This window comes from Nonomuraea sp. NPDC001699 (assembly GCF_053596455.1).
This window is the reverse complement of record NZ_JBSFGF010000027.1, coordinates 57,672-113,940: the sequence shown is the minus strand read 5'-3', so window position 1 is coordinate 113,940 and position 56,269 is coordinate 57,672. Positions and strand designations below refer to the sequence as shown.

At 71.3% G+C, this 56,269-nt stretch carries 54 protein-coding genes and 1 pseudogene (2 of these 55 only partly in view); 36 read left to right on the top strand and 19 right to left on the bottom strand.

Annotated elements, in window-relative coordinates:
* From steA to ACWCSU_RS44955, 9 genes are all read left to right on the top strand, one after another.
* Window positions 1–56, top strand: partial view of a putative cytokinetic ring protein SteA gene (gene steA / locus ACWCSU_RS44995; protein ID WP_449942551.1) — the final stretch only. It extends 1,141 nt beyond the left edge of the window; the window shows 56 of its 1,197 coding nt (coding positions 1,142–1,197); its start codon lies beyond the left edge, outside the window; the stop codon is at window positions 54–56.
* On the top strand, window positions 53–1,027 hold the full coding sequence (locus ACWCSU_RS44990) for a copper transporter (protein WP_364098511.1): 975 nt from the start codon (window positions 53–55) through the stop codon (window positions 1,025–1,027). Before steA ends, ACWCSU_RS44990 begins: the two co-directional genes overlap by 4 nt.
* Window position 1,028: 1 nt before the next feature.
* The gene (locus tag ACWCSU_RS44985; protein ID WP_397044550.1) at window positions 1,029–1,880 is read left to right on the top strand and encodes a hypothetical protein; all 852 of its coding nucleotides are present in this window, start codon (window positions 1,029–1,031) and stop codon (window positions 1,878–1,880) included.
* A gap of 72 nt (window positions 1,881–1,952) precedes the next feature.
* Window positions 1,953–3,545, top strand: coding sequence for a murein biosynthesis integral membrane protein MurJ (murJ, locus tag ACWCSU_RS44980; RefSeq protein ID WP_357705725.1), 1,593 nt, complete (start codon window positions 1,953–1,955; stop codon window positions 3,543–3,545).
* Window positions 3,546–3,776: 231 nt separating this feature from the next.
* Window positions 3,777–4,955, top strand: a complete 1,179-nt coding sequence (locus tag ACWCSU_RS44975; RefSeq protein ID WP_449942550.1) for a glycosyltransferase family 4 protein — start codon at window positions 3,777–3,779, stop codon at window positions 4,953–4,955.
* A 176-nt stretch (window positions 4,956–5,131) separates the two neighbouring features.
* Window positions 5,132–6,115 carry a TerC family protein gene (locus ACWCSU_RS44970; protein ID WP_449942541.1) on the top strand — a complete coding sequence of 328 codons (984 nt, stop codon included), beginning with the start codon at window positions 5,132–5,134 and terminating at the stop codon, window positions 6,113–6,115.
* A 108-nt stretch (window positions 6,116–6,223) separates the two neighbouring features.
* The gene (locus ACWCSU_RS44965; protein ID WP_357705812.1) at window positions 6,224–6,865 is read left to right on the top strand and encodes a phosphatidylserine decarboxylase; all 642 of its coding nucleotides are present in this window, start codon (window positions 6,224–6,226) and stop codon (window positions 6,863–6,865) included.
* Window positions 6,852–7,679, top strand: coding sequence for a CDP-diacylglycerol--serine O-phosphatidyltransferase (gene pssA / locus ACWCSU_RS44960; protein ID WP_352364447.1), 828 nt, complete (start codon window positions 6,852–6,854; stop codon window positions 7,677–7,679). Before ACWCSU_RS44965 ends, pssA begins: the two co-directional genes overlap by 14 nt.
* A 35-nt stretch (window positions 7,680–7,714) precedes the next feature.
* Complete coding sequence (locus ACWCSU_RS44955; protein ID WP_357705727.1) at window positions 7,715–7,990, top strand: hypothetical protein; 276 nt, start codon at window positions 7,715–7,717, stop codon at window positions 7,988–7,990.
* Between the two features lies 1 nt (window position 7,991).
* Here ACWCSU_RS44955 and ACWCSU_RS44950 read toward each other — a convergent pair whose 3' ends face one another.
* A complete protein-coding gene (locus ACWCSU_RS44950; protein WP_357705728.1) occupies window positions 7,992–8,648 on the bottom strand; it encodes an MBL fold metallo-hydrolase in 657 nt (218 codons plus the stop codon).
* The gene (locus tag ACWCSU_RS44945; protein WP_449942540.1) at window positions 8,645–9,436 is read right to left on the bottom strand and encodes a maleylpyruvate isomerase family mycothiol-dependent enzyme; all 792 of its coding nucleotides are present in this window, start codon (window positions 9,434–9,436) and stop codon (window positions 8,645–8,647) included. The genes ACWCSU_RS44950 and ACWCSU_RS44945 overlap by 4 nt, the downstream gene beginning before the upstream one ends.
* A gap of 217 nt (window positions 9,437–9,653) precedes the next feature.
* Here ACWCSU_RS44945 and uvrA point away from each other — a divergent pair, with 217 nt between their 5' ends.
* A complete protein-coding gene (uvrA, locus tag ACWCSU_RS44940) occupies window positions 9,654–12,494 on the top strand; it encodes an excinuclease ABC subunit UvrA (protein ID WP_357705730.1) in 2,841 nt (946 codons plus the stop codon).
* 156 nt (window positions 12,495–12,650) lie between these two features.
* Here uvrA and ACWCSU_RS44935 read toward each other — a convergent pair whose 3' ends face one another.
* Window positions 12,651–13,367, bottom strand: a complete 717-nt coding sequence (locus ACWCSU_RS44935; protein ID WP_449942539.1) for a DUF2306 domain-containing protein — start codon at window positions 13,365–13,367, stop codon at window positions 12,651–12,653.
* 220 nt (window positions 13,368–13,587) lie between these two features.
* Here ACWCSU_RS44935 and ACWCSU_RS44930 point away from each other — a divergent pair, with 220 nt between their 5' ends.
* The 7 genes from ACWCSU_RS44930 (at window position 13,588) to whiA (ending at window position 20,062) form a co-directional block, all read left to right on the top strand.
* Window positions 13,588–14,004 (top strand): Rieske (2Fe-2S) protein, encoded by a 417-nt coding sequence (locus ACWCSU_RS44930; RefSeq protein ID WP_364098487.1) that lies wholly within the window; start codon window positions 13,588–13,590, stop codon window positions 14,002–14,004.
* A gap of 117 nt (window positions 14,005–14,121) precedes the next feature.
* Window positions 14,122–14,577, top strand: coding sequence for a Rieske (2Fe-2S) protein (locus tag ACWCSU_RS44925; RefSeq protein ID WP_364098484.1), 456 nt, complete (start codon window positions 14,122–14,124; stop codon window positions 14,575–14,577).
* A gap of 46 nt (window positions 14,578–14,623) precedes the next feature.
* On the top strand, window positions 14,624–15,106 hold the full coding sequence (locus ACWCSU_RS44920; protein ID WP_449942538.1) for a Rieske 2Fe-2S domain-containing protein: 483 nt from the start codon (window positions 14,624–14,626) through the stop codon (window positions 15,104–15,106).
* A gap of 95 nt (window positions 15,107–15,201) precedes the next feature.
* Window positions 15,202–17,130 (top strand): excinuclease ABC subunit UvrC, encoded by a 1,929-nt coding sequence (gene uvrC / locus ACWCSU_RS44915; protein WP_449942537.1) that lies wholly within the window; start codon window positions 15,202–15,204, stop codon window positions 17,128–17,130.
* Between the two features lie 44 nt (window positions 17,131–17,174).
* Window positions 17,175–18,041 carry an RNase adapter RapZ gene (gene rapZ / locus ACWCSU_RS44910; protein ID WP_357705735.1) on the top strand — a complete coding sequence of 289 codons (867 nt, stop codon included), beginning with the start codon at window positions 17,175–17,177 and terminating at the stop codon, window positions 18,039–18,041.
* A gap of 11 nt (window positions 18,042–18,052) precedes the next feature.
* Complete coding sequence (locus ACWCSU_RS44905; RefSeq protein ID WP_449942549.1) at window positions 18,053–19,009, top strand: gluconeogenesis factor YvcK family protein; 957 nt, start codon at window positions 18,053–18,055, stop codon at window positions 19,007–19,009.
* A 72-nt stretch (window positions 19,010–19,081) separates the two neighbouring features.
* Window positions 19,082–20,062: a DNA-binding protein WhiA gene (gene whiA, locus ACWCSU_RS44900; RefSeq protein WP_138714326.1), complete on the top strand. Its 981-nt coding sequence runs from the start codon at window positions 19,082–19,084 to the stop codon at window positions 20,060–20,062.
* A gap of 219 nt (window positions 20,063–20,281) precedes the next feature.
* On the opposite strand, the gene ACWCSU_RS44895 is transcribed toward whiA, so the two are convergent.
* Window positions 20,282–20,938, bottom strand: coding sequence for a hypothetical protein (locus ACWCSU_RS44895; protein WP_364098478.1), 657 nt, complete (start codon window positions 20,936–20,938; stop codon window positions 20,282–20,284).
* Between the two features lie 182 nt (window positions 20,939–21,120).
* On the opposite strand from ACWCSU_RS44895, the gene gap reads away from it, so the two are divergent.
* From gap to ACWCSU_RS44870, 5 genes are all read left to right on the top strand, one after another.
* Entirely contained in the window at window positions 21,121–22,125 is a 1,005-nt protein-coding gene (gene gap, locus ACWCSU_RS44890) for a type I glyceraldehyde-3-phosphate dehydrogenase (RefSeq protein ID WP_357705737.1), read from the top strand.
* Between the two features lie 37 nt (window positions 22,126–22,162).
* Window positions 22,163–23,350, top strand: a complete 1,188-nt coding sequence (locus tag ACWCSU_RS44885) for a phosphoglycerate kinase (RefSeq protein ID WP_449942536.1) — start codon at window positions 22,163–22,165, stop codon at window positions 23,348–23,350.
* A gap of 1 nt (window position 23,351) precedes the next feature.
* Window positions 23,352–24,137, top strand: coding sequence for a triose-phosphate isomerase (gene tpiA / locus ACWCSU_RS44880; RefSeq protein ID WP_357705739.1), 786 nt, complete (start codon window positions 23,352–23,354; stop codon window positions 24,135–24,137).
* Window positions 24,138–24,236: 99 nt separating this feature from the next.
* Window positions 24,237–24,467, top strand: a complete 231-nt coding sequence (gene secG / locus ACWCSU_RS44875) for a preprotein translocase subunit SecG (protein ID WP_090942947.1) — start codon at window positions 24,237–24,239, stop codon at window positions 24,465–24,467.
* A 77-nt stretch (window positions 24,468–24,544) separates the two neighbouring features.
* A complete protein-coding gene (locus tag ACWCSU_RS44870; RefSeq protein WP_082310244.1) occupies window positions 24,545–24,889 on the top strand; it encodes an RNA polymerase-binding protein RbpA in 345 nt (114 codons plus the stop codon).
* Between the two features lie 49 nt (window positions 24,890–24,938).
* On the opposite strand, the gene ACWCSU_RS44865 is transcribed toward ACWCSU_RS44870, so the two are convergent.
* Together ACWCSU_RS44865 and ACWCSU_RS44860 are read right to left on the bottom strand one after the other, a co-directional pair.
* Entirely contained in the window at window positions 24,939–26,543 is a 1,605-nt protein-coding gene (locus ACWCSU_RS44865; protein ID WP_449942535.1) for an amidohydrolase, read from the bottom strand.
* 27 nt (window positions 26,544–26,570) lie between these two features.
* Window positions 26,571–27,947, bottom strand: coding sequence for an NAD(P)/FAD-dependent oxidoreductase (locus ACWCSU_RS44860; protein ID WP_364098467.1), 1,377 nt, complete (start codon window positions 27,945–27,947; stop codon window positions 26,571–26,573).
* 108 nt (window positions 27,948–28,055) lie between these two features.
* Between ACWCSU_RS44860 and ACWCSU_RS44855 the strand changes: the two genes are divergently transcribed.
* Window positions 28,056–29,078: a GNAT family N-acetyltransferase gene (locus ACWCSU_RS44855; RefSeq protein WP_357705743.1), complete on the top strand. Its 1,023-nt coding sequence runs from the start codon at window positions 28,056–28,058 to the stop codon at window positions 29,076–29,078.
* Window positions 29,079–29,252: 174 nt separating this feature from the next.
* Here the strand turns inward: ACWCSU_RS44855 and ACWCSU_RS44850 are convergent.
* Window positions 29,253–29,669, bottom strand: a pseudogene (locus ACWCSU_RS44850) (Clp protease N-terminal domain-containing protein); the annotation flags it as partial.
* A gap of 73 nt (window positions 29,670–29,742) precedes the next feature.
* Here ACWCSU_RS44850 and ACWCSU_RS44845 point away from each other — a divergent pair.
* Window positions 29,743–30,528, top strand: a complete 786-nt coding sequence (locus ACWCSU_RS44845; protein ID WP_449942534.1) for a hypothetical protein — start codon at window positions 29,743–29,745, stop codon at window positions 30,526–30,528.
* Window positions 30,529–30,562: 34 nt separating this feature from the next.
* On the top strand, window positions 30,563–30,685 hold the full coding sequence (locus ACWCSU_RS44840) for a hypothetical protein (RefSeq protein ID WP_449942533.1): 123 nt from the start codon (window positions 30,563–30,565) through the stop codon (window positions 30,683–30,685).
* A 232-nt stretch (window positions 30,686–30,917) separates the two neighbouring features.
* Here ACWCSU_RS44840 and ACWCSU_RS44835 read toward each other — a convergent pair whose 3' ends face one another.
* The gene (locus ACWCSU_RS44835) at window positions 30,918–31,721 is read right to left on the bottom strand and encodes a class I SAM-dependent methyltransferase (RefSeq protein WP_449942532.1); all 804 of its coding nucleotides are present in this window, start codon (window positions 31,719–31,721) and stop codon (window positions 30,918–30,920) included.
* Window positions 31,722–31,821: 100 nt separating this feature from the next.
* On the opposite strand from ACWCSU_RS44835, the gene add reads away from it, so the two are divergent.
* The gene (gene add / locus ACWCSU_RS44830) at window positions 31,822–32,841 is read left to right on the top strand and encodes an adenosine deaminase (protein ID WP_449942531.1); all 1,020 of its coding nucleotides are present in this window, start codon (window positions 31,822–31,824) and stop codon (window positions 32,839–32,841) included.
* A gap of 80 nt (window positions 32,842–32,921) precedes the next feature.
* Here the strand turns inward: add and pgl are convergent, their stop codons facing one another.
* Genes pgl through tkt form a run of 6 tightly spaced genes read right to left on the bottom strand, consistent with a single transcriptional unit; the run spans window position 32,922 to window position 41,060 of the window.
* Window positions 32,922–33,695 (bottom strand): 6-phosphogluconolactonase, encoded by a 774-nt coding sequence (gene pgl / locus ACWCSU_RS44825; protein WP_357705747.1) that lies wholly within the window; start codon window positions 33,693–33,695, stop codon window positions 32,922–32,924.
* 27 nt (window positions 33,696–33,722) lie between these two features.
* Window positions 33,723–34,637 carry a glucose-6-phosphate dehydrogenase assembly protein OpcA gene (locus ACWCSU_RS44820; protein WP_357705748.1) on the bottom strand — a complete coding sequence of 305 codons (915 nt, stop codon included), beginning with the start codon at window positions 34,635–34,637 and terminating at the stop codon, window positions 33,723–33,725.
* Window positions 34,637–36,238, bottom strand: coding sequence for a glucose-6-phosphate dehydrogenase (gene zwf, locus ACWCSU_RS44815; protein WP_449942530.1), 1,602 nt, complete (start codon window positions 36,236–36,238; stop codon window positions 34,637–34,639). Before zwf ends, ACWCSU_RS44820 begins: the two co-directional genes overlap by 1 nt.
* A 1-nt stretch (window position 36,239) precedes the next feature.
* The gene (locus tag ACWCSU_RS44810) at window positions 36,240–37,856 is read right to left on the bottom strand and encodes a glucose-6-phosphate isomerase (protein ID WP_449942529.1); all 1,617 of its coding nucleotides are present in this window, start codon (window positions 37,854–37,856) and stop codon (window positions 36,240–36,242) included.
* Window positions 37,853–38,944, bottom strand: a complete 1,092-nt coding sequence (gene tal / locus ACWCSU_RS44805; protein WP_449942528.1) for a transaldolase — start codon at window positions 38,942–38,944, stop codon at window positions 37,853–37,855. The genes ACWCSU_RS44810 and tal overlap by 4 nt, the downstream gene beginning before the upstream one ends.
* Window positions 38,945–38,951: 7 nt before the next feature.
* Window positions 38,952–41,060, bottom strand: a complete 2,109-nt coding sequence (gene tkt, locus ACWCSU_RS44800; protein ID WP_357705752.1) for a transketolase — start codon at window positions 41,058–41,060, stop codon at window positions 38,952–38,954.
* A 257-nt stretch (window positions 41,061–41,317) separates the two neighbouring features.
* On the opposite strand from tkt, the gene ACWCSU_RS44795 reads away from it, so the two are divergent.
* Together ACWCSU_RS44795 and ACWCSU_RS44790 are read left to right on the top strand one after the other, a co-directional pair.
* Window positions 41,318–42,262, top strand: coding sequence for a heme o synthase (locus tag ACWCSU_RS44795; RefSeq protein WP_357705753.1), 945 nt, complete (start codon window positions 41,318–41,320; stop codon window positions 42,260–42,262).
* A 115-nt stretch (window positions 42,263–42,377) separates the two neighbouring features.
* Window positions 42,378–43,574 (top strand): PrsW family intramembrane metalloprotease, encoded by a 1,197-nt coding sequence (locus ACWCSU_RS44790; protein WP_357705754.1) that lies wholly within the window; start codon window positions 42,378–42,380, stop codon window positions 43,572–43,574.
* On the opposite strand, the gene ACWCSU_RS44785 is transcribed toward ACWCSU_RS44790, so the two are convergent.
* A complete protein-coding gene (locus ACWCSU_RS44785) occupies window positions 43,544–44,257 on the bottom strand; it encodes a SanA/YdcF family protein (protein WP_449942527.1) in 714 nt (237 codons plus the stop codon). The genes ACWCSU_RS44790 and ACWCSU_RS44785 overlap by 31 nt on opposite strands.
* A 23-nt stretch (window positions 44,258–44,280) precedes the next feature.
* Window positions 44,281–45,267, bottom strand: a complete 987-nt coding sequence (locus ACWCSU_RS44780) for a COX15/CtaA family protein (RefSeq protein ID WP_449942526.1) — start codon at window positions 45,265–45,267, stop codon at window positions 44,281–44,283.
* Between the two features lie 115 nt (window positions 45,268–45,382).
* Between ACWCSU_RS44780 and ACWCSU_RS44775 the strand changes: the two genes are divergently transcribed.
* Genes ACWCSU_RS44775 through ACWCSU_RS44765 form a run of 3 tightly spaced genes read left to right on the top strand, consistent with a single transcriptional unit; the run spans window position 45,383 to window position 47,982 of the window.
* Window positions 45,383–46,363, top strand: coding sequence for a proline racemase family protein (locus ACWCSU_RS44775; RefSeq protein WP_449942525.1), 981 nt, complete (start codon window positions 45,383–45,385; stop codon window positions 46,361–46,363).
* A complete protein-coding gene (locus ACWCSU_RS44770) occupies window positions 46,360–47,301 on the top strand; it encodes an ornithine cyclodeaminase family protein (RefSeq protein WP_449942524.1) in 942 nt (313 codons plus the stop codon). Before ACWCSU_RS44775 ends, ACWCSU_RS44770 begins: the two co-directional genes overlap by 4 nt.
* A gap of 12 nt (window positions 47,302–47,313) precedes the next feature.
* Complete coding sequence (locus tag ACWCSU_RS44765; protein WP_449942523.1) at window positions 47,314–47,982, top strand: GntR family transcriptional regulator; 669 nt, start codon at window positions 47,314–47,316, stop codon at window positions 47,980–47,982.
* Window positions 47,983–48,206: 224 nt separating this feature from the next.
* Here the strand turns inward: ACWCSU_RS44765 and ACWCSU_RS44760 are convergent, their stop codons facing one another.
* The 3 genes from ACWCSU_RS44760 to ACWCSU_RS44750 all read right to left on the bottom strand — a co-directional run bounded on the left by ACWCSU_RS44760 (window position 48,207) and on the right by ACWCSU_RS44750 (window position 50,883).
* On the bottom strand, window positions 48,207–49,124 hold the full coding sequence (locus ACWCSU_RS44760; RefSeq protein WP_364098425.1) for an EamA family transporter: 918 nt from the start codon (window positions 49,122–49,124) through the stop codon (window positions 48,207–48,209).
* Between the two features lie 83 nt (window positions 49,125–49,207).
* Window positions 49,208–49,978 carry an ABC transporter permease gene (locus ACWCSU_RS44755; protein ID WP_357705761.1) on the bottom strand — a complete coding sequence of 257 codons (771 nt, stop codon included), beginning with the start codon at window positions 49,976–49,978 and terminating at the stop codon, window positions 49,208–49,210.
* Window positions 49,975–50,883, bottom strand: coding sequence for an ABC transporter ATP-binding protein (locus ACWCSU_RS44750; RefSeq protein WP_357705762.1), 909 nt, complete (start codon window positions 50,881–50,883; stop codon window positions 49,975–49,977). The genes ACWCSU_RS44755 and ACWCSU_RS44750 overlap by 4 nt, the downstream gene beginning before the upstream one ends.
* 169 nt (window positions 50,884–51,052) lie before the next feature.
* Here ACWCSU_RS44750 and ACWCSU_RS44745 point away from each other — a divergent pair, with 169 nt between their 5' ends.
* From ACWCSU_RS44745 to sufD, 5 genes are all read left to right on the top strand, one after another.
* Window positions 51,053–51,829 carry a VOC family protein gene (locus ACWCSU_RS44745; RefSeq protein ID WP_449942522.1) on the top strand — a complete coding sequence of 259 codons (777 nt, stop codon included), beginning with the start codon at window positions 51,053–51,055 and terminating at the stop codon, window positions 51,827–51,829.
* Between the two features lie 93 nt (window positions 51,830–51,922).
* The gene (locus tag ACWCSU_RS44740) at window positions 51,923–53,158 is read left to right on the top strand and encodes a multidrug effflux MFS transporter (protein WP_449942521.1); all 1,236 of its coding nucleotides are present in this window, start codon (window positions 51,923–51,925) and stop codon (window positions 53,156–53,158) included.
* Between the two features lie 91 nt (window positions 53,159–53,249).
* Entirely contained in the window at window positions 53,250–53,948 is a 699-nt protein-coding gene (locus ACWCSU_RS44735; RefSeq protein WP_352328768.1) for a helix-turn-helix transcriptional regulator, read from the top strand.
* The gene (gene sufB, locus ACWCSU_RS44730) at window positions 53,945–55,357 is read left to right on the top strand and encodes a Fe-S cluster assembly protein SufB (protein WP_364098414.1); all 1,413 of its coding nucleotides are present in this window, start codon (window positions 53,945–53,947) and stop codon (window positions 55,355–55,357) included. Before ACWCSU_RS44735 ends, sufB begins: the two co-directional genes overlap by 4 nt.
* Window positions 55,357–56,269: the 5' portion of a Fe-S cluster assembly protein SufD gene (gene sufD, locus ACWCSU_RS44725; protein WP_449942520.1), read on the top strand. The gene runs 209 nt beyond the window's last position; the window shows 913 of its 1,122 coding nt (coding positions 1–913); its start codon is at window positions 55,357–55,359; its stop codon lies beyond the right edge, outside the window. The genes sufB and sufD overlap by 1 nt, the downstream gene beginning before the upstream one ends.

The window sequence follows — 56,269 nt, the reverse complement described above, 5'->3', positions numbered from 1 at the left end:
GCCTGCAAGACGTCTGGAACGCATTCATCTTCTGGCTGGTCGGACTCTTCTCGTGATCGATTTTCGCTACCACGTCGTCTCCATCGTCGCGATCTTCCTGGCGCTGGCCGTCGGGATCGTCCTGGGCACCACGCTGCTGCAGGAGCCCGCGGTCAAGTCCGCGCAGGAGATCAGCGCGCAGCTCACCAAGACGAAGGACGAGTTGCGCGTGCAGATCGACCAGCTCCAGGGCCGCGAGGCGGGCAACGGCGCCTTCGTCGCCAGCGTCACGCCGAAGCTGGTGGCCGGCGAGCTGACCGGCCAGCACGTGCTGCTGGTCGAGACGCCGGGTTCGAGCACCGCGTTCCGCGAGGCCGAGCAGCAGGTGCTGGAGGAGGCGGGCGCGGAGGTGAGCGGACGCGTCACGCTGACCGAGAAGTTCTTCGACCCCGATCGCAGCGGCGTGCTCGACGGCCTGGTCAACCAGCTCAAGCCGGTCGACATGGTCTTCCCGTCCACGGCGACCGTCTGGGACAAGGCGGGCGCGCTGCTCGCCTCCACACTGCTCACCACCGACCAGGCCCAGGCGGGCACGCCCAACGCCGCGACCGCCGCCGTCCTCAGCGGGTTCGAGGCCGGCGGGCTGGTCAGCATCGACGGCGACCCCGCCAAGCGGGCCATGCTCGCGGTGATGTTCGCGCCGGAGAAGGCGTACGAGGGGGAGCAGGCCGAGACCCAGCTCGGCGCGCTCGTCTCGGTCGCCGACCGGCTCGACGCGGCGGGCAAGGGCGCGGTGCTGGCCGGCAGCGCCGCCAACACGGCTGTCACCGGGGGCGCCGTCAGCGCCCTTCGTGACGACGGCGACGTCTCCAAGCGCGTGTCCACCGTCGATACCGTCGATATGCCCGCGGGCCGGGTCGTGGTCGTCTACGCTCTCCGGGAGCAACTGAACGGGCGCGCCGGCCAGTACGGCATCGGCAAGGGGGCCTCGGCCACCCAGCCCGCGTTGCCGACCACCACGCCTTCACCGACCCAGTCAGGGAGCTGACATGGCCCGTGGCCTGCTCTACGCGCTGGCCGGCGCCGCGATCGGCGCCGCCGCCGCCCGTGCCGCCTACTCCGCCTTCACCCGGAACCGTCCGGCCGACCTGGGCGGGCGCTGGACGCGCAAGAACCACCGCGGCGAGCCCATCACCCTGCTGGAGGGGCCCGCGTTCGTCGCCGGTTCCGGCGTGGCGGCCGCGCTCACGCCTGGCCTGACGCCGCGTACCCGGCTGGCCGCGGTGCTGGCGGGCGTCGGCACCGGCGCCCTAGGGGCCTACGACGACCTCTACGGCACCACGTCCTCCAAGGGCTTCAAGGGCCACCTGACGGCCCTGACCCGTGGCGAGGTCACCAGCGGCGCCGTCAAGATCCTCGGCATCGGGGCCACCGGGCTCGGCGCCGCCGCCCTCGTCTCCGACGGGCCCGTGGACACGCTGGTCAACGGTGCCGCCATCGCGGGCGCGGCCAACCTGGCCAATCTGTTCGACCTTCGTCCCGGGCGGGCGATCAAGGTCGGGCTGCTGGCCGGCGGGCCGCTGCTGGCGGTCTCGCTGCTGCGGTCGTCGCCCGCCGCCGCGGCCCTGGCCGCCGTGCCGCTGGGGGCCGCCGCCGCGCTGCTGCCCGACGACCTCGGCGAGCGCGCGATGCTCGGCGACGCGGGCGCCAACTCGCTCGGCGCCCTGCTCGGGCTGGCCGCGGTCACCAAGCTCGGCAGGCCGGGCAGGCTCGTCCTCCTGGGCACGGTCGCCGCGCTCACCGCGGCCTCGGAGAAGGTCAGCTTCACCAAGGTCATCGCCGCGAACCCGGTGCTCAACCGGATCGACATGCTCGGGCGGCGTCCCGTCGACCCCGTGTGACCCTCCGCGCGCGATTGTCGGTGGCACCTGCCAGGATGTCCGCGTGACCGGATACTGGGCGGGGGAGGCCGGGTGCGGAGCGTGACGGCGCGGGGTGTGGCGGGTGGCGCCCTGCTCATCGGGGCGATCACCGTGCTGGCGCGGATCGCCGGCTTCGTCAAGCAATACGCCTTCGCCCAGACCGTCGGCACCAACTGCCTGTCCACCGCCTACATGACGGCCAACCAGATCCCCAACATCGTCTTCGAGGTCGTCGTCGGGGGCGCGCTGGCGGGCATGGTGGTGCCGGTGCTGGCCGGGTCCGCCGCCTCGCGCGAGCGCACCGGGCACATCAGTTCGGCGCTGCTGACGTGGGTCGTCGTGGTCCTGGTGCCGCTGGGGGCGCTCACCGCGCTGTTCGCCCGGCCGGTCATCGGCCTGTTCCTCGGCGAGGCCGTCCACGGGTGCGACACGGCCCATCTCGTCGCCCTCGCCACGCGGATGCTGGTCGTCTTCGCCCCCCAGATCCCTCTGTACGGCGTGGCCGTGGTCCTCTACGGCGTGCTGCAGTCGCACAGTCGCTTCGCCGGGCCCGCGGTCGCGCCGCTGGTGTCCAGCATCGTGGTCATCGTGGCGTACCTGTTGTTCGTGCCGCTCAGCGGGGGGACGGCCGACCCGGCTCAGCTGCCTGGGCCCGCCGAGCTGGCCCTGTCGGTGGGCACCAGCCTGGGTGTGCTCTCGCTCGTGCTGACCGTGCTCGGGCCCGTGTCGCGGCTGGGGCTGCGGTGGCGGCCCACCTTACGCTTCCCCGACGGCGTGGCCGGGCAGGTGCGCAGGCTCGCCCTGGCCGGGATCGCGGCGCTGCTCGCCCAGCAGGCCGCCATGATCGTCGTGGTGCTGCTGTCGAACAAGGCGATCGGCAACGGAGCCCTCACCGTCTACAACTACGCGTGGGCGATCTACCTGGTGCCGTACGCGGTGCTGGCCGTGCCCATCGCCACCAGCGCGTTCCCCCGGTTGTCGGCGCAGGCGGGTGACGCGGTCGCGTTCTCGGCGCTGGCGGCGCGTACGACGCGGGCCGTGGTGCTGGTCACGGGGCTGGCCGCCGGCGTGCTGGCCGCCGCGTCGGGGCCCGGGGCGGTGGTGTTCCTGGGAGGCAGGAGCGAGGTGCCGCCGCCTCAGCTCGCCCTGGCGATCGCGTTGTTCGCGCCGGGTATCGTCGGCTACGGGCTCATCGCCCACCTGAGCCGGGTGCTCTACGCGGCCGGGCTCGGGCGGGCGGCGGCCACGGGGACTGTGGCCGGGTGGCTGGTCGTCATCGTCGCGCAGACCGTGCTGGTGCTGGTGCTGCCCGCCGAGTGGAAGATCGGCGGCATGGCGCTGGGGATGAGCCTCGGCATGACCGCCGGTGGGGTGCTGCTGCTCGCGTCCGTGGTTCGGGCGCGGGGGAGCGGGGCCGCAGCGGGGCTTCCCAGGGCCGCAGGGGCGGCGGTCGGTGGTGGCGTGCTGGGGTACCTGGCGGGCGCGTGGGTGGTGGGGCGGCTCGGTGTCTCCGGTATCTGGCCGAACGTGGGTGCTGTGGTGCTGGCGGCGGTGGTGGCCGTGGTGGTGGGGGTTGTTGTCGTGGTTGCGGTGGACCGGTCGGACGCCAGGGCGGTGGCCGGGCTGTTCAGGCGGGGCGGCTGATCCTCTACGGCGGGTCCGCTGCTCTGCGGGGGCGGTTCATGGTCTCCTGCGGTTCCTGATCTTCCGCGATGAGGGGCCTGGAGGTGAGGGGCCTGGAGGTGAGGGGCCTGGAGGTGAGGGCCTTGAAGTGAGCGGTCGTGCGGGGTGACCCGGCCTTTACGGTTTCGGCTTTGAGATGTGGTCGCGGGTTCCGTTGAGGATCTTGGAGGGGTCTTGCGGGTGGCTTTTGTGATGGGCACCACGTCCGGTGGTACCGGGCGGCATGTACGGATGCTCGTCGAAGGGCTGGTGCGGCGCGGGCATCAGGCGGCGGTCGTGGGGCCGGGGAGTGTCGAGGAGGCGTTCTCCTACCGGGAGGCGGGAGCCACGTTCGCCGAGGTGCCCGTGTCCGATCGGCCGCATCCGCTGAACGATCTGCGCGCGGTGCTCGCGATTCGGCGGCTGACGCGGGATGCCGACGTCGTCCACGCTCATGGCCTCCGTGCGGGGGCGCTGGCGAGCCTGGCGCTGCGGGCGATCAGGCCGCGGACGTCGAAGCGCGCGGGGGCCGAGTACCAAGAGACAGGGCGTCAGGGGATCGGATCGCAGGAGGCCAGGGGCTCAACGCCGGCAGGGGGCTCGTCGGGAGGGAAGGGGCCGGGGGTGGTGGTCACGTTGCACAACGCGCTGACCGCCGGCGGTTTCGTGGGATTCGTCTACGGGGTGCTGGAGCGGATCGTGGCGCGGCGGGCCGATCGGGTGCTGGTCGTCTCGCCGGACCTGGCGGAGCGGATGACCGCCCTGGGAGCCCGGAAGGTGGGAGAGGCGGTGGTGCCCGCGCCCCCGCTCCGCCCGGCCCGGCGTACGCCGGAGGAGGTTCGGGACGAACTGGGGGCGGGCGACCGTCCCCTGGTGCTCACGATCGCCCGGCTCGCCCAGCAGAAAGGACTCGACACCCTGCTCGACGTGGCGGCGGGGCCGTGGGAGGGCCCGATGCCCCTGTTCGCCGTGGCGGGTGAGGGGCCGCTGCGGGAGGAGCTCCAGGACCGGATCAGGGGGCGGAGCCTGCCCGTGCTGCTGCTGGGAGACCGGGGCGACATCCCCGACCTGCTCGCGGCCGCCTCCGTCGTGGTCAACTGCAGCCGCTGGGAAGGGCTGCCGCTCAGCCTCAGCGAGGCCCTGATGGCGGGCAAGCCGGTGATCGCGTCAGGCGTGGGCGGGATCCCGTGGCTGGTGGGCGACGCCGGGATGCTCGTGCCGTACGGGGACGCCGAAGGGCTGCGGAGCGCGTTGCGGAAGGTCCTGGACGAGCCGCGGGTCGCGCGGACGCTGTCGGAGGCGGCGACGCTGCGGGGACGGGAGTTGCCGGATGGTGACGATGCCATGGAAAGCGTACTCGGGGTGTACGAGGCGGCAAGATCGTATGGATGATGGGAGCAAAGTGTCGGCGTATACTGCGTGGGTTAGGGAGGGGAGTATCCCTTCGCGACAGCCTCGTCATCACGGTGCAGCCCCGCTCCACGGGGCCCCCGGGGCTGCCGGTCCGCGTTGTTCGCGGGCGGGAGAGACCTCCGGCAATGAGTCATGCATGCCGGAGGGTTTGAACCGTGACCGTACCTGTGTGGGCCTGGATCGCCGTCATCGGCGGTCTGCTCGTCGTCCTCGCCATTGACCTGTGGATCGTCGACCGCGGTGAGGCCCGTGAGTTCTCCATGCGGCAGGCCGGATATTGGGTCACCTTCTATGTCGCCCTGGCCGCGTTGTTCGGTGTGGGGTTGTGGGCCACGTTCGGGGCCGACAAGGCGGGGGAGTTCTTCGCCGGTTACATCACTGAATACAGCTTGAGCGTCGACAACCTGTTCATCTTCTTCATCATCATGAGCCGGTTCGCGGTGCCGCGGCCCTACCAGCACAAGGTGCTCCTGGTCGGCATCGTGCTCGCGCTGGTCATGCGGGGCATCTTCATCGCGCTCGGGGCCGCCGCGCTCGAACGGTTCAGCTGGCTCTTCTACGTCTTCGGCGCCTTCCTCGTCTACACCGCCGTCAATCTGATCCGGCAGCACCTCAAGGGCGAGGAAGAGGAGTTCAACGAGAACATCCTGCTCAGGTGGGTGCGCCGGGCGTTCCCGACCACCGAGGGGTACGTCGGTTCCAAGGTCACCGTCAAGATCGACGCACGCCGCATGGTGACCCCCATGCTCATCGTGATGATCGCCATCGGAACCACCGACCTGCTGTTCGCCCTCGACTCGATTCCGGCCATCTTCGGGCTCACCAAGGACCCCTACGTCGTCTTCACGGCCAACGCGTTTGCCCTGATGGGGCTGCGTCAGCTTTACTTCCTGCTGGGCGGGTTGCTGCAGCGACTCGTCTACATCAGCTATGGTTTGGCGTTCATCCTCGGGTTCATCGGGGTTAAGCTGATAATGGAGGCGTTGCATGCCAGCGGCGTCTCCTGGGCACCCGAAATTCCCATCTGGGTGTCGCTCACGGTCATCGGCTCCACCATGGCGATCACCACGGTTGCGAGCCTGATCAAGGCCCGCATGATGAGCGGCGAAGGCGAGCAGACGCACCCGGAGCAGGTCTAGCGGAACGGCTATCGAGGCGCTTTGCTTGTGTAGTTGCGCCGTGTAATAGTTGCGAGTTCCGTAACAGCATGGCAAAGCGCCTAGTCCAGTCACCATCAAAGGTTGTACGTGTCAGACGATTCTGCTAAGTCGAGCCGCGTCCGGCTCGCGCGCGGGGTCTCCCCGTGGCTCCTCCCGACGGCGGCCGCGGCGGCCGCCACCGCGCTGCTGACGCGCCGAGACCGGCGCTGGGCCCTGGCTGCGGCCCCGCTGGGTGCGCTCACCGGTGGCATGCTCTGGTTCTTCCGCGACCCCGAGCGCACTCCAGGCGAGGGGCGCATCCTGTCGCCCGCCGACGGCGTGGTGCAGAGCATCGACCCCTGGCCGGACGGCCGCACCCGCGTCGCGATCTTCATGAGCCCCCTGAACGTGCACGTCAATCGTGCCCCTCTTGCGGGAAATGTCACGTCCGTGCAGCATGTGGCAGGTGGGTTCCTGCCGGCGTTCAACAAGGACAGTGACCAGAACGAACGCGTGGTGTGGCATTTCGAGACCGCGCTGGGCGACATCGAGATGGTGCAGATCGCGGGCGCCGTGGCGCGCCGGATCGTGCCGTACCTGAGCGCTGGGGCCAAGGTGGCGCAGACCGAGCGCATCGGTCTCATCCGGTTCGGGTCGCGGGTCGACATCTACCTTCCCGAAGGCATCTCGCCCGCGGTCTCCGTGGGTGAGAAGACGGTTGCGGGGGTGACCAGAATTGACCACGGCTGACGCCGGCAGCTGGCAGGCGGGCGAGGAAGAGCCCCGCGGTCCTGTGGGCAAGGCGTTCCGCCTGTCCGCCGCGGACTCGCTCTCGCTGGGCAACGCGGTCTGCGGGTTCCTCGCGGTCTGCGTCCTGGCCTATTCGGCGATCCAGCAGCTCACGGTCGCCGACGGCAAGTTCACGCCGACGCCGAGCTACTTCGCCACCGCCATCGTCCTGCTGCTCATCGGCGCGACCTGCGACCTGTTCGACGGGCTCGTCGCGCGGCGCTTCCGCGCCTCGGCGATGGGCGCCGAGCTGGACAACCTGGCCGACGTGATCAGCTTCGGGTTCGCACCCGCGTTCATGGTCGTGATCTGGGGTGTCGGCGCGCCGCCTTCGGTGCCGTTCATCGCGGTGGTCACCGCCGCGGCGGCCGTGCTGGTCGCCGGTGTCGTACGCCTGGCGCGCTTCGCGTGCGTCAAGACCAAGAGCGGCGACTTCATGGGCCTGCCCATCCCGATGGGCGCGATGACCGTGATCTCGATCGTGCTGCTGTTCCAGCCCAGCATCTGGGCGCTGTTCGCGGTGCTCGGCGTGGCCTGGCTGATGGTCAGCCGCATCGAGTACCCCAAGCCGAAGGGGCAGCTGGCGGCGGTCGTCCTCGGCTGGATCATGGTGAACGTGGCGTTCCTCACGGTCTGGGTGGCCTGGCCGGAAGGCGGCGACCTGCCCATCAAGATCGGCGCGACCATGCAGATCGCGCTCGTCGCGGCCATCCCGCTGCGCATGTTGTTCTACAAGCGGGAGCTGCGCAAGGAAGCCGAGCGAATCGGCAACTAGGGGATTTTTCATCCATCTTCGGCTTTGATGGATCCATGTCGGCTACGCCACGCGAGCACACGCGGACGTACTATCTCGGCAAGCTGGCCACGGAGCTGGAGCAGCGCGGGCTGACCGCCACCTTGCGGGCCTATCCGCCCGCGCTGAGGATCAGCGATCCCGACACCGCGCTGCTGGCCGAGACGATCGACTGCGTGCCGCTGCCCGAGGGCTGGTTCTACCGCTGGTCGTGGGGTGAGCTCGTCGGCCTGGCCGACGATCCGGCCCTGGCGGCCAGCCGCATCGTGCGCGTGCTGGCCGCGGGACGGTGAGCTACCAGCCCCTGGCCTTCCACTCGGCCAGCGAGGGACGTTCGGCGCCGAGCGTCGTGTCCCGGCCGTGGCCCGGGTAGACCCACGTGTCGTCGGGCAGGCGGTCGAAGAGCCGCTCGGACACGTCGGTGAAGAGCCGCTCGAACCGCTCCGGGTCCTTGCCGGTGTTGCCCACCCCGCCGGGGAACAGGGAGTCGCCGGTGAACAGGTGACGGCCGTCGGGGCCGCCGTCGTAGAGCAGGGCGATCGAACCCGGGGTGTGGCCGCGCAGGTGGATGACCTCCAGGCTGACCGGGCCGAGGGAGATCGTGTCGCCGTGCTCGACCGTGCGGCCGGCCGGGACGGGCAGCGCGGGCGCGTCGAGCGGATGGGCGATCACCTCGGCGCCGGTGACCCGGGACACCTGTTCGAGGGCCTGCCAATGGTCGCCGTGCTGGTGGGTGGTGACGACCGCGCCGAGCGGCTGGTCGCCGACGAGCGCCAGCAGCCGGTCGGCGTCGGCCGCGGCGTCGATCAGCAGCTCCTCGCCGGTCTCGGTGGAACGCAGCAGGTAGGCGTTGTTGTCGTGGGGGCCGACCGCCAGCTTGGAGATGGTCAGGGCGGGCAGCTCGCGCACGTCGGCGGGGCCGCCGACCTGGACGTCGCCGGTGTAGGTCATGGATAGTCCTTCGGGGGCGTCGCGGGCAGATCAGCGGGGGCCGGCATCGTCAGCCACGGCGGCGGCTCGGGAAGGAGCGCGCCATCGTCACCGGGCGTCGACGGCTGTCCCGCGGGCACCAGGGTAACGCCCTCGCCGTCCGACCTCCCTGTCAACCAGGCCAGCATGTCGACCGGCGCGCCCTGGACGGCGGGGCCCTGACCGAGGTTCTGCCACCTTTGCCCCGGCTTGCCGGTCAGGACGACCTCGCTCACCGTGCTGCTGCCGTACGGCCAGGAGTGGCGGAGGTCGTGCAGTTCGCGGTGGACGAACGTTCGCGGCCAGTCGTGCGGGCCGTACCCCGCGTCGAGGTCGACGTGGTGCATGCCCACCTCGCGAAGGCGGCGTACCAGGATGTACCAGGCAGGATGTGACGGCGGTCGCATGCCATGGACGGGCGTCCGCCACGCCTCGGCGGGCAGGTCGCGGATCGCGGCGGACAGGCGGGCGGCGCTGTCCGCCAGGTCGGCCAGGTGCCGGGCGGCCGGCCGGGCGGCGGCGGCCTCGATCTCGGCGGCCCTGGCCTCCACGGACGGGTACTGCGGGGTCTCGACGCCCGTCCGCGCCCAGGTCAGGAGGTTGAGGTGGGAGCCCGCGTTGCCGGTCAGGTGGGCGAGCACGTGCCCTCTGGTCCAGCCGGGCAGCAGGGACGGGGCCGTCACGTCGGCGTCGGACAGGGACGCGGCCGTGGCCAGCAGCCGGTCGGTCGCGGAGGCCAGTTCGGCCTGCACCGCGGGTAGAACGGTCATGTCCAGATATTTCCCCATCTAGGGGGCAGGTGTCGCGGTCGGGCATAAAGCAGCAGGTCAAGTGGTTGACTTGCAAAGGGCTCCTGCCGACGCGGGAGATGGCCGTAACCTGTGAAGGACGGATTTTCGGGGGCCGGGGATCGGCTCGCCGAAAATGTCGGTGCCCCCGTCTACCATCCCCCGTGGACCTATCCGCCTTTCGACCTCCGGGATCGCCGTGGCAGACCGCCTGATCGTGCGTGGTGCACGAGAACACAACCTCAAGGACGTCTCGCTGGACCTGCCGCGAGACTCGCTGATCGTCTTCACCGGCCTCTCCGGCTCCGGCAAGTCGAGCCTGGCCTTCGACACGATCTTCGCTGAGGGGCAGCGCCGCTACGTCGAATCCTTGTCGGCCTACGCCCGCCAGTTCCTCGGCCAGATGGACAAGCCCGACGTCGACTTCATCGAGGGCCTGTCGCCCGCGGTGTCCATCGACCAGAAGGCCACCAGCAAGAACCCCCGCTCGACCGTCGGCACCATCACCGAGGTCTACGACTACCTGCGTCTGCTGTGGGCGCGCATCGGCAAGCCGCACTGCCCGACCTGCGGCCGTCCGATCGCCCGGCAGCAGCCGCAGCAGATCGTCGACCGCGTCATGGACCTGGAGGAGGGCACCCGCTTCCAGGTGCTCGCCCCCGTCATCCGCGGCCGCAAGGGCGAGTACGCCGAGCTGTTCCGCGAGCTGCAGACCAAGGGCTTCGCGCGGGCCAGGGTCGACGGCACGGTCGTGCGGCTGGAGGAGCCGCCGACGCTGAAGAAGTACGAGAAGCACGACATCGAGGTCATCGTCGACCGCCTGTCGGTCAAGGAGTCCTCGCGCCGCCGGCTCACCGACTCCGTCGAGACCGCGCTGCAGCTGTCCGGCGGCACGATCACGCTGGAGTTCGTCGACCTGCCGGAGGACGACCCGGGCCGCGAGCGCTTCTACTCCGAGCACCTCTACTGCCCCTACGACGACCTGTCGTTCGAGGAGCTGGAGCCGCGCTCGTTCTCCTTCAACTCGCCCTTCGGCGCCTGCCCCGAGTGCACCGGCCTCGGCACCAAGATGGAGGTCGACCCCGACCTGGTGGTGCCCGACCCCGAGCGCACGCTCGGCGACGGCGCGCTGCACCCCTGGTCGGGCGGCCACACCAGCGAATACTTCGTCAGGCTGATCGAGGCGCTCGGCCACACCGTCGGGTTCACCCTCGACACGCCGTGGGAGCGGCTGCCCAAGAAGGCCCAGAAGTCGCTGCTGTACGGCCACGACGAGCAGGTGCACGTCCGGTACAGCAACCGTTACGGCCGCCAGCGCTCCTACTACACCACCTTCGACGGCGTCATCCCCTGGGTGCAGCGCCGGCACGCCGAGGCCGAGAGCGACGCCACGCGCGAGCGCTTCGAGGGCTACATGCGCGAGATCCCGTGCCCGGCCTGCAAGGGCGCCAGGCTCAAGCCGGTCACCCTCGCCGTCACGGTCGACGACAGGTCGATCGCCGACGTCGCGGCCATGTCGATCGGCGAGTGCGCCAAGTTCCTGGCGGAGCTGAAGCTGTCCGACCGCGACATGCACATCGCCGAGCGGGTGGTCAAGGAGATCAACGCCCGCATGGGCTTCCTGCTCGACGTCGGCCTCGACTACCTCACCATGGACCGCGCCGCGGCCACCCTCGCCGGTGGCGAGGCGCAGCGCATCCGGCTGGCCACGCAGATCGGCTCCGGGCTGGTCGGCGTCCTCTACGTGCTGGACGAGCCGTCCATCGGCCTGCACCAGCGCGACAACATGCGCCTGCTCGACACGCTGATCAGGCTGCGTGACATGGGCAACACGCTGATCGTCGTCGAGCACGACGAGGACACCATCGCCGCCGCCGACTGGGTGGTCGACATCGGTCCGGGCGCCGGCGAGCACGGTGGCCAGGTCGTGGTCTCCGGCACCGTCCAGGAGCTCCTCGCCAGCGAGGAGTCCATGACCGGCCAGTACCTGTCGGGCCGCAGGAGCATCGCGATCCCGGCCAAGCGCCGCAAGCGCGACAAGAAGCGGCAGATCACGGTCAAGGGCGCCCGCGAGCACAACCTCAAGGGCGTCGACATCGAGTTCCCGCTGGGCATGTTCACGGCGGTGACCGGGGTGTCCGGGTCGGGCAAGTCGACGCTGGTCAACGACATCCTCTACAACGCGCTGGCCAAGGAGCTCAACGGCGCCCGCACGGTGCCGGGGCGGCACTCGCGCATCAACGGCATGGACCAGGTGGACAAGGTCGTGCACGTCGACCAGTCGCCGATCGGCCGTACGCCGCGCTCCAACCCGGCCACGTACACCGGGGTCTTCGACCACGTGCGCAAGCTGTTCGCCCAGACCGCCGAGGCCAAGGTGCGCGGCTACCAGCCGGGGCGCTTCAGCTTCAACGTCAAGGGCGGGCGCTGCGAGGCGTGCGCGGGCGACGGCACGATCAAGATCGAGATGAACTTCCTGCCGGACGTCTACGTCCCCTGTGAGGTATGCCACGGCGCCCGGTACAACCGGGAGACGCTGGAGGTCCACTACAAGGGCAAGACGATCGCCGAGGTGCTGGACATGCCGATCGAGGAGGCGCTGGGCTTCTTCGACGCGATTCCGGCCATCAAGCGGCACCTGCAGACGCTCAACGACGTCGGCCTGGGCTACGTACGGCTCGGGCAGCCGGCGACCACGCTGTCCGGTGGTGAGGCGCAGCGCGTCAAGCTCGCCTCCGAGCTGCAGCGCCGCCAGACCGGGCGGACGATCTACGTGCTCGACGAGCCCACCACCGGCCTGCACTTCGAGGACATCCGCAGGCTGCTCGGCGTGCTCGGGCGGCTGGTCGACGGCGGGAACACGGTGATCGTCATCGAGCACAACCTCGACGTCATCAAGACCGCCGACTGGATCATCGACATGGGCCCCGAAGGCGGGTCCCGTGGCGGCACGCTGGTGGCCACGGGCACGCCGGAGGAGGTGGCGCTGGTCAACGAGAGCCACACCGGGCGCTTCCTGAGGAAGATCCTCTCACTCTGAGGCAGGCGGCGGCCCAGGTGTGGCGACGTTGCGCCTTGAGCCGGACGGTGGCGGCTCGGGCGTGACGGCGGTTGCCGTCGGTCAGGTGATGGGTCGGGGGTGACGGCGCCTGTTGCCGGTCAGGCGGTGGTTCGTGGGTGACGGCGCCTGTGTCGGTCAGGCGGTGGCGGGGGTGCGGCGGCGGCGCTTGGCGGCGTCGCCGCGCTCCAGCCACCACTCGGCGAACAGCAGCGGCAGCACCCAGCCCAGCCAGGCGCTCAGCGCGCCCACCGTGCCGGCCAGCAGCTCCTGGTCGCCGTGGAAAGTGGTGTCGAGCTGCGGTGACAGCGAGATGACGAACACCGCGCCCCACAGGCGGTTGGTGATGATCGACATCGTCAGGGCGAAGCTGCGGATCATCCACCTGCGGTGATCGACGAACCTGCGCTGCCTGGCCATCCGCCAGCCGGCCAGGGTGCAGCCCAGCCACACCAGGGCCAGCACCACCCCGCTGGCCCTGGTCACCGGGCCGAAGGGCGTGGCGAGGCTGACCACCAGACCCAGCACGCCGCCGGGCAGGCAGCCACCGAAGACGTACACACGGCCGATCATGCGGTGGGCGCGCGGGTGGCGGGCCCGGAACCACGGCCAGACCTGCAGACAGCACGAGATCATCGCGATCGAACCGAAGATCACGTGCAGGGAGAGCACCACGAAGTGCGGCGGGAAGAAGTCGGGGGCGGGCACCCGCGACCGGCTCGGGTCCAGCGACAGGTAGGGCGGCAGCGAGAAGGCGACGAACGAGATCGCCACCACCCCGAGCGGAACCACCCACGGACGGCGCCACCAGCGCGGCCCGGACGTCGTGGGTGCGGGAGTGTCGGTGAGAGTCATGCGCACAGGCTCGTGCGCGGCGCTGACCGCGGGCGCACCGCCCACTGACGGCACCTTGACCCTGCCTTGCCGCGACGGCGTGCCGCAGAGGTCACCCGATGGTCGGACCGAGGGGTGGGGCCAATAAAGTTGAAGCACGGGTAACGGCTTGACCTGCTGGGGGTCGGCGGAGACGCGAAGGGTCGGCTAATTCATGACGGTTACGGATCGGGGCGAAGCCATGCCCGAAAATCGCGGCGGAATCGGCCGGCGCGAGATGCTCGGCGTGGCGGGGGTGGCCGCGTGCGGGCTGGCGCTGGCGGGGTGCGGCGCGGGCGACGCCAAGGCGCAGCCGGTGTCGGCGATCAAGGGCAAGGTGCTCGCCAAGACGGCGGACGTGCCCGTCGGCGGCGGCACGCTCGTCGAGGAGTGGCGAATCGTGATCACGCAGCCCGCGAAGGGCGTCTACAAGGCGTTCAGCGCGGTGTGCACGCACAAGGGATGCACGGTCGGCACGCCGAAGGACAACGTCATCACGTGCGCGTGCCACGGCAGCGAGTTCGCCGCCGACAGCGGAAAGGCCACCAAGGGGCCCGCGACCGCGCCGCTGACCGTCTACCAGGTCAAGGTGGAGGGCGACGGCATCGTCGTCGTCTGAGGACGGATCGTTCTGGGTAATTGTGCGTGGTTTTCGGGATTGGGCTCGTGCAGGCTGAACCGGTGCCGGGGTGCCGGCCGTACCTGCAAGTGAGACCGAGACCTGGGAGGACGCACCATGACAGAAACGACGCGCCGGACGGTCATGCTCGGTGCCGGAGGCGCCGGGCTCGCGGCGGTTCTGACGGCGTGCGCGAGCTACGGTTCGCCGACGGCGGCGGCGAACGAGGCGCCGGCCACGGAGGAGCCGTCGTCCGCCGAGCCCAAGAAGAAGGCGAAGAAGAAGCCCAAGGCGCTGGCCGACACCGGCGACATCCAGGTCGGCGGCGGCACGGTCTTCAAGGACCAGAAGGTCGTGGTGACGCAGCCGACCGAAGGGGAGTTCAAGGCGTTCACGGCGGTCTGCACCCATGCGGGCTGCACGGTCGCCAGCGTCTCGAACGGGACCATCAACTGCCCCTGCCACGGCAGCAAGTTCAAGATCGAGGACGGTTCCGTGGCCGACGGCCCCGCCGGCGCGCCGCTCGCCGAGAAGAAGATCTCCGTGGACGGCGACAAGATCAGACTCGCCTAATCCGTGTCTCATGAATTTCTCACCTGTCTCCGATTGGGTGGGACACATGGGAGATGACCTTCGCAGCCGACGGGCAGTGATAGCGGGAGTGGGCGCGGGCGGGCTGGCGCTGGCGATCAGCGCCTGCGGCGGGAACGCCGAGACGCCGGCGGCCACCGCCCCCGACGCGGGCGGCCAGTCGAGCGCCGCACAGCCGGGCGCCACGCAGCCGGGCACCACACAGTCAGGCGCCCCGCAGGCCGGCGGCGCGCTGGCCAAGACCGCCGACATCCCCGTCGGCGGTGGCACGGTCTTCAAGGACCAGAAGATCGTGGTGACGCAGCCGGCGGCGGGCGAGTTCAAGGCGTTCAGCGCGATCTGCACGCACAAGGGCTGCCCCGTGGGCAGCGTCGCGGACGGCGCGATCGTGTGCCCGTGCCATGGCAGCAAGTTCAACATCGCCGACGGCTCGGTCACCGACGGGCCGGCCGACAAGCCGCTGGCCGCGCAGCAGATCAAGGTCGAGGGCGACCAGATCACCCTGGCCTGATCAGAGGAGTCTGGTCAGAGGAGAAGGTGAGCCCTGTCGAGCCGTCCGAAGGCTCGGCGGGTCACCTTGTCGGTGGCGCCTACTAGTCTTTGACCGTGGCGAGAGCAGCGGGCAGCCCCTTGAGTTTCCGGCCCAGACCAGGTTCGATCCCCGAGTCGCCGGGGGTCTACCGGTTCAGGGACGCGCACGGCCGGGTGATCTACGTCGGCAAGGCCAAGAGCCTGCGGCAGCGGCTCAACTCCTACTTCACCGACTTCTCCGCGCTGCATCCGCGCACCCAGTCGATGCTCACCACGGCCGCCGACGTCGACTGGACCGTCGTCGGCACCGAGGTCGAGGCGCTGCAGCTCGAATACTCCTGGATCAAGGAGTTCGACCCGCGCTTCAACGTCAAGTACCGCGACGACAAGTCCTACCCCTACCTCGCCGTCACGCTGGGGGAGGACTTCCCGCGCGTCCAGGTCATGCGGGGGGCCAAGCGCAAGGGCACGCGGTATTTCGGCCCCTACTCGCACGCCTGGGCCATCCGCGAGACCGTCGACCTGCTGCTGCGCGTCTTCCCGGTGCGCACGTGCAGCGCGGGGGTGTTCAAGCGGGCCGGGCAGATCGGGCGTCCCTGCCTGCTGGGCTACATCGACAAGTGCTCTGCGCCGTGCGTGGGGCGGGTGACCCCGCAGGAGCACCGCGAGCTGGCCGAAGACTTCTGCGACTTCATGGCGGGCAACACCACCCGCTTCATCAGGCGCCTTGAGAAGGACATGCGCGAGGCCGCCGGCGAGCAGGAGTACGAGCGGGCGGCCCGGCTGCGTGACGACATCCAGGCGTTGCAGCGCGCGCTGGAGAAGCAGGCCGTGGTGCTCGGCGAGGCCACCGACGCCGACGTCATCGCGCTGGCCGAGGATCCGCTGGAGGCCGCCGTCCAGGTGTTCTACGTGCGCGGGGGCCGCATTCGCGGGCAGCGGGGCTGGGTGGTCGACAAGGTCGAGGAGTCCTCGCCCGGCGAGCTGGTCGAGCAGTTCCTGCTGCAGATGTACGGCGAGGCCGGCCCCGAGTCGATGCCGCGCGAGGTGCTCGTGCCCGCGCTGCCGCCCGACGCCGAGGCGGTCGCCGAGCTGCTGACCGAGCAGCGCCGGGCCCGGGTCGAGGTGCGCGTCCCGCAGCGCGGCGACAAGAAGGCGCTGATGGAGACCGTCGAGCGCAACGCCAAGGAGTCGCTGGCCCAGCACAAGATCCGCCGGGCGGGCGACCTGACCACGCGCAGCAAGGCGCTGCAGGAGATCGCCGACGCGCTCGACCTCGAACAGGCGCCGCTGCGCGTCGAGTGCTACGACGTCTCCCATCTCCAGGGCGAGAACGTCGTGGCGTCCATGGTGGTCTTCGAGGACGGCCTGGCGCGCAAGAGCGAGTACCGGCGCTTCGCGGTCAGGACCAAGGAGGGCGACGTCGCCTCGATCTACGAGGTGATCATGCGGCGGTTCCGGCGTTACCTGGAGGAGCGTTCGGCCACCGGCGAGCTGGCCGCGGAGGACGACGACGGCCACGGTCCCATCGACCCCGAGACGGGCAGACCGCGCAAGTTCGCCTATCCGCCCAACCTGGTCGTCGTCGACGGCGCCGGCCCCCAGGCGGCCGCCGCGCAGCGGGCGCTCGACGAGCTCGGCATCGACGACGTCGCGGTGTGCGGCCTGGCCAAGCGGCTGGAGGAGGTGTGGCTGCCCGGCGACGACCAGCCAGTGATCATGCCTCGTTCAAGTGAGGGTCTCTACCTGCTGCAACGCGTGCGCGACGAAGCACACAGGTTCGCCATCACCTACCATCGTTCCAAGAGGTCCAAGTCGGTGAAGGAGAGCGCGCTCGACGGCGTGCCCGGCCTCGGGCCGGCGCGCAGGCAGGCGTTGCTCAAGCACTTCGGCTCCGTCAAGAAGCTACGCGAGGCCAGCGCGGCCGAGATCTGCGAGGTTCCCGGCATCGGGCCGGCCCTCGCGGAGGTCATCGTGTCGACGCTGAAGGGAGATACATCGTGAACACCCGCGAGGGAGCGCAGGGTGTCGGCGAACGGAGTGAGGCCATGAGCACCGAGCCGGCGTTCGTCATCGTCACCGGCATGTCCGGGGCGGGGCGCAGCACGGCCGCCAAGGCGCTGGAAGACCTGGGCTGGTTCGTCATCGACAACCTGCCGCCGGGGCTGCTGTTCGCGATGGCGGAGGAGGCGGGCAAGGTCAAGCTGGCCGCCGACAAGGTGGCCGCGGTCGTCGACGTGCGCAGCCTGGCCTTCACCACCGACCTCAACGCGGCCATCGAGGAACTGGAGGGCCGCGGCGTACGCGTGCGGGTCGTCTTCCTCGAGGCCAGCGACGAGGAGCTGGTGCGCAGGTTCGAGAACGTCCGCAGGCCCCATCCGCTGCAGGGCGAGGGCCGTCTGGTCGACGGCATCACCCGCGAGCGCGGCATCCTGCGCGAGGTGCGGGCCAACGCCGACCTGGTGATCGACACCTCGTCCCACAACGTGCACGACCTGCGCAACAAGATCGTCGCCTACTTCGGCGGGGAGGACCGTCCGGGGCTGCGGCTCAACGTCGTCTCCTTCGGGTTCAAGTACGGGCTGCCGGTCGACGCCGACCTCGTCGTCGACTGCCGGTTCCTGCCCAACCCGCACTGGGTGCCCGAGCTGCGGCCGATGAACGGCCTTGACGCGCCGGTCAGCGACTACGTGCTCGGCCAGCCGGGCGCCAAGGAGTTCCTCGACGCCTACGAGGAGGTCCTGCAGGTCGTGGCCACCGGCTACGCCCGCGAGGGCAAGAGCTACGCGACCCTGGCCGTGGGCTGCACGGGCGGCAAGCACCGCAGCGTGGCCATGGCCGAGCAGGTCGCCGCGCGTCTGCGTGACCGCGGCATGGAGGTCCAGGTCAGCCACCGGGATGTGGGCCGGGAGTGACCCATGAACGTATGGAGACGTCCCTGCCCCATCCGCTGAACGGCCCCCGCGTGGTGGCCCTGGGCGGCGGCCACGGGCTGTACGCCTCGCTGTCGGCCTTACGGGTCGTGACCGACCGCCTGACCGCGGTGGTGACCGTGGCCGACGACGGCGGCTCCAGCGGACGGCTGCGCCGCGAGCTCGGCGTGCTGCCGCCCGGCGACCTGCGCATGGCGCTGGCCGCGCTGTGCGGCGACGACGAGTGGGGCATCACCTGGAGCGAGGTCGTCCAGCACCGGTTCCGCAGCGAGGGCGAGCTTCACGGGCACGCGGTCGGCAACCTGCTGATCGTGGCGCTGTGGGAGCTGCTCGGCGACCCGGTGGCCGGCCTCGACTGGGTCGGGCGGCTGCTCGGCGCGCATGGCAGGGTGCTGCCGATGGCCTCGGTGCCCCTCGACATCGTGGCCGAGGTCGAGCTCGACGGCGTCACCTCGACCGTGCGCGGCCAGGTCGCCTGCGCGCTCACGCCGGGCCGGGTGCAGGCCATCTCCCTGGTGCCCGAAGACCCGCCCGCGCGTCCGGAGGCGGTCGCCGCGGTGCACGAGGCCGACTGGCTGGTGTTCGGGCCGGGTTCGTGGTTCACCAGCGTGCTGCCGCACCTGAAGGTCCCCGAGCTGGCCCGCGCGCTGCACGAGAGCAGGGCCAAACGGCTCGTCACGCTCAACCTGGCCCCCCAGCCGGGCGAGACCGACGACTTCTCCCCCCAGCAGCACCTGGAAGTGCTCCGCCAGCACGCCCCCGACCTGGCCTTCGACATCGTGCTCGCCGACACCGGCGTGGTCGACGACCTCGACGCGCTCGACAAGGCCGCGGCGGCGCTCGGCGCCCGCCTCGTCCTGGCCGACGTGGCCGCGGCCGACGGCTCGCCCCGGCATGACGCACGACGTCTTGCCTCCGTCCTGGACGAGATTTTCCTCCAGAAGCGTTGATCCTGGTCGGCGTGGCGCGAAGGTGCGAGAGACTGGCGAGAGCCGGTCTGAATGGGGGAAGGACTAACGCTTATGGCGATGACAGGTGTGGTGAAGGACGAACTGAGCCGCCTGCCGGTGCTGAAACCGTGCTGCCGCAAGGCGGAGGTTTCGACGCTGCTGCGGTTCGCCAGCGGCCTGCACCTGGTGGGCGGCCGCATCGTGATCGAGGCCGAGCTCGACACCAACGCCACCGCGCGGCGGCTGATCAAGGACATCGGAGAGGTGTTCGGTCACAAGGCCGAGGTGCTGGTGCTCGCGCCGGCCGGGCTGCGCAAGGGCTCGCGCTACGTGGTGCGCGTCTACCGCGACGGTGAGGCGCTGGCCCGGCAGACGGGCCTGATCGACAACCACGGCCGTCCGGTGCGCGGCCTGCCCCGGCAGGTCGTGGCGGGCGCGGCCTGCGACGCCGAAGCGGCCTGGCGGGGCGCCTTCCTGGCGCACGGCTCGCTGACCGAGCCGGGGCGTTCGATGTCCCTGGAGGTCACCTGCCCGGGGCCGGAGGCGGCGCTGGCGCTGGTGGGCTCGGCCCGGCGGCTGAAGATCCACGCCAAGGCCCGGGAGGTGCGCGGCGTCGACCGTGTCGTGGTCCGCGACGGCGACGCGATCAGCGCGCTGCTCACCCGGCTGGGCGCGCACGACAGCGTGCTGGCCTGGGAGGAGCGCCGGATGCGCCGCGAGGTGCGCGCGACCGCCAACAGGCTGGCCAACTTCGACGACGCCAACCTGCGGCGCTCGGCGCGGGCGGCCGTCGCGGCGGGCGCGCGGGTGCAGCGGGCGCTGGAGATCCTCGGTGAGGAGGCGCCCGACCATCTGGTGGTGGCCGGGAGGCTGCGGGTGGAGCACAAGCAGGCGTCGCTGGAGGAGCTCGGGCAGATCGCCGACCCGCCGCTGACGAAGGACGCCATCGCCGGGCGCATCAGGCGGCTGCTGGCGATGGCCGACAAGCGCGCCTCCGACCTGGGCATCCCCAACACCGAGGCCAATCTCACCGTCGACATGCTGGCGCCGTAGCGGGTTCGTCGCCGTGCGGGCGCGTGCGGCGTCGTCCGGGAGACCCCCATCCCGTACGGCTCCGCACAGTGGCCTGCTCGGTGGCCTGCTCGGTGGCCGCACGCGCCGACGTCCGTGGCCGCCCGTCATGGCCGGTCGTGAGGGCTCACGGGCCGCTCGCCGTGACGGAGCGCCCTGTGGGCCACCTCCGTGGAGGTGCGCCGGCCCGGCGAGGGCCGTTCAGTCCTTGGCGGGCTTGCGCGGCGTGAACAGGTCCGCGGGCGCGGCCTGCTGGGCGGGCGACTGGGCCGGCTCGAACGGCGCCCGGTACTCCTGTCCGGGCTCGTCGGCCGCCTCGGCCGCCTGCTGGGCCAGGGCGGCCCGGTCGGCGCGGCGTACGCGGAAGACGCGCAGCGTGACCAGCAGGAGCGCGGCCACGGCGGCCACCGCGATGTACAGCCACATCTGCCACGTCTGCCCGAGCGGCTCGCGGTAGACCGCCAGGGCGTGGGGCAGTCCCTCGCCGGCGTTGGCCGCCGTGACGTCACCGAGCCGGGGGGAGGAGGACGTGCCGGACGCGGGCGTGCGCCGCGCGGCGCCGATCATGATGGACGCGCCCGAGATCTGCCCTCCGGCGACCGCCGCCGCGGCGTACAGGGCGGCCACCACCGGCAGCGCCCGGTTGCGCGGGCGGGCCGCGCCCACGGCCAGGGCGACCAGCAGCGCGATCAGGAGCGACAGCGTCACCGACAAGGCGTGGCCGTTGCCCAGCGTGGCCACGGCCTTGGGCAGCCGGTCCTGGAAGAGCACCGCGAACCCCAGTGCCGCCGCGCAGACGAGCGCGGCGACCAGCCCCGCGATCAGTCCAGGAAGCAGGCCGGACCGCTCATGTGACATCTCAGCCCCCAGAGAATGCACGAATTTACTCCGACGAGTCGGGCACTTTACTCGAAGCTCGCAAATTACGCCGCCTGAACGGGGATACGCAGGGCGGTACCTGCAGTGGTCTAAACCAATTTGGGTCCGATAGTGTTCGTGGTTGAGATTCAACCGCCATCTGTTCGAGGAGATCGGTTTCCGTGAGCATCCGCGTAGGCGTCAACGGCTTCGGCCGCATCGGTCGCAACTTCTGGCGCGCGGTCGCCGCCAGCGGCAAGGACATCGAGATCGTCGCGGTCAACGACCTGACCGACAACGCGACGCTCGCCCACCTGCTGAAGTACGACAGCATCCTGGGCCGCCTGCCGTACGAGGTGAAGGCCTCCAGCGACGAGATCACCGTCGACGGCAAGGCGATCAAGGCGTTCGCGGAGCGCGACCCGGCCAAGCTGCCGTGGGGCGACCTCGGCGTCGACGTCGTGGTCGAGTCGACCGGCCTGTTCACCGACGCCTCCAAGGCGAGGGTGCACGCCGACAACGGCGCCAAGAAGGTCATCATCTCCGCGCCGGCCAAGAACGAAGACGTCACCATCGTGATGGGCGTCAACGAGGGCTCCTACGACCCGGCCAGCCACACGATCATCTCCAACGCGTCCTGCACCACCAACTGCCTGGCCCCGATGGCCAAGGTCATCCACGACACCTTCACCATCGAGAAGGGTCTGATGACCACCATCCACGCCTACACGCAGGACCAGAACCTGCAGGACGGCCCGCACAAGGACCTGCGCCGCGCCCGCGCCGCCGCCCTCAACGTGGTGCCCACCTCCACCGGCGCCGCCAAGGCCATCGGCCTGGTGCTGCCCGAGCTCAAGGGCAAGCTCGACGGCTTCGCCATGCGCGTGCCGATCCCCACCGGCTCGGCCACCGACCTCACCGTCGACGTCAGCCGCGAGGTCACCGTCGAGGAGGTCAACGCCGCGATCAAGGCCGCCGCCGAGGGCCCGCTCAAGGGCATCCTCAGCTACACCGAGGACGAGATCGTCTCCTCCGACATCGTCACCGACCCCCACTCCTGCATCTTCGACGCCGGCCTCACCAAGGTCATCGGCAACCAGGTCAAGGTCGTCGGCTGGTACGACAACGAGTGGGGCTACTCCAACCGCCTCGCCGACCTGATCGAGCTGGTCGGCCGCGGCCTGTGAGCATGGTCGAGGCCACTGCGGGAACAGGAGCATGAGCATGCGCACGCTCGACGATCTCGACGTCAAGGGGCGGCGCGTGCTCGTGCGCGCCGACCTCAACGTCCCGCTCGACGGGGAGACGATCACCGACGACGGCCGCATCCGGGCGTCGCTGCCGACGATCCGGGCGCTGGCCGGGCGCGGCGCCAAGGTCGTCGTCTGCGCCCACCTGGGCAGGCCCAAGGGGCAGGTCAATCCCAAGTACTCGCTCAAGCCGGTGGCCGCCCGCCTGGGCGAGCTGCTCGGCCAGGACGTCGCCTTCGCCGCCGACGTGGTCGGCGACAGCGCGCGGCAGACGGTCGACGCCCTCCAGGAGGGCCAGGTCGCCCTGCTGGAGAACCTGCGCTACGAGCCCGGCGAGGAGTCCAAGGACGACGCCGCCCGCGGCGCGTTCGCCGAGAAGCTGGCCGGGCTCGCCGAGCTCTACGTCGGCGACGGGTTCGGCGCGGTGCACCGCAGGCACGCCAGCGTCTACGACGTGCCCAAGCTGCTGCCGCACGCGGCCGGCGGGCTGGTCGTGGCCGAGGTCGAGGTGCTGCGCAGGCTGACCGAGGACACCGAGCGTCCCTACGTGGTCGTCCTGGGCGGGGCAAAGGTCTCCGACAAGCTGGGCGTCATCGCCAACCTGCTGACCAAGGTCGACCGGCTGTTGATCGGCGGCGGCATGGCCTACACCTTCCTCAAGGCCCAGGGCTACGAGGTGGGCCGGTCGCTGCTCCAGGAGGACCAGCTCGACCAGGTGCGCGGCTTCCTCGACGAGGCCGGCAGGCGGGGCGTCGACCTCGTGCTGCCGGTCGACGTGCTGGCGGCCGTCACGTTCGCGGCCGACGCCGAGCACGAGGTGGTCGAGGCCACGGCGATCCCGGCCGACCGCGAGGGGCTCGACATCGGGCCGAAGACGCGCGAGCTGTTCGCGAGCAAGCTGGCCGACGCCAAGACCGTGTTCTGGAACGGGCCGATGGGCGTGTTCGAGTTCGACGCGTTCTCCGGCGGCACCAGGGCGGTGGCCGAGGCCCTGATCGGCTCCGACGCCTTCACGGTGGTCGGCGGCGGCGACTCCGCGGCGGCCGTGCGCAGGCTGGGCCTGCCCGAGGACGGCTTCTCGCACATCTCCACCGGCGGCGGGGCCAGCCTGGAATACCTTGAGGGCAAGACCCTTCCCGGACTCGCGGCTCTGGAGGACTGAGGTGGCCCAGCAGCGCAAGCCGCTCATCGCCGGCAACTGGAAGATGAACCTCAATCACCTTGAGGCCATCGCCCTGGTCCAGAAGCTGGCCTTCGCGCTCAGCGACAAGGACTTCGACAAGGCCGAGGTGGCCGTCCTGCCGCCCTTCACCGACCTTCGCAGCGTCCAGACGCTGGTCGACGGCGACAAGCTGCGCATCGTCTACGGCGCCCAGGACCTGTCCCAGTACGACGGCGGCGCCTACACCGGCGAGGTGTCGGGCGTCATGCTGGCCAAGCTCGGCTGCACGTACGTGGTCATCGGCCACTCCGAGCGGCGCCAGTACCACGGCGAGGACGACGATCTCGTCAACGCCAAGGTGCAGGCGGCCTACCGGCACTCGCTCACGCCCATCCTGTGCGTGGGCGAGGGGCTGGCCGTACGCCAAGAGGGCGGCCACATCGCGCACAGTCTCGGCCAACTCGACGGCGCCCTGCGCAAAATCAGCGCCGAGCAGGCAAAATCGATAGTGGTGGCCTACGAGCCCGTGTGGGCGATCGGCACGGGCGAGGTGGCCACCCCGGAGGACGCCCAGGAGGTCTGCGGAGCGTTGCGGGTGAGACTCGCAGAGCTCTACGACCCCGAAGTGGCCTCCGCGGTCCGTATCCTTTACGGTGGCTCGGTCAAGTCCGGCAATATCGTGGGGATCATGGCTCAACCCGATGTCGACGGCGCGCTCGTGGGCGGTGCCAGCATCGACGCAGGGGAGTTCGCCAAGATCTGCCGATTCTCCGAATTGCCTGGCTAACTGAGTCGTTCTGAGGGTGCGACTTGACAGCAGGCCGTACCCTCAAGAGGCAAGTTTGAATCGTCACGCGTAACAGAGCACTGAAGGAACAGGCATACCGTGGAAATCGGAATCTCCATCGCCCTCATCCTGGCGAGCGGTCTCATGATCCTGCTCGTCCTGCTCCACAAGGGCAAGGGTGGCGGCCTGTCTGACATGTTCGGCGGCGGTTTCTCGTCGAACTTCGGTGGTTCCTCGGTGGTGGAGCGCAACCTCGACCGGCTGACCGTCATCACGGGCACCGTCTGGTTCGTCTGCATCATCGCTCTCGGCCTGCTCATGCGGCCCTGAGACAACAACTGGTTAACGCGTGACAGTGATTCTCCCCCCGTGTCACGACGCGGGGCGATCTAGCGAGGAGTTCATCCGTGGGTAGTGGCAACGCGATCCGTGGCAGCCGAGTCGGCGCCGGCCCTATGGGGGAGGCCGAACGCGGCGAGGCAGCTCCGAGAGTGCGGGTCTCGTTCTGGTGCGCCAACATGCACGAGACGCGCCCCAGTTTCGCCAGCGACGCGGCGGTCCCCGAGATGTGGGATTGCCCACGTTGCGGCCTCCCAGCCGGACAGGACGAGGAGGCCCCGCCTGCCCCGCCCAAGAACGAGCCGTACAAGACGCACCTGGCCTACGTGAAGGAGCGCCGGAGCGACAAGGACGGCAAGGCGATCCTCGAGGAGGCACTGGAGCGCCTGCGCAACAACAAGTCCCCCTGGTAGGCGAGCCGGCGGAAGGGCCCTGGTGCTGGTCACCGGGGCCCTTCGCGCGTCATCGCCCGTGCACCGCCACGCCGTCGACGAACGTCATGCGCACCCGCGTCGTCCAGATGTCGGCCGGGGGCAGGTCGAAGGGGTCGCGGTCGAGCACCACCAGGTCGGCCGGTCGGCCGGGCGCGATCACACCCGCCGGCGAGCGGTTGATCCAGGCCGACCCCTCGGTGTACGCGCTCATCACCGTGGCCAGGTCGAGGCGCTGGCCCGGCAGGAACGGCGTCTGCGCCGTCGGGTAGCCCGCGTGCACCGATCCGCCCGGTTCGGTACGGTTCACCGCCACGTGCATGCCCTGGATCGGATCGGGCTCGGAGACCGGCCAGTCGCTGCCCGCGCAGAACCGGGTGCCGTGCGCCTGCAGATCCCTGAACGGGTACTGCCACGACGAGCGCGGCTCGCCCAGGAACGGCAGCGTCAGCTCGTCCATCTGGGCGTGGTGGGTGGCCCACAGGGGTTGCAGGTTGGCCGTCACGCCCAGCGCGGCGAAGCGTGGCACGTCCGAGGGCTCGATGATCTGCAGGTGGGCGATGTGGTGGCGGTTGGCCGGGTCGGTGCCCTGGAAGCTGTCCAGGGCCTCGCGCACGGCGCGTTCGCCGATGGCGTGGAAGTGCACCTGGAAGCCGAGCCGGTCCAGCTCGGCGACGTACTGCTTGAGCTTGCCCGGGTCGACGTACGACAGGCCCGTGCCGCCGCACCGGCAGTACGGCTCCAGCGTCGCGGCGGTGAAGTTCTCCGTGATGCCGTCCTGCATGATCTTGATCGAGGTGGCGGCGAACCGGTCCAGCCCCTCGGCGGCGGCCCGCCGGCGCACCAGGTCCTCGATCTGGTCCTCGCCGCGCGTCCTGTCCCACCACAGCGCGCCCACCACGCGGGCGCGCAGCCGTCCCGCGCGGGCGGCGTCGAGGTAGGTGGGAAGCTGGTCGTCCGAGCCGGCGTACGAGCCGACGATGGCGTCCTGCCAGCCGGTGATGCCCAGCGAGAACAGGTGCTGCTCGGCCTCGGTGAGCGCCCGCGCCTGGTCCTCGGCGGTGGGGCGCGGGGTGAGCAGGCCGACGAGGTCCATCGCGCCCTCGTGCAGCACGCCGGACGGGGTGCCGTCGGCGTCGCGCTCGATGCGGCCGTCGGCGGGGTCGGGGGTGTCCCGGGTGATGCCGGCCAGGTCGAGGGCGCGGGAGTTGACCCAGGCGGCATGGTGGTCACGCTGGATCAGGTAGGCCGGCCGGCCGAGGAAGTCGAGCTGGGAGCGGTGGGGGAGACCGTTGGGGAAGGCTGACATGTCCCAGCCGCCGCCGTCGATCCACTCTTTTTCAGGATTTTTCGTGGCGTAGTCGGAAATCTTGGAAATGTAGGCGTCTAGGCCGAAGATCTCTGACAAGTCGCACTTTGCTCGTTCGAGTCCGGCCTGTACCGGGTGGATGTGCGCGTCGGTGAAGCCCGGCGTCAGCAGGCCGCCGTCCAGGTCGACCGTGTCGTGGCCGGGGGCGTCGCGGGACAGCTCGCCCTCCGGGCCGATGGCGGCGATCACCCCGTCCCGCACCAGTACGGCGTCGCGCCGCACGGCGCCGCCGATGAAGGCGGCTCCACCGCGGAAGAGGATGTTCATGGGGGTTCTCCCTTTCTCAGGACGGCGTCAGTGGCCGGTGATCAGATCGGCGAAACGGGCCAGGGCCGAGGTCCTGGGCATGGAACGCTCACGGTGGTCGGCCACCCGGTACAGGCGGTACATCGCGTGCACACCCATCCAGCGCAGCGGTTCGGGCTCCCAGGAGCGCACCTTGCGCCCCACCCAGGGCAGCGACGTCAGCCGCGTCTCCTCCCCGAGTATCAGATCACGCAGCGTGCGCCCGGCCAGGTTCGTCGTGGTCACGCCGTGTCCGGTGTACCCGCCGGCCCAGCCCAGGCCGGTCGCGGGGTCCACGTGCACGGTCGAGCACCAGTCGCGCGGCACCCCCAGCACACCCGACCAGGCGTGCGCGACCGAGGAGGAGCGGGCCTGGGGGAAGAAGTCGACCAGGAGCCGCCACAGGGCCTCGACCGTCCACTCGTGGGTGCGGCCGCGGGCGTCGATGCGGGAGCCGTACAGGTAGGGACGGCCCCTGCCGCCGAAGGCGATGCGGTCGTCGGCGGTGCGCTGGGCGTACATGTAGTAGTGCGCGAGGTCGCCGAGCAGCTCGGCGCCCCGCCAGCCGACCTCGTCCCAGAAGGAGGCGGGGAGGGGCTCGGTGACGATCATGGAGCTGTTCATGGGCAGCCACTGGCGGCGCAGGCCGTTCAGGCGGGCGGTGAAGCCCTCGGTGGCGCGGATGACGTACGTCGCCCTGACCGTCCCGTACGGGGTCACCGCCCTCCCCGGGGCGATCTCGGTGACCGGGGTGCGCTCGTAGACGGGGACGCCGAGGTCGCGTACGGCCCTGGCCAGCCCCTGGGCCAGCTTGGCGGGCTGGATGCGGGCACAGTGGGGGCTCCAGGAAGCCGCCAGGGCCCCCGACACCCGTACGTGCTCCGACGGGTCGGCCAGGCGCAGGTCGGCCTCCTCGATGCCCCAGGCGCGGGCCGAGGCCACCGAGTCGCGCAGCCGGTCGGCCTGGGCGGGGGTGCGGGCCACGTTGACCACGCCGCCCTTGACGATGTCGCAGTCGATCGACTCGTTCCGGCAGACCGCGATGACCTCGTCGATGGAGGCGTACATCTCGCGCTGGAGGCGGCGGGCGTCCGAGCCGTACCGTTCGTGGGAGCCGGCCAGGTCGCCGGTCAGCCAGCCGCCGTTGCGCCCCGAGGCGCCGAACCCGGCGAACTCCTGCTCCAGCAGCACCACCCGGAGCGAGGGGCGGGCCTTCTTGAGGTAGTACGCGGTCCACAGCCCGGTGTAGCCCGCCCCGACGATCGCCACGTCGGCGTCCAGGTCGCCGTCGAGCCGCGGACCGGGCTCCGGCACCCCGGACGAGCGGTACCAGAAGGAGACGTCACCGTTGACGAATCCGGACGACAAGGGAACTCGCGCATTCATGGCCCCATATCCTGCTATATCGGGATTAGGTGGCGCATCTCACGACGAAATTCGTCATGAAACCCGTCGTTAGCGGGCATGTAACACATGCCGGGCATGCTCTCCCATATGGGATTCTTGCGCATCCGGACCACGGTGGACGAGCGACCCGGACGGCTGGCCTCGCTGGCCTCGGCCCTGGCCGCCAGGGGCGGCAACATCCTCGGCCTGAGCGTCCAGTCCGACGCCGACGGCACGGTCGACGAGTTCGTCGCCGACATCCCGGCCGGTCCCGAGGCCGTGCGCGAGGCGCTGGAGGCCGCCGGCGGCCGGTGCGTCCAGGTGGTGCCGGCCACCGCCCACGAGCTCACCGACGAGCCGACCAGGGCGCTGCTGCTGGCCTCCCGGCTGCGTTCCACGCCCTGGCGGCTCCCCGAGCTGCTGGCCGAGCTGCTGCGCGCGGACGACGCCCGCTGGGTCTACGGTGAACCGGTGAACGATCTGCCCGACCCGACCCTGCTCGTCGTGCCCGTGGCCCAGCGGCGCGCGGTACGGCTGCGCCGCGCCGGGCTGCCGTTCACGCTGACCGAGGCCGCGCGGGCGGCCTCCTTCGCCCGCCTCGCCCAGCCCGCGCCCGGCCGGACCCCCGCCGAACGCGCGGTGAAACTGGCCGACGGCGCCGAGGTCACCGTGCGCCCGCTCACCTCGATCTACCGCGAGGCCGTGCGCGACCTGCACGACAGGTGCTCGCCCGAGGCCCGCAGGTTCCGCTACTTCACCTCGATGCCCGCGCTGCCGCCGCGCACGTTCGACCGGCTCTGCGACCGCGGCAAGGGCTTCTCGCTGGTCGCCGGGCACGACGGCCAGGTCGTGGCCATGGCGAACCTCATGTTCACCCCCGACCCCGGCATCGCCGAGATGGCCTTCCTGGTGGAGGACCGCTGGCAGGGGCGCGGCCTGGGCACGGTGCTGGCCGGGATGCTGGTGCGGCAGGCTCGTGACCTGGGGTACGCCGAGGTCAGAGCCACCCTGCTGGCCGACAACGCGCGTATGCGCGGCCTGCTGACCACCCTGGGCGCCGCGCTCGGCCAGACCGAGGATCCGGGGGTCGTGGAGGCGCGGCTGCCGGTCGGCGTGCGGGCCTCAGCCTAGGCCCTCCTCGCGGGGCTCGTCCTTCTCGGCGGGTCCGGCGGCTGGTCCGATGCCGAGGTGGCGTTCGATGCGTTCCAGGCTCTCCTCGATGCGGGTGAGCCGTTCGCTGAGCACCGAGCCGCCGCCGAAGTACACCTCCGTCGGGCGTTCCCTGGTGCCGCGGCCCACGCGGTCGAGCAGGCGCTGGCGTACGTCGGCCAGGTCGGCGCCGGCCTCCACCAGCGCCTGGACTGCCAGCCCCTCGCCCTCCCTGATCAGCCCGAGCAGGATGTGCTCGGTGCCGATGTAGTTGTGGCGCAGTTGCAGGGCCTCGCGCAGGGACAGCTCCAGCACCTTCTTGGCGCGCGGGGTGAAGGGGATGTGCCCGCTCGGCGAGCTGGCGCCGCGGCCCACCTCGCGCTCCACGAAGGTCCGTACGCCCTCCAGCTCCACACCGCAGCCGTCGAGCACCAGCGCGGCCAGCCCCTCGCCCTCGCGGATGAGGCCCAGCAGGATGTGCTCGGTGCCGATGTAGTTGTGGCTCAGCTGCCGCGCCTCCTCCTGGGCGAGGACGACGACCCTGCGCGCGCGGTCGGTGAAGCGCTCGAACACCGGGGGCCTCCGTTCGACTGGGGCTGCCTCCACTATGCGCTACAAACCGCGGCGTGTGGGGTATTTGTCCTGTGTGGATCTTGACGAGGTGGCCGGCCGCCTCTACGCAGTCCCGCCGGCGGAGTTCACCGCCGCCCGCGCGGCCGAGGCGAGCGCGGCCAAGGCGGCGGGCGACGTACGGCTCTCCCGCGACATCGCAAAGCTGCGCAAGCCCACCGTCTCGGCCTGGGCGGTCAACCGGCTGGCCCGGGAGCACCCCGGTGAGCTGGCCGACCTGCTCGGCGTGGGGGAGCGGCTGCGCGCGGCGTGGCAGGCGCAGGACGCCGACGCGCTGGCCGAGCTGACCCAGCGGCGCGGCGAGGTCACCGCCAAGGTGGCGCGGCTGGCCAGGCAGGCGGGCGGCCTGTCGGCGGCGGCCGCCACGGAGGTGGACCAGACGCTGGACGCCGCCGTCGTGGACGCCGGCGCCGCCGACCAGGTACGGGCCGGCCGCCTGGCCAGGCCGCTCAGCTACAGCGGCTTCGCCCCCGCCCCCGTCACCGCGCCCCGATCCGAGCCGTCGCGGAGGCGCGGACCGTCCGGGAAGGACCCGGCGGCCGAGGAGAAGGCCCGCGCGGAGGCCGAGGCCAGGCAAGCGCGGGAAGCCGGTAAGGCGCGAGAGCGGGAGGAGGCCGAGGCGGCCCACCGGGAGTGGGCCGAGACGCTGGAGTCGGTCACCCGCGAGTACGACGAACGCGCCGAGAAGGTCGCCCGACTGGAACGCAAGCTCGCCAAGGCCCGCAAGAGGCTGGAGGAGGTCCGGCAACGGCTCCAGGTCACCCGCCGGGAGGAACGCCACGCGCGGCAGCGGCTGGGCTGAGGTGGACGAATTCCGTACGCCGGAAGGAGGGGCGATGACGCCCTGGACGCCCGCCGACATCCCGGACCTCACCGGCAGAACGGCCGTCGTGACCGGCGCCAACAGCGGCCTCGGCCTGCCCACCGCCCGCGAGCCGCCCCGGGTGTCCGCGTGGTGACGGTCTCCAGCGAGGCGCCGACCTGGCCGGTGCGAGCCTGACCAGCGTGGCCACCCACCTGGGGGCCCCGCGACCCACATCTTCAAGCTGGGGCCCCTACAGCCCCTCCTGGGCGTGTTCCTGCAGTCGGGCGCCGTCCCCTCCCTGTAAGCCGCCACATCACCGGCGGGAGTTCGTCGGCCCGCGGCTGAAGCTGCTCACGCCCTCGGCGAGGGCCAGGGCTGGTCCTGGGTCAGCGCAGGCCGTGGGCCAGGTGGGCGCACACGGGGAAGCCCGTGGCGGCGTACGGGGCGGCCAGGCGGTCGTAGCAGGCCCTGACGCGGGCGGCGGTCTCCGGCGGCTGCCCGGCGATCGTCTCGAAGCGCGGGCCGCCCGCCTCGACGACGCCGGTCCACCAGGCGGCGACGTCCACCCGGTGCCGCCAGCGCAGGGTCCGCACGCCCACCTCCGTGAAGCCCGCCGCCTCCAGCAGCCCGGCGAACCGCTCGGGCCGGTCCACGGCGGCGAAGGGGCGGGCCGGGGGTTCGTACGGGACCCCTGCCGCCGCCAGGGCCTCGGCGAAGACGTTCGTGGCCGTCATCTCGTCGGACTTCCACCAGGTCAGCGCGACGGCGCCGCCGGGACGCAGTACGCGGTGCAGCTCCGCGAGCGTCGCCGGGGTGTCGGCGACGTGGTTGATGACGAAGTTGCCCGCCACGGCGTCGAAGGAGGCGTCCTCGAACGGCAGGACGGGCAGGGTGGCCCGGCGGACCGTGGCGCCGGGGTGGCGGCGGGCGACCAGCTCCAGCATGGCGGGGTCGGCGTCCACGGCGGTGACCGCGGCGCCGGTCGCGAGCGCGGCGGCCGTGACCACGCCGGTGCCGCACCCGACGTCGAGCACCCGCTCGGGACGCCGCTCTCGACGCCGCCCCGGGCGCTGTCCGGGGCGCTGTCCCGGGTGCTGTCCCGGACCGCGGGCCAGGGCGGCGAGCAGCGATTCGACGGTGTGCGAGCTGAGCCGCGCGAAGCCGCGGTCGTAGGCCTCAGGGTCCCTCACGGGCCACGAGCCTACCCCGGAGCCGAAATCTAACATCTTCACGTGAAATTTCGCCTCCTTCCCTGTTTTAGGGCGAAATCTCAGGCTTATGGTCGTCGCCATGACCATCGACGCCTTCATCGACGCGCTTCCCAAGGTGGAACTGCACGTACATCTGGTCGGCTCGGCCTCGGTAGCCACCGTGCTGGAGCTGTCCCGTCGCCACCCCGGAAGCGAGGTCCCGACCACCGAGGAGGAGCTGCGCCGCTTCTACACCTTCCTCGACTTCCCTCACTTCGCCCGTGTGTACCAGGCCGTCAACAGGCTCGTCCGCGAGCCCGAGGACGTCGCCACCCTCGTCCTCGGCCTGGCCAAGGACCTCGCCTCCCAGGGCGGCCGGTACGCCGAGCTCCAGGTCACCCCGTACGCCCACCACGTGGTCGGGATGCCCATGCGCGAGGTGACCGAGGCCCTCGACCTGGCCGCCCGGCGTTCCCTGACCGAGCACGGCGTGGAGATGGCCTACATCTTCGACATCCCCGGCGAGTACGGCGAGGAGTCCGCCCGGGTCACCGTCGAGCACGCCCTGAGCGAACCTCCCGCCGCATTGGTAGGTTTCGGCATCGGAGGCATCGAACAGGAGCGTCCCAAGTACCGCGACGCCTACCGCGACGCCTTCTCCGCCGCACGCGCCGCCGGCCTGCACAGCGTCCCGCACGGCGGCGAGATGAGCGGCCCCGAGACGATGTGGGAGGTCATCGAGGGTTACGGCGCCGAGCGCATCGGCCACGGCATCAACTGCCTGTCCGACCCCCGCCTGGTCGCCCACCTGCGCGAGACCCAGCTCCCCCTGGACGTCTGCCCCACCTCCAACGTCTGCACCGGCCAGGTGCCCGACCTCGCCGCCCACCCGCTGCCCCGGATGCTGGAGGAGGGCCTGTACGTCACCCTCAACAGCGACGACCCGCCCATGTTCGGCACCACCCTGGCCGGGGAGTACCGGGCCGCCGCCCACGTGCTCGGCCTGGGCGCCCCCGAACTTGCACAACTCGCCCGCAACGCCGTCAACGCCTCCTACCTGGCCGCCGACCGCAAGCAGACTCTCCTCAAGGAGATCGACACCCTCACCACGACCGCCTGACCGCCCCCGGAGCCGCCGGTCGCGCAGCGGAGGTACGGCGAGACGTTCGCCTGTACCCCCGCTCCCGACCCCCTCTGACCTCAGGGGGAAGCCAGGCGGCCCAGCTCTGGGGGGATCTTGCCGGCGGCCGCGCGGTCCAGGAGGAACAGGGTGCCGGCTCGGCCGCGGGCGGCGGCGGCAGGCACCTGGACGGGGCCCGAGTCCGACAGCGCCAGGCGTACCGCGCCCGACTTCTCCTCGCCGGCCGCCACCACCCACACCTCGCGCGCCGCCTGGATGGCGGGCAGGGTCAGGGAGATGCGGGTGGGGGGCGGCTTGGGGGAGCCGTGCACGGAGACGACCGGGCGGGTGTCGTACAGGGCGGGCATGCCGGGGAACAGCGAGGCCACGTGCGCGTCGGGGCCCATGCCGAGGAGCATGACGTCGAAGGCCGGCACCGGGCCGTGGTCCTCGGGGCGGGCCGCGGCGCGCAGCTCGGCGGCGTACGCGTCGGCCGACTCCTCGGCCGTCAGGCCCGAGTCGGGGCCGCGCATGACGTGGACCCGGTCGGGGTCCAGGTCCACATGGTCGAGCAGCGCCTGGCGGGCGCCGGTCTCGTTGCGTTCCTTGTCACCGGTGGGCACGAAACGTTCGTCGCCCCACCAGACGTCCAGGCGCCGCCAGTCGACGGCGTCGCGGGCGGGCGTGGCGGCGATGGCGGCCAGCGTGGCGATGCCGACCGTGCCGCCGGTCAGCACGATCGAGGCCGACCCCCTGGCCGACTGCACGTCGACCAGGCGCGTGATGATGCGCGCCGCCACGGCCTTGGCCAGGACGTCGGCGTCGCGGTGCACGACAACGTTGGGAACGCTCACGACACTTCTTTCTGGAGTGAAGGGGGGTCAGCCCTTGTACGAACGGGCGAAACGCTTGACGGCGGCCTCGTAGACCTCGTCGCTGTCCAGCCGCCGCAGTTCCTCGGCCATCAGCTCGGAGGTGTGCCGCCTGGCCAGGGCCACGTTCCGGTCGGGCTGACCGGGACGCGACAACGTGGCCAGCCGCGCGTCGGAGCGCACGACCGTCAGCTCGCCTTCGCTCACCTGCAGCCGCACGGCGGTCAGGCCGGGACCGGCCGACTCGGCCACCTTGACCGGCGCGCCCAGCCGCTCCGACAGCCACGCCGCCAGCAGCGACGCGCTCGGGTGGCCGGGGCTGCCCTCCACCACGCCCTTGCGCACCTTGCCCACCGGCTGGTCGAACGCGGCGGCCAGCAGGCTGCGCCACGGCGTCAGCCGGGCCCACGACAGGTCGGTGTCGCCGGGGGCGTAACCCTTGGCCCGGGTCACCAGCGACTTGACGCCGCCGTTCTCGAAGCCCTTGGCGTCGGTGATGCGTCGCTGGGCCAGGGCGCCGATCGAGTCCTTGGACGGCACGTCGGGCGCCGCGCCCGGCCACCAGGCCACCACGGGCGTGTCGGGCAGCAGCAGCGGGCTGACCACGGAGTCGGCGTGCTGGGTCAGCTCGCCGTACAGGCGCAGCACCACGACCTCGCCGGGGGTGTTCTCGCCGATGCGCAGCTCGGCGTCGAGCCGGTTGGGCTCGGCCTCCTCACGCTTGATCACCACGATGATGCGCGAGGGGTGCTCGCGGGCCGCCTCGGTGGCGGCGCGCAGCGCGTCGTACTGGTGGCGCTCCTCGGAGACCACCACGAGGGTCAGCACCATGCCGATGGCGGGCGCGCCCATCTGGTGGCGCAGCAGCATGAGCTGCGCCGAGATCTTGCCGGCCGTCGTGTCCGACAGCATGAAAGTCGTCACTAGAGTCTCCTCCACACGCGGCCGTCGCGCGCCATCATCGCGTCGGCCGACTCCGGGCCCCACGAGCCCGACTCGTACCCCTCGGGCTGTCCCTGCGTGGCCCAGAAGTCCTCGATCGGGTCGAGGATCGTCCAGGACAGCTCGACCTCGCGCTGGTGCGGGAAGAGCGGCGGGTCGCCGATCATGACGTCGAGCAGCAGCCGCTCGTACGCCTCGGGCGAGGACTCCAGGAACGACTCGCCGTAGGCGAAGTCCATCGACACGTCGCGCACCTCCATGGCGGTGCCCGGGACCTTCGACCCGAACCGCACGGTGATGCCCTCGTCCGGCTGCACGCGGACGACCAGGGCGTTCTGGCCCAGGATCTCGGTGTCGGTCTTGCTGAAGGGAAGGTGCGGCGCCCGCTGGAACACCACGGCCACCTCGGTGACCCGGCGGCCCAGCCGCTTGCCGGTACGCAGGTAGAACGGCACCCCGGCCCACCGCCGGTTGGCGATCTCCAGCTTGATCGCCGCGTACGTCTCGGTGATCGACTCGGCGGGGATGCCCTCCTCCTGGAGGTAGCCGACGACCTTCTCGCCGCCCTGCCACCCGGCCGCGTACTGGCCGCGGGCCGTGTTGAGCCCCAGGTTGTCCGGCAGCCGCACGGCCTTGAGCACCTTCTCCTTCTCCCGGCGCAGCGCCGAGGCGTCGAAGGAGGTCGGGTCCTCCATGGCGACCAGCGCGAGGAGCTGGAGCAGGTGGTTCTGGATCACGTCGCGGGCCGCGCCGATGCCGTCGTAGTAGCCCGCGCGCCCGCCGATGCCGATGTCCTCGGCCATGGTGATCTGCACGTGGTCGACGAAGCTGCGGTTCCAGATGGGCTCGTACAGGTTGTTGGCGAAGCGCAACGCCAGGATGTTCTGGACCGTCTCCTTGCCCAGGTAGTGGTCGATCCGGAAGATCGAGCTCTCCGGGAACGCCGAGTTGGTGATCTCGTTCAGCTCGTGGGCCGACTTCAGGTCGTGGCCGAACGGCTTCTCGATGACCACCCGCCGCCACGACCCCTCGGGCGCGTCGGACAGCCCGGTGCGCTTGAGCTGCTCGACCACCACGGGGAAGAACTTGGGCGGCACCGACAGGTAGAAAGCGTAGTTGCCGCCCGTGCCACGGGTCTGGTCGATCTCCGCCAACGCCATCGCCAGCGCGTCGAAGGCTCCGTCGTCGGAGAACTCGCCCGGCACGAAATGGATGCCTTCGAGGATCTGCTTCCAGACCTCCTCGCGGAACGGCGTACGCGCGTGCGCCTTGACGGCGTCGTGCGTCAACTGGGCGAAGTCCTGGTCCTTCCAATCGCGCCTGGCGAAACCGACCAGCGAGAAACCGGGCGGCAGCAGGCCGCGGTTGCCCAGGTCGTAAATGGCCGGCAACAGTTTGCGCTTGGCCAGGTCGCCCGTCACGCCGAACAGCACCAGCACGCACGGCCCCGCCACCCGCGGCAGCCGCTTGTCCCGTGGGTCGCGCAACGGGTTGGCCTCCGCGACCTCCAATGTCGTGGCGGTGTTCGCCACGGCCGCCGCCACCGCGACGACCTCTTCCTCAGGAGATGCCTGATCAGTCATCTCAAACCTCCTGTGCGGCTGCGAGCAAATGCGCGACACCCGTCGCGCGGTCCGTCAAATGCAGGCGTACGGCGGGCCGTCCGCGGGTCTCCAGCGAGGCCAGGTCGCCCAGCGCCTGCGCGAGCTGGAGCCGTCCCAGCGTGTACGGCTGTCCCGGGACCGCGACGTCGTCGGTCACCGCCCCGGTGATCTGCAGGAACACGCCGTTCTGCGGCCCGCCCTTGTGGTACTGGCCGGTGGAGTGCAGGAAACGCGGCCCCCATCCGAACGTCACCGGCCGGTTGGTGCGGATGGCGAGCAGGGCGCGCAGCGTGGCGGCGTCGGCCATCATCCACGCGTCGGTCATCTGCTCGAAGTCGGCCCCCTCGGGCACGGGCGCGTCGAAGGCGGCCAGCCGGTCGAGATAGGCCATCACGGTCAGGTAGCCGTCGTGCGGGATGGCCTTCAGCAGCTCGGCCAGCACGCCGGGCAGGTCGTGCGACCGGACCGCGCCGTAGACCTCGACGGGCCCGTCGACCAGCGTGGGCGCGCCGAGCGGCAGGTCGGGCAGGGCCAGCAGGGCCGCGGTGTTCTCCTTGGACTCGGCCACGTTCGGCTGGTCGAACGGGTCGATCTCCAGCAGCAGCCCGGCCACGGCGGTCGCGTACTCCCAGACCAGGAACTGGCCGCCGAGCGGCCCGTCGACGCGTACGGCGCCGTCGTCGGACTCGATCGCGACGATCAGCTCGTCGTGGGTGTGGTTGGGGTCGGCGTTGACGATGGGCAGGATGCCCCTGCCCTGCTTGCCGGTGGACTCGGCGACGAGCTGCTCGATCCAGCCGGGCAGCCCGTTGATGCCGGAGAGCTGGTCCTCCAGGACGAGCTTGTCGCGCCCGGCCAGCGCCGCGCCGCCGAGCGCCGCGCCCAGGTCGAGCCCGGGGTTGCCGACGTCCTGCGACAGCAGCGGCAGCACCTCCTCGGCATCGTCCAGCAGCCGTTCGACGTCGGCCCCGGCCAGCGCGCTGGGCACCAGCCCGAACGCCGACAGCGCCGAGTAGCGGCCGCCCACGTCGGGAACGGCCAGGACCAGGTGGTAGCCGCCGTCGATCGCCCGCTGCTCCAGCGGCGAGCCGTGGTCGGTGACGACCACGATCCGGTCGGCGGGCGCGATGCCCGCCTCGGTGAAGATCTGTTCGTAGATGCGCAGGTGGCAGTCGGTCTCGACGGTCGAGCCGCTCTTGCTGGCCACCACCACGACCGTGGACTCCAGCAGGTCGTCCAGGGCCCGCCTGACCTGCGCGGGGTCGGTCGTGTCGAGCACGGTCAGCGGCACGTCGGCGGTCTGGCAGATCACCTCGGGAGCCAGCGACGAGCCGCCCATCCCGACCAGCACCACGTTCGTCAGGCCCTCGGCCCGCGCCCGCTCCACGAGCTTGCCCAGCTCGGGAAGGAGCTCGCGGGAGGTGCGCGGCAGCGTCAGCCAGCCGAGCCGGACCGCCGCCACCGCCTCGGCGTCCTCGCCCCACAGCGTGGGGTCGCCGCCGGCCAGCCGCGCGGGCACGCCGTCGGCGACGAGGCGCCCCGCGACGGAGGAGGCGGCCGCGGCCACCCCCTCCTCGCGGTAGGACACCTCGATCATGGCACCAGATTCTTGGTGACGCTCTCGAGCAGCTCGTTCCAGGACGCCTCGAACTTCTCGACGCCCTCCTCCTCCAGCACGCGGACCACGTCGTCGTAGTCGATACCGGCGTCCTTGAGCGCGGCCATGGTGTTCCAGGCCTGCTCGTAGAAGGGGCGCACGGTGTCGCCGGTGACCTGGGCGTGGTCGGCGGTGGCGTCGAGGGTCTTCTCCGGCATCGTGTTGACGGTGCCGGGGGCGACGAGCTGGTCGACGTACATGGTGTCGGAGTACTCGGGGTTCTTCACCCCGGTCGAGGCCCACAGCGGGCGCTGCGGACGGGCGCCCGCGGCGCGCAGGCGCTGCCAGCGCTCGGAGCTGACGACCTCCTCGTAGGCGGCATAGGCCAGGCGCGCGTTGGCGATGCCCGCCTTGCCCTTCAGCTCCGGCTTGCCGAGCTGGTCGAGCCGCTTGTCGATCTCGGTGTCGACGCGGCTGACGAAGAACGAGGCCACCGACTCGATCGCGGCCAGGTCGAGGCCCTTGGCCTGCGCGGCCTCCAGACCGGTCAGCCAGGCGTCCATGACCGCGCGGTAGCGCTCCAGGGAGAAGATCAGCGTGACGTTGACGCTGATGCCCTCCGAGAGCGCCTGCGTGATCGCGGGCAGGCCCTCAAGGGTGGCCGGGATCTTGATGAACAGGTTGGGCCGGTCGACCATCCACCACAGCGCCCTGGCCTCGGCCACGGTCTTCTCGCTCTCGCGGGCCAGACGCGGGTCGACCTCCAGCGAGACGCGGCCGTCTACGCCGTCGGTGGCGTCGTAGACCGGGCGCAGCACGTCGGCGGCCCAGCGGATGTCGTACGTGGTGATCGCGCGTACGGCCTCCTCCACGGTGACGCCGCGTACGGCCAGGTCGTGGAGCTGGGCGTTGTAGGCGTCGCCCTTGCTGAGCGCGCCGGCGAAGATCGTCGGGTTGGAGGTGACCCCGACGACGTTCTTGTCCCGGATCAGCTGCTCAAGGTTGCCCGTGCGCAGCCGTTCGCGGCTGATGTCGTCGAGCCAGACGGAGACGCCCTGGCCGGACAGCTTGTTGAGGTTGTCGCTCATCTTCTTCTCAGTTTCCCGTCGTCTCGCCCTTGTCCTGACCCAGCTTGGCGAGGCTCGCCTTGGCCGCCGCCGCCACCCGCTCGGCCGTGAGCCCGAACTGCTCGTACAGCGTCTTGTACGGCGCCGAGGCGCCGAAGTGCTCCAGGCTGACCACTTCGCCGCACTCGCCGACGAACTGGTGCCAGCCGAGCGCGACGCCGGCCTCGACCGCGACCCGAGCCCTGATGGCGCTCGGCAGGACGGTCTGCCGGTAAGCGGAGTCCTGCCCGTTGAACCACTCGACACACGGCATCGACACCACGCGTGTGGAGATGCCCTGCGCCTCCAGCAGCTCGCGGCCCTGGACGGCCACCTCGACCTCGCTGCCGGTGGCGATCAGGATCACGTGCGGCTGGCCGTCGGAGGCCTCGCGCAGCACGTAGCCGCCGCGGGCCACGCCGTCGGCGTTGGTGCCCTCGTAGACCGGCACGTTCTGCCTGGTCAGAGCCAGGGCGGCGGGACGGTCGGTGTGCTCCAGGATCGTCTTCCACGCGTACGCGGTCTCGTTGGCGTCGGCCGGGCGGACGACGTCGAGGCCGGGGATCGCGCGCAGCGCCCACAGGTGCTCGATCGGCTGGTGGGTGGGGCCGTCCTCGCCGAGGCCGATGGAGTCGTGCGTCCACACGTAGGTGACCGGCAGCTTCATCAGCGCCGCCAGGCGCACCGAGGGCCGCATGTAGTCGGAGAAGACCAGGAACGTGCCGCCGTACGGGCGGGTGCCGCCGTGCAGGGCGATGCCGTTGAGGATCGCGCCCATGGCGTGCTCGCGGATGCCGAAGTGCAGCGTGCGGCCGTAGCGGTTACCGGGGAAGTCCTTGGTCTGGTACTCCTCGGGGATGAAGGACGGCTCGCCCTTCATCGTGGTCAGGTTCGACTCGGCCAGGTCGGCCGAGCCGCCCCACAGCTCGGGCAGCACCGGCGCCAGCGCGCCCAGCACCTCGCCGCTGGCCTTGCGGGTGGCCATCGAGGAGCCGGTCTCGAACTCGGGCAGGGCCGTGGCCCAGCCGGCGGGCAGCTCGCGGTGGGAGATGCGGTCGAACTCCTTGGCCCGCTCGGGGTTGGCCAGGCGCCATTCCGCGTATCCCTTGTCCCACTCGGCGCGGTCGGCGCGGCCGCGGGCGACCACCTCGCGGGCGTGCTGGAGCACCTCGGCCGAGACGTCGAAGCTCTTGGCCGGGTCCATGCCCAGGATCTCCTTGGTCGCGGCGATCTCCGCCTCGCCCAGGGCCGCGCCGTGGATCTTGCCGGTGTTCTTCTTGTTCGGCGCCGGCCAGCCGATGATCGTGCGCAGCCGGATGAACGAGGGCCGGTCGGTCTCGGCCTTGGCCGCCTCCAGCGCCTCGTAGAGCGCCTGGACGTCCTCCTCGTACTCGCCGCCCGCGGTCCAGTCGACGCTCTCGGTGTGCCAGCCGTAGGCCTCGTAGCGCTTGACGACGTCCTCGGACTTGGCGATGAGGGTGTCGTCCTCGATGGAGATGTGGTTGTCGTCGTACACCACGACGAGGTTGCCCAGCTTCTGGTGGCCGGCCAGGGCGCTGGCCTCGTGGCTGATGCCCTCCTCGATGTCGCCGTCGCTGACGAAGCACCAGATGTGGTGGTCGAACGGCGAGGCGCCGCGCTCGGCGTCGGGGTCGAACAGGCCGCGCTCGCGGCGGGCCGCCATCGCCATGCCGACCGCGTTGCCCAGACCCTGGCCAAGCGGGCCGGTGGTGGTCTCGACGCCGGCGGTGTGGCCGTGCTCGGGGTGACCCGGCGTCAGGCTGTCCCACTGGCGCAGGCGGCGCAGGTCGTCGAGCGTGAGGCCGTAGCCGGACAGGTAGAGCTGGATGTAGAGCGTCAGGCTGGTGTGGCCGCACGACAGCACGAACCGGTCGCGGCCCGCCCAGTTGGGGTCGCTCGGGTCGTGGCGCATCACGCGCTGGAACAGCAGGTATGCGGCGGGGGCCAGGCTCATGGCGGTGCCGGGGTGACCCGAGCCCGCCTTCTCCACTGCGTCCATCGCCAGGGCCCGGACGACGTCGACGGCCTTCTTGTCGAGGTCGGTCCACTCAAGGGCTGGCACGAGTTCGGTGCTCAAGTGCTCGATCTCCGGAATCTAGTTGTCATTTGGCAGTACCTGTTGGCTATCCCGCCCACACGGGACCCTAACCGAGTGGAGCTGGCGATCGATTCCCATTCCACCCTCGCGTGTCCACGAATGGCTCAAGCCCCCCATTGGCCGGACCGTCCGGCCCTGCGACTACAGTTTGTTTGTTCGCAGAGGCGTCACGGCGCCACTCATCGATCCGCTCCAATCAGAGGTTACGCGTTGACTCCGCACAGGCTGGAAGCGCCTTGACGGTGCTGACCAACAGGCAGGCCACGGCCCCCTCGACCGAGTCCGGGGCGCCGCGCACGTTCGGCATGGTCGTGAAGGCCTACGTCGCGCTCACCAAGCCGCGGATCATCGAGCTGCTGCTGATCACGACCCTGCCGGTGATGTTCCTCGCGGCCGGCGGCCTGCCGCCGCTGTGGAGGTCGGTCGCCGTCATGGTGTTCGGCACCCTGTCGGCGGGCAGCGCCAACGCGCTCAACTGCTACGTCGACCGCGACATCGACCAGAAGATGCGGCGCACCCGCCGCCGGCCGCTGGCCAGGCACCAGGTGTCGCCGCGCGGCGCGCTGGTGTTCGGGATCGTTCTGGGGATTTTGTCCACTGTTGGCCTGTGGGTCACCACCAATTGGCTGGCAGCGGTGCTGTCCACCGGCGCGATCCTGTTCTACGTGATCGTCTACTCGATGATCCTGAAGCGGCGCACCGCCCAGAACATCGTCTGGGGCGGCATCGCGGGCTGCATGCCGGTCATGATCGGCTGGGCGGGCATCACCGAGCGGCTCGACTGGGCGCCCCTGGTGCTGTTCGGCGTGGTGTTCTTCTGGACGCCGCCCCACACCTGGACCCTCGCCATGCGCTACAAGGAGGACTACGCGGCGGCGAAGGTGCCGATGCTGCCGGTGGTGGCCACCGAGCGGCGGGTGATCCTGGAGTCCGTGGCCTACACCTGGGCGACCGTGCTGTGCTCGCTGGCGTTGTGGCCGGTGGCCGGCACCACGCTGTTCTACCCGGTCGTCGCGGCGGTGCTCGGCGTGGTCTGCCTGTGGGAGGTCCACCGCCTGCTGGCCCGGCTCAACGCCGGCAGGAGCGGCGTCGACCTGCGCCCGATGCGGTTCTTCCACTGGTCCAACGCCTACCTCGCGCTGCTCTTCCTCGCCGTCGCGATCGACCCGCTGCTGGCCTGATCCCGTGCCCGCCGTCCGCGACGCCGCCGGAGCGCGTGTCCGCAGGGTGAGGAGTGGCTGTCCCGCGCGGGCGGCCCACACGGGCACCGGCCCTTCGATCCGTTAAAGTCACGGTATGGCGACCCGTGATCCACGCTGGGTGTTGAAGGACCGCCCGTCATTCGCGTTGATCACCGGGCTGGTCCTCACCGGCATCTGCGCCCTGGTCTCGTTCTCCTTCGACGTGATCAACGGCGAGCCGGTGCAGTTCTTCATCGCGCTCGTGCTCGCCCTGGCGCCGGTGCCGCTGCTGCTGGCCGCCGTGCTGGCGCTCGACCGCATGGAGCCCGAGCCGCGCAGCAACCTGATCTTCGCCTTCGCCTGGGGCGCGGGCATCGCCGTGCTGGTCGCCGGCGCGATCAACTCGCTCAACCTCCACTACTTCATCGACACCGCCAAGCTCTCGCCGACCAGCGCCCGCAACCTGGCCGCCACCTTCGGCGCGCCGGTGGTCGAGGAGACGATGAAGGGCCTGGTACTGCTCGGCCTGCTCAAGTTCCGCAGGGCCGAGCTCGACGGCCCCACCGACGGCATCATCTACGCCAGCATGGTCGGCCTCGGCTTCGCCATGAGCGAGAACGTCAGCTACTACCTGTCGGCGCTCAACGGCAACGGCGTCAGCAGCCTGGCCGTCACCGTGGTGCTGCGCGGCGTCCTGTCGCCCTTCGCCCATCCGCTGTTCAGCTCGATGATCGGGGTGGCCGTCGCGTACGCGGCCCAGCGCGAAGGGCCCGAGCGGGTCTTCCTGGTGCTGGCCGGCTGGTCGGGGGCGATGATCCTGCACGGCCTGTGGAACGGCCTGGCCTCCTACGGCGGCTTCCCCGGGCTCGTGGTGGCCTACCTGGCGCTGCTGGTGGTGCTCGTCGTGCTGATCGGCGTGGTGTTCAGGGACCGGCGGCGCATCGTCGCGCTCATCCAGACCTACCTGCCGCCGTACGAGCCGACCAAGCTGGTCGGGGCGGCCGACATCTACATGTTGTCCACGTTCGCCAGGCGCCGCCAGGCCAGGCAGTGGGCCAGGGCCTACGGCGGCAAGAAGGGCGTGCGCGCGATGCGCGACTACCAGCTCGCCGCCACCGAGCTGGGCCTGCTGCACGAGCGGGCGGCCCGCCACATGGTCGACGAGCAGGCCTTCCACGAGGAGCAGCGCGCCCTGCTGGAGTGCATGAGCACCGCCCGCGCCGACTTCCCGGTGCCGCCCGTGCACGCCCACCGCATGTCCAGGGGCACCCCGCCGCCCGGCTACGCGCCCGGCGCGCCGCCCCCGCGCTGAGCCAGGATCTCGGTCAGCGAGACCTCACGCGGCCCGGGGTAGACCGGGTCGGAGTGCAGCAGCAGCGCGTCGACGACGGCCTTGCCGGTGGCCAGCAGCTCGCGGGTGGCGTAGACGTACGTGGTGGCCGCCCACTGGCGGGTGGAGTCGTCGCCCACGCCGAACGTCTCCAGCCCGGCCGTCCGGCACAGCGCCACGGCCCTCGGCAGGTGGAAGACCTGGGTGACGACGGTGACGCGTTCGGCGCCGAACACCCGGCGGGCCCGTACGCAGGAGTCCCAGGTGTCGAACCCGGCGTAGTCGAGCACGATCACGCCCGCCGGCACGCCTCTGCGTACCAGGTAGTCGCGCATGGCGGTGGGCTCGTCGTAGTCCTTGCGGCTGTTGTCGCCCGACAGCAGCAGCGCGCGCACCTTGCCCGCCCGGTAGAGCTCGGCGGCGAGGTCGAGCCGCCGGGCCAGCATGGGTGTGGGCTGCGCGCCCCACAGGCCCGCGCCGAGCACCAGCGCGGCCTGCGTGGACGGCACCCGGCCCAGCCAGCCGCCCGTGTCGGCCACCACGCGGTGGGGCGAGCTGTCGAGCCAGGCCCACGTCATGGGCGCCAGGGCGAGCACGCTGACCAGCACCAGCCCCTGGTACGCGCGGCGCAGCAGCCTGCGCGAGAGCCTAGGAAGTCGCAGCACACCCCATACCCTCGCACAAGGGGTCAGACCGTGGCGGGCGCTTCCGCAGGAGCGGCGGCGGCCGGGGCCTCCAGCGGGCCTCGGGTGCGCAGTGCGGTGACCACCCGCAGCGCGGCGATCCACACCAGCGAGGCGCCGAGCACGTGCAGCAGCACCAGCGCGGCCGGCACGGCCAGGAAGTACTGGGTGTAGCCGATCACGCCCTGGGCCAGCTCGACCGCGAACAGCCCGAGCGCGGCCCGCCGGGCCGGTCGCGGCGCGCCGGTCACGCGCAGCGCGAACAGCAGCGCGAAGGTCAGGCCGACGACGACGTAGACGATGTCGGCGTGCAGCCGGGCCACGGTCTCGATGTCGAAGCCGAACCGGGAGGCGATGACGTCGCCCGAGTGCGGGCCCGTGCCGCTGACCACCACGCCCGCCACCAGCAGCACGGCCGTGGCCGCGAGCAGCGCGTAGCCGAGCGGCCGGATGTCGCGGTGGGCGACCCCGGCGGCCGGGCCGTCGCCCTCGCCGGCGCGGGCGTAGAGCATCCAGCAGGCGGCGATCAGGGCCATGGAGATCAGGAAGTGCATGCCGACCGTGAACGGGCTGAGCGCGCTCCTGACCACCAGCCCGCCCCACAGGGCCTGGGCCAGCACGCCCGCCGGTTGCAGCAGCGCCAGGCGCACCAGCGCCCGCCGGCGCGGGGCCAGGCGCAGCGCCGCGAGCACGCACGCCGCGCCCACCGCGAGCACCAGGAACGTCAGCAGCCGGTTGCCGAACTCGATGAGCATCGTGAGCATCGACATCTCGGGATGGGCGATCGGCACGAAGCTGTCGGGAGTGCACCTCGGCCAGGTCGGGCAGCCGAGCCCGGAACCGGTCACCCGCACCCCCGCGCCGGTCACCGCGATGCCCGCGTTGGCCACCACGGAGGCCAGCGCCCAGCCGCGCATCGAGCGCGTGGTCGGCGCCCAGAACGAGCGCAGGGCGCGGACGAGGACGTTGGGGCGGCCGGTGGATTCCTTCACGTCAACGATGGTACGGGCCAGGTGGGACGGTCCCGTCAGGGGCTTCTCCGCAGCCCGACAATGTGACATGTTACTCCTGGCGGCTTCCTCGACCCGGCCCGGAGGGGTTCACAAGGTGATCACTACTGTCGACTACCACACGGGCGGCGAGCCGTTCCGGATCGTCACCGCGGGCGTGCCCGAGATCCCCGGCGCGGACGTGCTCACCCGGCGGGAGAACGCCCCCGGCCACGCCGACCACGTCCGGCGGCTGCTGTGCCACGAGCCGCGCGGGCACGCCGACATGTACGGCTGCTTCCTGGTCCCGCCCGACGACGCCGGGGCGCATCTGGGCGTGCTGTTCTGGCACAAGGACGGCTTCTCCACCGCCTGCGGGCACGGCACGATCGCGCTCGGGGCGTACGCGGTGCACGAGGGGCTGGTCGAGGCCGATCCCGACGGGGAGACCGACGTGGTGGTGGACGTGCCGTCGGGGCGGGTCAGGGCCCGGGTGCGGTGCTCGGGCGGACGGGTGGAGGGGGTGACGTTCGTGAGCGTCCCGTCGTACGTGATCGCGCGGGACGTGGACGCCGCCGGGAGCAAGGTTGACATTTCGTATGGCGGGGCGATTTATGCGTCTGTTTCGGCGAGGTCGCTGGGGTTGTCCGTCGAGCCGCGCCACCTGACCGCCCTCGTCGAGCACGCCCGCCGCCTCAAGACCGCCCTGGCCGGCCACCCCGCCACCCGCCACCCGCGCGACGACCGGCTCTCCGGCGTCTACGGCGTGATCTTCCACGAGGACCTGCCGGGCGACGAGCCGCCGGACGCGGCCGGGGGCATCCGCCAGCGCAACGTCACCGTCTTCGCCGACGGCGAGGTGGACCGGTCGCCGTGCGGCTCGGGCACCGCCGCCAGGATGGCGCTGCTGCACGAGGAGGGCCTGCGCGGCACGCTGGTCCACGAGAGCATCGTCGGGTCCGTCTTCCGGGCGCGCGTGGCCGGGGTGACGCCCGAGGGGATCGTGCCGGAGATCGAGGGCATGGCCTACCGCACCGGCAGGCACGTCTTCGAGCTCGATCCCGCCGACCCGATCGGAACGGGGTTCACGCTGCGATGAGCGACCTGCCCTACATCGACGGGGACACGCTGGAGCGGCTGGTGCCGGTCGGGCGCGCGGTGGCCGTGCTCGAACAGGCCCTGCGCGCCGGGCTCGACCCCGAGCTGACGCCCCGGCGGCCCGTCGTGGACCTGCCGGCCGGGCAGCTCCTGCTCATGCCCGCGGCCGCCGGGCGCTACGCCGGGGTCAAGGCCGTCACCGTCACACCCGCCAACCCCGGGCGCGGGCTGCCCCGCGTCCAGGGCACGTACCTGCTGCTGGACGGCGACACCCTGGCCCCGCTGGCCGCCCTGGACGGCATCGCGCTCACGTCCCTGCGCACCCCCGCCGTCTCCGCGCTGGCCGTCGCACACCTGGCCGAGCCGGACGCCCGCCGCCTGGTGGTATTCGGCAGCGGGCCGCAGGCGTACGGCCACGTCCTGGCCCTGCGCGAGGTACGTCCCGTCGAGCACGTCACGGTCGTCGGCCGCGACCCCGTCCGCGCCGCCGCCCTGGCCGGCCGCTGCCGCGACCTGGGCCTGGCCGCGCAGGCCCATGGCGCGGACGCCCCGGCGGCGGCGGACGCGGTCCGGGCCGCCGACCTCGTCGCCTGCTGCACCACCGCCGCCGAGCCGCTGTTCCCCGGTAAGCTCGCCCGCGACGGCGTCACCGTGGTCGCGGTCGGGTCGCACGAGCCCGGCGTCCGGGAGCTCGACGGCGACCTCGTCGCCCGCGCCACCGTGGTCGTCGAGGCCAGGTCGGCCGCCCTGGAGGAGGCCGGCGACGTGATCATCCCGATCCGCCACGGTACGATCACCTCTGGTCATCTCGCCGGAAACCTCGCCGAGCTGATCGCCGGAAGGGTGGTGGCCGGTCCCGGCCCGCGGGTGTTCAAGAGCACCGGCATGGCGTGGGAGGACCTGGTGGTGGCCGCGGCCGCGTACGAGGCGTGGAAGTAGGAGGGAAGGCGGATGACTGCCGAGGACCGGCTCGACCTGCCCATGGTGGGGGAGCGGCAGAGCCTGCGCGAGCAGGTCGCGCACGCGCTGCGGGCCGCGCTGATCACCGGTGAGATGCGGCCAGGGGTGGTCTACTCCGCGCCCGTGCTCGCCGCGCAGTTCGGCGTCTCGGCCACGCCGGTCCGCGAGGCGATGCTCGACCTGGCGAAGGAGGGCCTGGTCGAGGCCGTGCGCAACAAGGGCTTCCGGGTGACCGAGCTGTCCGACCGCGACCTCGACGAGCTGACCCAGATCCGCGAGCTGATCGAGGTGCCCACCGTCTCGCGGCTGGCCGACAGCGCCCGTGCCGAGGAGTTCGAACGGCTGCGCCCGGTCGCCCAGGAGATCGTCTCGGCCGCCGACCGGGGCGACCTGCTCGCCTACGTCGACGCCGACCTGCGCTTCCACCTGGAGCTGCTGGCCCTGTCCGGCAACGTCCACCTGGTGGGCGTGGTGCGCGACCTGCGCAACCGGGCCCGGCTCTACGGCCTGTCCCAGCTCGCCGAGCGCGGCTCGCTGACCGACTCCGCCCGGGAGCACCTGGCCCTGCTCGACGCGCTCAAGAGCGGCGACGGCGCGGCGGTCGGCCACCTCATGGGCGAGCACATCGGCCACGTCCGGGGCATCTGGGCCGAGCACTGACCCGGCCGCGATTCTTTGCCGTCCGAATTTAGAAGGTTTGTCCGTTTTGGGGTAATGTGTTTGTGAAAGCTTTCACGAACTGATCTACGTGAAGCTGCACAAGCCCGGTCACGCGGAAGCCCGCTCCGCTGGCCTTTCCCGGGCTCGGCGACCCGCCCACCTGAAGCCGAGCCCTCCGCCGCGCGCCCGAGAGAACCCCATCCCCGCGGGCGCGCGGCGGCACCCTACCGCCCGTTCATCCGGGTGGAGCCCAGGCTCGCGGCCACGACGCACACGATCGCCGCCCACTGCTGCACATGCAGGACTTCGCCCAGCACCAGTACACCCGCCATCGCCGCCACCGCCGGTTCGAGGCTCATGAGAATGCCGAACACGTGCTTGGGCATGCGCCGCAGCGCGTGGAGCTCCAGCGAGTACGGGATCACCGACGACAGCAGCCCCACGCCCAGCCCGATCAGCAGCAGGGACGGCTGCAACAGGTCGGCGCCGCCGGTCGTGACGCCCACCGGCGCGATCACCAGCGCAGAGACGATCATCGCGAACGACAGCCCGGTGGTGCCGGGGAACCGCCCTCCGGCCGCGGCCGACAGCAGGATGTAGCCCGCCCAGCACGCGCCCGCCACCAGGGCGAACCCGATGCCGATCCACCAGCTCGCCGACGCCTGCTGCCCCCAGGGCGCCAGCAGCGCCACGCCGAGGCCCGCCAGGCCGATCCAGGCCAGGTCGAGCCTGCGCCGGGAGGCGGCCACGGCCACGCCCAGCGGGCCGAGGAACTCGATCGCCACCGCGACGCCCATCGGCAGCCGCGACAGGGCCTCGTAGTAGGACAGGTTCATCAGGGCGAGCGTCAGGCCGAAGCCGACCCCGACCGCCCAGTCGCGCCACCCCAGCCCCTTGAGCTTCGGCCTGGCCACCGCCGCCATGATCAGACCGCCGGCGGCGATGCGCAGGAACACCACGGCGCTCGGCGGCAGGACGGAGAACAGCTCCTTGGCGAACGCGGCGCCGAGCTGCACCGAGACGATGGACAGCAGGACGAGCGACGAGGGCGGGATCGAGTCCGCGGCCTGGCGCAGCAGGCGCCCGGGCCGGGGCAGCGCCTGCCGGCGATCGAAGGGATCGTCGAGGGCGAAGTCGGTCACGGAACACCTCGGAGGAAGCTGGGACAGTCGTCAGAGATTACTGACCTCGTACGACATCTCCGCACAGCGGGGTGGCGCGCCCCTCACTCCCACCTGAACAGGCGCGAGACCAGGGCCAGGGTCAGCACGGCCCAGCCGGCCAGGACGAGCACGGGCCCCAGCGGCAGCGCCGCCCCCTGGGCGAGCACCGCGCGCAGGCCGCCGGTCAGCGCCGAGATCGGCAGCAGCTCCAGGACCGGCCGCGCGCCCTCGGGGAACTTCGACAGCGGGAACACCACCCCGCCCGCCCCCAGCAGCACCAGGTAGACCAGGTTGGCCGCGGCCAGCGTCGCCTCGGCCCGCAGCGTGCCCGCCATGAGCAGCCCGAGGCCGCTGAAGGCCGCCGTGCCCAGCACGACCAGCACCGCGGCGGCCAGGAAAGACCCGTGGGGCCGCCAGCCCAGCGCCAGCCCGACGGCCACGATCACCGCGGCCTGGATGACCTCCACGGCCACCACCGCGCCCGTCTTGGCCAGCATAAGGCCGGCCCTGGACAGCGGGGTCGCGCCCAGCCGCTTCAGCACGCCGTAGCGGCGCTCGAAGCCGGTGCCGATGGCCTGCCCGGTGAAGGCGGTGGACATGACGGCCAGCGCCAGCACGCCGGGGACCAGGAAGTCGACCCGCCGGCCGCCGCCGACGTCGACCAGCGGCGCCAGCGAGAAACCGACCAGCAGCAGCACCGGGATGATCAGCGTGAGCAGGAGCTGCTCGCCGTTGCGGAGCATCGTGCGGACCTCGGAGCCGGCCTGCGCGAGCACCATGCGCGGGAAGGGCGCGGCGCCCGGAGCGGGCGAGAGGTCGAGCGCGGGCGTCATCGCAGCTCCCTGCCGGTCAGTTCGAGGAAGACGTCTTCGAGGGTGCGGCGCTCGATGCGCAGGTCGTCGGCCGTGACGCCCTCGGCCGCGCACCAGGCCGTGACCGTGGCCAGCAGCTCGGGCCCGACCTGGCCCTCGATGATGTAGTGGCCGGCGGGCGACTCCTTGGCCGCGCTGCCCGCCGGGAGCGCGTTGAGCAGCTCCTCCAGCGTGAGCCCCGGCCTGGCCCTGAACCTGAGCTGCCGCTCGGCCCCGGTCAGCGAGGCCGGGCTGCCCTCGGCCACCACCCGCCCCCTGTCGATGATCACGACGTGGTCGGCCAGCCGCTCGGCCTCCTCCATGTGGTGGGTGGTCAGCACCACCGACACCCCGGCGGTGCGCAGCTCGCCGACCAGCTCCCAGCAGGCGTGCCGGGCCTGCGGGTCGAGACCGGCGGTCGGCTCGTCGAGGAAGACCAGCTCCGGCCTGCCGATCACGGCCGCGGCCAGCGAGAGCCGCTGCTGCTGCCCGCCCGAAAGCCGCCGGTAGGCGGTGCGCGCGTGCTCGGCCAGCCCGAGCCGGGTCAGCAGCGCGCCGGGGTCGTGGGGACGGGCGTAGAAGCGCGAGACCAGGTGCAGCCACTCGGCGCAGCGCATCGCCGGCGGCACCCCGCCGGCCTGGAGCATCACCCCGACGCGCGGGCGCAGCTCGGGCAGCGTGGGCGACAGGCCGAGCACCCGCACCGTGCCGGAGTCGGCCTTGCGGAACCCCTCGCAGATCTCGACCGTGGACGTCTTGCCCGCGCCGTTGGGCCCGAGGACGGCGGTGACCGCGCCGCGGCCGGCCCGCAGGGTGAGGCCGTCGAGGGCGGTCCTGCCGCCGTAGCGTTTGACCAGGTCGACGATCTCGACGGCTGGGGAATCCATGGCACGAGTTTAGGGACTGCGCCGGGCGGTCCGGCCCCCAGGTACGCGCCCGGCGAACGGGCGGCGGGCCCCCTGCCCGGAAATGGACGGCTCTTGACCGGACCGTTCCCCGCGAAGGCGTGAGAACGGGGGGAAGCGCGGCGATGAGCTCCACGTCTGAGGAGGTTGCATGTCGCGACGCAGTGAGTACGACCCAGGAGTCCCGTGCTGGGTGGACCTGGCCAGCACCGACGTCCCCGGCTCGGTCCGGTTCTACGGGGACCTGTTCGGCTGGCGGGCCGACATGGTGGACGACCCGGCGGCCGGCGGCTACGGGATGTTCGTCCACGAGGGCAGCAAGGTCGCCGGGATCGGCCCCGCCCGCGACGGCGGCCCGGCCTCGATGTGGAACACCTACGTCGCCACCGACGACGCCGCCGCCCTGGCCGGCCGGGTCAGGGACGCCGGCGGGACCGTCGTGGCCGAGCCCATGGCGATCTTCGACGAGGGCACCATGACCGTCCTGCTGGCCCCGGACGGCTCCTACGCCGGAGCCTGGCAGGCGGCCGCCCACGCGGGGGCCGAGCTGGTCAACGAGCCCGGCGCGTTCTGCTGGAACGAGCTGTACACGCGCGACGTGCCGGCCGCCGAGCGCTTCTACGCGGCGGTCTTCGGCTGGACGTCGCGCACGTCGGACCTGGGCGGCATGGCCTACACCGAGTGGACGGCGGGGGAGACGGGCGTGGCGGGCATGATGCCGATGCCCGAGGAGGCCCCGGCGGACCTGCCGTCCTTCTGGCTGACCTACTTCGCGGTCGCCGACCTGGACGTGGCCCTGCACACCGCCGCCGACGCGGGCGCGGACGTGCTCACCTGCGTGACCGAGGCGCCGCCCGGCCGGTTCGCGCAGCTGATCGACCCGCAGGGCGCGGCCTTCGGGGTCATCCAACTGAACGAAACCGCCTGAAATATCTGATAACCGGGAATTAGGAGGACCGAATCCCGGTTTGATCCCTCGGCCCTCGTGGGTCATCGGCCTGCGAGGGAGAGGGGTTCGGGCATGTCCGTGGCAGAAGCCGCGTCCGCCGCCATGGGAAGCAAGGGCGAGGCCAAGGGCGGGAGGCGGGGGCTGCTGCTGGTCATCCTGGGCGCGCTGTCGGCGATCGGCCCGCTGTCCATCGACATGTACCTGCCCGCGCTGCCCGCCATCACCGAGGAGATGCTCAGCGCTCCGGCGCAGGTCCAGCTCACCCTCACCGCGTGCCTCATCGGCGTCTCCGTCGGCCAGGTCGTCGCCGGGCCGGTCAGCGACGTGCGCGGGCGCCGCGTCCCGCTGATCGTGGGCGTGGCCGGGTTCATGGTGGCCTCGCTGCTGTGCGCGTTCGCGCCCTCGGTGCCCGTGCTGATCGTGCTGCGGCTGCTCCAGGGCGTCCTGGGCGGTGCCGCGCTGGTCATCGTGCGCGCGGTCGTCCGCGACCTGTACGACGGCGCCGCCATCGCCCGCATCTTCGCCACGCTCATGCTGGTCAGCGGCCTGGCCCCGATCCTGGCCCCCATCGCGGGGGCCCAGCTGCTCGCCTTCACCTCCTGGCGCGGCGTGTTCGTGGCGCTCAGCCTCGCCGGGCTCGTGCTGCTGCTGGCCGTGCTGCCGGGCGTGCGCGAGACGCTGCCCGCCGGTCAGCGCGAGAGCGGCGGGCTCGCGCACACCGTGCGCACCTTCTGGCAGCTTCTGCGCGACCGCTCGTTCATGGGCTGCGCGCTCACCGCCGGGCTGGCCTTCGCGGCGATGTTCGGCTACATCTCCGGCTCGCCGTTCGTGCTCCAGCAGGTGTACGGCGCCACCCCGCAGCAGTACTCGCTCATCTTCGGCCTCAACGCGCTCGGCCTGACCGTGATGGCCCAGGTCGGCGGCCGCCTGTCGGGCCGCGTGGAGCCCGCCCGCCTGGTCGTCGCCGGGCTGGTCACCGCCCTGGTGGGCGCGGGGCTGCTGCTGACCGCCGCGCTCAGCGGGCTCGGCCTGGCCGGCATCGTGGCGGGCCTGTTCGTGATCATGCTGGGCCAGGGGCTCGTCCTGCCCGGCACCGGCGCGCTGGCCCTGGCCGGGCAGCCCGCCCAGATCGCGGGCAGCGCCTCGGCGCTGCTCGGCGTGATGCAGTTCGCGCTGGGCGCCGTGGCGGCCCCGCTGGTCGGCCTGGCGGGCGAGGGCACGGCCCTGCCGATGGCCTGCGTGATGCTCGGGCTGATCACGTGCTCGGCGCTCGCGTTCGCCCTTCTGGGACGCCGGCAGGTTAGGTAAGCCTAACCTGCGTGAGGAATTCCATTGGTGGCCTGCTCCGATTCGTTTGTGAACCGGGAAGGAATTACGGCACACTGATGTTGTGAAAAACATGCCCACGATCGAGCCCGGTAGCGAGCGCAGCACACGCGCGCGTGTCGCCAGGCTGATCCTCGAGCATGGTCCCGTGACGGCCGCCTCGCTCGGCGAGCGGCTGGGGCTGACGCCCGCCGCGGTGCGCAGGCACCTCGACGCGTTGCTGGCCGAGGGAATGATAGAGCCTCGCACGGTCAGGCCGCGCGGTCAGCGCGGGCGCGGACGGCCCGCCAAGCTGTTCGCCATCACCGACGCGGGGCGCAGTGCTTTCGAGCACGCCTATGACGACCTCGCCGGGAGCGCACTCCGCTTCCTGGCCGAGCGCATGGGGCGAGAAGCCGTGACCGACTTCGCCCGATCGCAGGTGTCGAGCCTGCTGACGCGGCTGGAGCCGGTCATGCGGACGGTGCCGGCGGACCAGCGCGTACAGGTGCTGGCGCAGGCGCTGTCGGCAGAGGGGTACGCCGCCTCGGCCAGCAAGGCCAAGTCGGGCGGCGACCAGCTCTGCCAGCACCACTGCCCGGTGGCTCACGCGGCCGCGGAGTTCCCGCAGCTCTGCGAGGCCGAGACGGAGGCGTTCGCGCAACTGCTCGGCACCCCGGTGCAGCGCCTGGCCACGATCGCGCACGGCGACGGGGTCTGCACGACCCACGTGAGCCCCAAGTCGCTGGCTGAATCCGCACACAGAGACAAGAGCAAGGAGACCGGAAGGTGACTGTCACCGACCGCCCGGAGCTGGAAGGCCTCGGGAATTACAAGTTCGGCTGGGCCGACCCGGATGCCGCGGGCGCGGCGGCCAAGCGTGGCCTGTCCGAGGAGGTCGTCCGCAACATCTCCGCGCTCAAGAACGAGCCGGAGTGGATGCTCGACCTTCGCCTGAAGGGCCTCCGCCTGTTCGACAAGAAGCCGCTGCCCACCTGGGGCTCCGACCTCACCGGCATCGACTTCGACAACATCAAGTACTTCGTGCGCTCGACCGAGAAGCAGGCCGCTTCCTGGGACGAGTTGCCCGCCGACATCAAGAACACCTACGACAAGCTCGGCATCCCCGAGGCGGAGAAGCAGCGCCTCATCGCCGGCGTCGCGGCCCAGTACGAGTCGGAGGTCGTCTACCACAAGATCCGTGAGGACCTTGAGGAGAAGGGCGTCATCTTCGTCGACACCGACACGGGCCTGAAGGAGCACGAGGAGCTCTTCAAGGAGTACTTCGGCTCGGTGATCCCGGTCGGCGACAACAAGTTCGCCGCGCTCAACACCTCCGTGTGGTCCGGTGGCTCCTTCATCTACGTGCCGCCGAACGTCGAGGTCGAGATCCCGCTGCAGGCCTACTTCCGGATCAACACCGAGAACATGGGCCAGTTCGAGCGCACCCTGATCGTCGTGGACGAGAACTCCTACGTCCACTACGTCGAGGGCTGCACCGCGCCGATCTACTCCTCCGACTCGCTGCACAGCGCGGTCGTCGAGATCATCGTGAAGAAGAACGCCCGCTGCCGTTACACGACCATCCAGAACTGGTCGAACAACGTCTACAACCTGGTCACCAAGCGCGCCGTCGCCTACGAGGGCGCGACCATGGAGTGGATCGACGGCAACATCGGCTCCAAGGTCACGATGAAGTACCCGGCCGTCTACCTGATGGGCGAGCACGCCAAGGGCGAGACGCTGAGCGTCGCCTTCGCCGGCGAGGGCCAGCACCAGGACGCCGGCTCCAAGATGGTGCACCTGGCGCCCAACACCAGCTCCAGCGTCATCTCCAAGTCGGTGGCGCGCGGCGGCGGCCGCACCTCCTACCGCGGTCTCGTGCAGATCGAGGAGGGCGCCCACGGCAGCGCCAGCACCGTCAAGTGCGACGCGCTCCTGGTCGACCAGATCAGCCGCTCCGACACCTACCCGTACGTCGACGTGCGCGAGGACGACGTCTCGATGGGCCACGAGGCCACGGTCTCCAAGGTCAGCGAGGACCAGCTCTTCTACCTCATGAGCCGTGGGCTCGGCGAGGACGAGGCGATGGCGATGATCGTGCGCGGCTTCGTCGAGCCGATCGCCCGTGAGCTGCCCATGGAATACGCGCTCGAGCTCAACCGGCTGATCGAGCTGCAGATGGAAGGAGCCGTCGGCTGATGGGCCTGAACGAGAAGCCCCTGTCGACCCTGCACGAGAAGGCGTCCTTCGACCTGGGCGACTTCGAGGTCCCGAACGGGCGCGAGGAGTCGTGGCGCTTCACGCCGCTCTCCCGCCTGAAGGGCCTGCACAACGGCAAGGCCGACCCCGTGGGCCACGTGCGCCTCGACGTCGAGGCCGCGCCCGAGGTCGTCGTGGAGACGGTCGGGCGCGACGACGCCCGCGTCGGCAAGGCGTTCACGCCCACCGACCGGGTCAGCGCGCAGGCGTGGAACAGCTTCGAGAAGGCGACCGTGATCACGGTGCCGCGCGAGGCCGTCACGTCGAGGCCGACCGTGCTCACCCTGACCGGTGAGGGCGACGGCGCCGCCTACGGCCACATCGTGGTCAAGGTGGAGCCGATGGCCGAGGCCGTGGTCGTGCTCGACCACAAGGGCAGCGCCGTCTACGCCGACAACATCGAGTTCGTCGTCGGCGACGGCGCCAACCTCAAGGTCGTCAGCCTCCAGGACTGGGACGACGACGCCGTCCACGTCTCCCACCACCACGCCCAGCTCGCCAAGGACGCCACCTTCCGCAGCTTCGTGGTGACCCTCGGCGGCGACCTGGTCCGGCTCTCGCCCAGCGTGGCCTACACCGCGCCGGGCGGCGATGCCGACATGTCGGGCGTCTACTTCGTCGACGCCGGCCAGCACCTGGAGCACCGCCTCCTGGTCGACCACTCCCAGCCCAACTGCAAGAGCAACGTCGACTACCGCGGCGCGCTGCAGGGGCAGGACGCGCACGCCGTCTGGATCGGCGACGTGATCATCAGGGTCGAGGCCGAGGGCACCGACACCTACGAGCTCAACCGCAACCTCATCCTCACCGACGGCGCCCGCGCCGACTCGGTCCCCAACCTGGAGATCCTCA

Excerpts from the sequence above, each read along its gene's own strand:
- ACWCSU_RS44985 (WP_397044550.1), top strand. The coding sequence starts at position 1,029 with ATGGCCCGTGGCCTGCTCTACGCGCTGGCCGGCGCCGCGATCGGCGCC.
- ACWCSU_RS44975 (WP_449942550.1), top strand. The coding sequence starts at position 3,777 with ATGGGCACCACGTCCGGTGGTACCGGGCGGCATGTACGGATGCTCGTC.
- ACWCSU_RS44955 (WP_357705727.1), top strand. The coding sequence starts at position 7,715 with ATGTCGGCTACGCCACGCGAGCACACGCGGACGTACTATCTCGGCAAG.
- ACWCSU_RS44950 (WP_357705728.1), bottom strand. The coding sequence starts at position 8,648 with ATGACCTACACCGGCGACGTCCAGGTCGGCGGCCCCGCCGACGTGCGC.
- ACWCSU_RS44945 (WP_449942540.1), bottom strand. The coding sequence starts at position 9,436 with ATGACCGTTCTACCCGCGGTGCAGGCCGAACTGGCCTCCGCGACCGAC.
- ACWCSU_RS44935 (WP_449942539.1), bottom strand. The coding sequence starts at position 13,367 with ATGACTCTCACCGACACTCCCGCACCCACGACGTCCGGGCCGCGCTGG.
- ACWCSU_RS44930 (WP_364098487.1), top strand. The coding sequence starts at position 13,588 with ATGCCCGAAAATCGCGGCGGAATCGGCCGGCGCGAGATGCTCGGCGTG.
- ACWCSU_RS44925 (WP_364098484.1), top strand. The coding sequence starts at position 14,122 with ATGACAGAAACGACGCGCCGGACGGTCATGCTCGGTGCCGGAGGCGCC.
- ACWCSU_RS44920 (WP_449942538.1), top strand. The coding sequence starts at position 14,624 with ATGGGAGATGACCTTCGCAGCCGACGGGCAGTGATAGCGGGAGTGGGC.
- rapZ (WP_357705735.1), top strand. The coding sequence starts at position 17,175 with ATGAGCACCGAGCCGGCGTTCGTCATCGTCACCGGCATGTCCGGGGCG.
- ACWCSU_RS44905 (WP_449942549.1), top strand. The coding sequence starts at position 18,053 with ATGGAGACGTCCCTGCCCCATCCGCTGAACGGCCCCCGCGTGGTGGCC.
- whiA (WP_138714326.1), top strand. The coding sequence starts at position 19,082 with ATGGCGATGACAGGTGTGGTGAAGGACGAACTGAGCCGCCTGCCGGTG.
- ACWCSU_RS44895 (WP_364098478.1), bottom strand. The coding sequence starts at position 20,938 with ATGTCACATGAGCGGTCCGGCCTGCTTCCTGGACTGATCGCGGGGCTG.
- ACWCSU_RS44885 (WP_449942536.1), top strand. The coding sequence starts at position 22,163 with ATGCGCACGCTCGACGATCTCGACGTCAAGGGGCGGCGCGTGCTCGTG.
- ACWCSU_RS44865 (WP_449942535.1), bottom strand. The coding sequence starts at position 26,543 with ATGAACATCCTCTTCCGCGGTGGAGCCGCCTTCATCGGCGGCGCCGTG.
- ACWCSU_RS44860 (WP_364098467.1), bottom strand. The coding sequence starts at position 27,947 with ATGAATGCGCGAGTTCCCTTGTCGTCCGGATTCGTCAACGGTGACGTC.
- ACWCSU_RS44855 (WP_357705743.1), top strand. The coding sequence starts at position 28,056 with ATGGGATTCTTGCGCATCCGGACCACGGTGGACGAGCGACCCGGACGG.
- ACWCSU_RS44840 (WP_449942533.1), top strand. The coding sequence starts at position 30,563 with ATGACGCCCTGGACGCCCGCCGACATCCCGGACCTCACCGGCAGAACG.
- add (WP_449942531.1), top strand. The coding sequence starts at position 31,822 with ATGACCATCGACGCCTTCATCGACGCGCTTCCCAAGGTGGAACTGCAC.
- zwf (WP_449942530.1), bottom strand. The coding sequence starts at position 36,238 with ATGACTGATCAGGCATCTCCTGAGGAAGAGGTCGTCGCGGTGGCGGCG.
- ACWCSU_RS44810 (WP_449942529.1), bottom strand. The coding sequence starts at position 37,856 with ATGATCGAGGTGTCCTACCGCGAGGAGGGGGTGGCCGCGGCCGCCTCC.
- tal (WP_449942528.1), bottom strand. The coding sequence starts at position 38,944 with ATGAGCGACAACCTCAACAAGCTGTCCGGCCAGGGCGTCTCCGTCTGG.
- ACWCSU_RS44790 (WP_357705754.1), top strand. The coding sequence starts at position 42,378 with ATGGCGACCCGTGATCCACGCTGGGTGTTGAAGGACCGCCCGTCATTC.
- ACWCSU_RS44770 (WP_449942524.1), top strand. The coding sequence starts at position 46,360 with ATGAGCGACCTGCCCTACATCGACGGGGACACGCTGGAGCGGCTGGTG.
- ACWCSU_RS44765 (WP_449942523.1), top strand. The coding sequence starts at position 47,314 with ATGACTGCCGAGGACCGGCTCGACCTGCCCATGGTGGGGGAGCGGCAG.
- ACWCSU_RS44755 (WP_357705761.1), bottom strand. The coding sequence starts at position 49,978 with ATGACGCCCGCGCTCGACCTCTCGCCCGCTCCGGGCGCCGCGCCCTTC.
- ACWCSU_RS44750 (WP_357705762.1), bottom strand. The coding sequence starts at position 50,883 with ATGGATTCCCCAGCCGTCGAGATCGTCGACCTGGTCAAACGCTACGGC.
- ACWCSU_RS44745 (WP_449942522.1), top strand. The coding sequence starts at position 51,053 with ATGTCGCGACGCAGTGAGTACGACCCAGGAGTCCCGTGCTGGGTGGAC.
- ACWCSU_RS44740 (WP_449942521.1), top strand. The coding sequence starts at position 51,923 with ATGTCCGTGGCAGAAGCCGCGTCCGCCGCCATGGGAAGCAAGGGCGAG.
- ACWCSU_RS44735 (WP_352328768.1), top strand. The coding sequence starts at position 53,250 with ATGCCCACGATCGAGCCCGGTAGCGAGCGCAGCACACGCGCGCGTGTC.